Below are 54,334 nucleotides of genomic sequence, written 5' to 3'. Positions count from 1 at the left end.
GGTTTTCGCTTCGCGCTGCTGCCGATCGGCGCCTATGAACCGCGCTGGTTCATGGAAGGCCAGCACCAGAATCCGCGGGAAGCCGTCGAGGGCATGATCCTGGCGGAGGCGCAGTTCGTGGCCGGTTGCCACTGGGGTACGTTCCAGCTCACCGACGAGGCGATCGAGGAACCGCGGGATCATCTCCATGCCGAGCTGGATTCGCGGGGCCTGCCCCGCGACCGCTTTCGGCCGATGGTGCCCGGCGAGGTCTGGGACGTGCCGGCCGCCGTGGCGTGATCGGGAACAAAACGGCTTTCGCCACATTTTCCTCGCAACGGAAGCGAGGGAAAATTCATGCTGGACTGGATCCTGATCCTGCTGGTGGTGGCGGCAGTTGCCGCTCTGCTTGGCTTCAACACCATCTCGGGCGCCGCGCTCACGGGCGCGAAGCTGCTGATCGGCCTGGTGCTGATCTTGTTCCTGCTCGTGCTCTTCGGCATAATCGCTCTGGCCTAGGGTCCGGCGCTGCGGCCTGCGCCCGATACTGGTAATCCGGGCCCAGTTCCGCCATATAGCGGGCTGAACAGAGCAGTTCGGTTCCTGGCCATGTCGATCCGCGTCCCCTTTGCGAAGATGAACGGGCTCGGCAACGAGATCATCGTTGCCGACATGCGCGGTCGTGCGGATCGTGTAACCGCCGCTGCGGCGCTGGCGCTGGCGGCCGATCCGGCGACCCGGTTCGACCAGATCATGGCCGTCCATGACGCACGCACGCATGGCACTGCGCAGTACGTCGAAATCCTGAATTCCGACGGCACTCCCGCACAGGCCTGCGGCAACGGCATGCGCTGCGTCGTGCAGGCACTGGCAGCCGAGACGGGCGAGAAGATCTTCTCCTTCGAAACGGTGGCGGGGATCCTCAATGCCGAGGAACATGCCGATGGCCTGATCTCGGTCGACATGGGGCCGCCGAAGTTCGGGTGGAAGGACATTCCCCTCGCGGAGGAATTCCGTGACACGCGTGCCATCGAGCTGCAGGCCGGCCCGATCGACGCGCCAGTGCTGCACTCGCCCTCCGTCGTGTCCATGGGCAACCCGCACGCGATCTTCTGGGTCGATGCGGACGTCTGGTCCTACGAACTCGACAAGGTGGGCCCGCTGCTCGAGAACCATCCGATCTTTCCCGAACGCGCCAACATCACCATCGCGCAGGTCACGTCGCGCCGGTCGATGACGATCCGCACCTGGGAGCGCGGTGCCGGCCTGACGCGGGCCTGCGGCTCGGCGGCCTGTGCGGCCGCGGTCGCCGGCGCGCGCACGGGCCGGACGGAGCGCAGCGTCGAGCTCAGCGCGCCGGGCGGGCTGCTGCGCGTTACCTGGCGCGACGACGACCACGTCGTCCTGACCGGACCGGCGGAGTGGGAGTTCTCCGGCACGTTCGATCCGCAGACCGGCGCCTGGGCACGCGAGACCGAGGGCGCGTACTGATGGCGGGCGAACGCGCCGGCATCGACGTCGTGACCTTCGGCTGCCGGCTCAACACCTACGAATCCGAAGTGATGAAGCGCGAGGCCGAGGCCGCCGGGCTCGGCACGCTTGCGGGCGGCGCGGTGATCTTCAACACCTGCGCGGTGACCGCGGAAGCCGTGCGCCAGGCGCGCCAGGCGATCCGCAAGGCGCGCCGTGAGCAGCCCGGCGCGCGCATCATCGTGACCGGCTGTGCCGCGCAGACCGACCCCGACGGCTTCGCCGGCATGGACGAGGCCGACCTCGTGCTCGGCAACGAGGAGAAGCTCAAGGCGCACAATTACCGGGCGCTGCCCGATTTCGGCGTCAACGACACCGAGAAGGCGCGCGTCAACGACATCATGTCGGTGACGGAGACGGCGTCGCACATGGTCGACGCGATCGAGGGTCGGGCGCGCGCCTTCGTGCAGGTGCAGAACGGCTGCGACCACCGCTGCACCTTCTGCATCATCCCCTATGGGCGCGGCAATTCGCGCTCGGTGCCGATGGGCGCGGTCGTCGAGCAGGTGAAGCGGCTGGCCGGCAACGGCTATCGCGAGGTGGTGCTGTCTGGCGTCGACATGACGAGCTACGGCGCCGACCTGCCGGGCGCGCCGCGGCTCGGGCGGCTCGTGCGCACCATCCTGCGCCAGGTGCCCGACCTCGATCGGCTGCGGCTGTCGTCGATCGATTCCATCGAGGCCGACGACGATCTGATGGAGGCGATTGCCACCGAGGCGCGGCTGATGCCGCATCTGCATCTGTCGCTGCAGGCCGGCGACGACATGGTTCTGAAGCGCATGAAGCGGCGCCACCTGCGCGCCGATTCCATCCGCTTCTGCGAAGACGTGCGGCGGCTGAGGCCGGACATCGTCTTCGGCGCCGACATCATCGCCGGCTTCCCGACCGAGACGGAGGCGATGTTCGAGAATTCGCTTTCGATCGTCGAGGAATGCGGGCTGACGCATCTCCACGTCTTTCCCTATTCGCCGCGCGAGGGCACGCCGGCTGCGCGGATGCCGCAGGTCGCTCGCCGCACGGTCAAGGAGCGGGCGGCGCGGCTGCGCGCGTCGGGCGAGCGCGCCCATCGCCGCCACCTCGACGCGCTCGCCGGCAGCACCCAGCGCGTGCTGGTCGAGCGCGAAGGCCTCGGCCGCACGGAAGGGTTCACGCTGGTCGCCCTCAGCGAGGGCGAGCCTGGCGAGATCGTCACCGTGCGGATCGCCGGGCACGACGGAGCAAGACTGGTCGCCGAGCCGCTGCGCGCGGCGGCGGCCTGAGGAACAGCGAATGGCATTCGGCTTCATCAGGAAGGTCTTCTCCTTCGGCAAGGACAAGGTCGAGGAGACGCCGCCCGCCGCGGGCACCCCCGTCGAGCCGAAGGCCGCCGAGGCGCCCGCGGTCGCTGCCGAAGCGCCCGCTGCAGCTCGCCCCGTTGACCCCGAGCCACCCGCCGCTCAGCCCGCACCCGCCGCCGAGATCGCGCCGCCGCTGCGCGAGCCGTCGCCGATCCATGCAGACCCGCTGCGCGACGAACTTGCTCCGGAGATCGATCCCGTCCCGGCGCCGGTCGCTCCCGCCGAGCCAGTCGCTCCCCCGGAGCCCGCACCCGCCGGTGACGCAGCCCCGGACGTCCGCCCCGCCGTTGACACGGACAACCCGCCGGCACCCACGGCCGGCGCGCCGGCCGAAGCATCCGAGCCCGTTTCCTCCGTCGCCGCTCCCGCTGCCGAGATCGCGCCCCCGCTGCGCACGCCGCCGCCGGTGGCCGCCGATCCCGTTGCCGCGGAGATCGCGCCGGAGCCCGCCCCGTCGCCGACCGCGCCCCCCGCCGGGCGCATCACCGTCGGCAAGGCGGTCGAACGGCGCGAGGAAGCGCTGGCGCCGGTCGCCGCCGCGCCGGTCAAGCAGACCTGGTTCCAGAAGCTGCGCGACGGCCTGTCGCGCTCCTCGCGCGAACTCTCCGGTTCGATCGCCGGCGTCTTCACCATGCGCAAGTTGGACGAGGACACGCTGCAGGACCTGGAGGACGTTCTGATCCGCGCCGATCTCGGCATGGAAACGGCGATGCGCGTGACCGACGCGCTGGCGTCCGGCCGTTACGGGCGGGACGTCTCGGATCTCGAGGTGCGCACCATCATGGCGCAGGAGGTCGAGAAGGTCCTGAAGCCGGTGGCGCGGCCGCTGGAGCTCGACCTGTCGGTCAAGCCGCACGTGATCCTGGTCGTCGGCGTCAACGGCACCGGCAAGACCACGACCATCGGCAAGCTTGCCGCCAAGCTGACGGCGGGCGGCCTGAACGTCATGCTCGCGGCCGGCGACACGTTCCGCGCCGCCGCCATCGAGCAGCTCAAGATCTGGGGCGAGCGGACCGGCTCTCCCGTGGTCGCCACGAAGCTCGGCGCCGATGCCGCCGGCCTCGCCTGGGACGCCTTCGAGAAGGCGAAGGCGGCCGGCTCCGACGTGCTGATCATCGACACCGCCGGCCGGCTGCAGAACAAGACCGAGCTGATGGCGGAGCTGGAAAAGATCGTGCGGGTGCTGAACAAGCTCGATCCCGACGCGCCGCACACGGTGCTGCAGACCGTCGACGCCACCACCGGCCAGAACGCGCTCAACCAGGTCGAGATCTTCCGCAATGTGGCGGGCGTGAACGGGCTGGTGATGACCAAGCTCGACGGCACCGCACGCGGCGGCATCCTCGTGGCCATTGCGGCCAAGCACAAGTTGCCGGTCTATTTCATCGGCGTCGGCGAACAGGTCGACGACCTCGAACCCTTCTCGGCGAACGATTTCGCCAAGGCCATCGCCGGCGTGAGCTGAGCCCCCCGGGGCTCCCGCGCCGCGGCCCAACTGCAAGGACAGGACGACGATGCCCGAACCGATCCTCGAGCGCGACCCCGCCGACCCGAAGCGCAAGCACATGAACCCGATGCTCAAGCTGGCGCTGGAACTCGGGCCGCTGCTGGTGTTCTTCTTCGCCAATTCGCGGGGCGAGTGGCTGGCCGGCACCTTTCCGGTGCTGGGCGAGTTCGGCGGGCCGCTGTTCGTCGCCACCGGCCTGTTCATGATCGCCACGGCGATCTCGCTCAGCGTGTCATGGCTCTTGGTCCGGACCCTGCCGATCATGCCGCTGGTATCGGGCGTGGTGGTCTTCGTGTTCGGGGCGCTGACGCTCTGGCTGCAGGACGAGATCTTCATCAAGATGAAGCCGACCATCGTGAACACGCTGTTCGGGGTCGTGCTGCTCGGCGGGCTCTTCTTCGGCAAGTCGCTGCTCGGCTACGTCTTCGACGAGGCCTTCAAGCTCGATGCCGAGGGCTGGCGCAAGCTGACGTTGCGCTGGGGCGTATTCTTTCTCTTTCTGGCCCTTGTCAACGAGGTCGTCTGGCGGATGTTCTCGACCGATGCTTGGGTGGCGTTCAAGGTGTGGGGCATCATGCCCATCACCCTGATCTTCACCTTCAGCCAGATGCCGCTGATCATGCGGCATTCGACGGACGACACGTTCAAGAAGAGGACCTGAGATGGAGTTCCTGACCGACCGCGACGCGTTGCGAAGCCTCTACCGGGAGCCGCACGAGCGGGCGGTGCAGAAGGAACTCGCCGTCCTCGACCGGCACGCCAGGGCCTTCATCGCCAAGAGCCCGTTCCTGCTGATCGGCTCGTCCGACGGGCAGGGCCATTCAGACGTCACGCCGCGCGGCGACCGGCCGGGCTTCGTGGACGTGCTCGACGACCGCACGATCGCCATCCCGGACCGGCCGGGCAACAACCGGCTCGACACGCTGGAGAACGTGCTGGCGAACCCGGCCGTCGGGCTGCTGTTCCTGATCCCGAACATGAACGAAACCCTGCGCCTCAACGGGTCCGCCCGCATCACCGCGGACGCCGACCTGCGGGGGCGCCTCGCCGTGGACGGAAAGCAGCCGACCACGGTGCTCGTCGTCACCATCCAGTCGGTCTACATGCACTGCGCCAAGGCCTTCCTGCGCTCCAACCTCTGGGCACCCGAATCCTGGCCGGCGCGGTCGGACATGCCGACGCTGGGCGAGATCCTCAAGGACCAGATCGCCTTCGCCGCGACGGCAGCGGAGACCGACGACGTACTGGCTGATGCCTACGCCAAGACGATGTGGTGAGGAGCTGACGCCGGCGGTCGATCGGATGGACCGCTGGCCTCACTCCGGATTGGCGAAGGGAGCGACTCCCTTTCCGTCCTGAACCATGCGCTCGTGGCGCAGCATCCAGTGCACGGTCGGGAAGGCGAGGTCGCCCCACGGGATCTCGTCCCAGGAAAACAGCGCTACCTCGAGGCTCTCCTCGCCGGCAGAGAAGGCCGGTTCGGCCAGCGTTGCGCGGTAGATCAGCTGCACCTGGCTCAGGCGTGGAACCGAGTAGATGGCGAGCAGGCCGTCGAGGGCCAGCGCGGCATTCGCCTCCTCGCGGGCCTCGCGGCGGGCTCCGTCCTCCGGCGTCTCGTGCAGTTCCATGAAGCCCGCCGGCACCGTCCAGAAGCCGTGCCGCGGCTCGATCGCCCGCCGGCAGAGCAGGATCTTCCCCTCGTGGCGCACTACCGAGCCGACCACGATCTTCGGGTTCTCGTAATTGACGAAACCGCAATTCTCGCAGACGGCGCGCTCGTGCGTATCGCCGTCGGGGACAGTGCGGGCGAAGACGGGAGCGAGGGGATAGACCATGGAGGAGCAAGATAGGGCGAAGGCGCGGGGTTGCCAATCGGGGCGGTTGAGCCTTTGGCAGGGCCACCTCGCGCAGCGTCTCCACCCCCACCCCTGGGCCCTCCCCGCAAGGGGAGAGGAAGGCATTACTCCGCCAGCGCCTTCTCGATCTGCGGCATCAGGTCGTCGGCGACGCTCTGCGGCGTGAAAGGGCCGACATGCTTCCACAGGATGGTGCCGTCGCGGCCGACGAGGAAGGTCTCCGGCACGCCGTAGACGCCCCAGTTGATGGCGGTGCGGCCGGCGTCGTCGGTGCCGATGGCGTCGTAGGGGTTGCCCAGTTCGCCGAGGAAGCGGCGCGCATTCTCCGGCTTGTCCTTGTAGTTCAGCCCGGCGATGCGGATCCGGTCGTCGCCTGCGAGCTGCATCAGGAGCGGATGCTCCTGACGGCACGGCGCGCACCAGGAGGCCCAGACATTCACCAGCGTCACCTGGCCCTCGAAGGCGGCGTTGGCGAGACCGGGCAGGCCTGTCCCCTCGAGCGGCGGCAGGTCGGTCTGCGGCGCCGGCTGGCCGATCAGGGCGGAGGGAATCGTCGAGACGTCGCGGCCCGACAGGAGCTGCGCCAGGAACAGTCCGGACAGGGCCAGGAACAGGGCGAGCGGCACGAAGACCAGCCAGCGCCGCGGCCGGGTCGGTTGGCTGTCTTCGACGTTCATCGTTCGGCCGACCCGGTGCGGTCGGAGCGGCGGCGCACGCCGCGCGCCTCGAGTTCGGCGAGTTCCGCCTTGCGGGCGCTCTGGTCGATCAGGTTCCAGGCGACGAGGGCCAGGATGCCGAGCGCGGAGATGCCGTAGGCGGCTGCGACGAAGACTTCGTGCGACATGGGGTCAGGCCGCCCCGGCATCGGCGCGCCGCGCCGAGACGCGGCGCATGGCGATGACGCGGCGCCGCCAGATCTCGGTGCGCATCGCCATCAGGTGCAGCGTGAAGAACAGCAGCGAGAAGCCGAGCGCGCAGACGAGCAGCGGCCACAGCATGGAGGAATGGACCGTCGGACCGTCGAGACGCATCACCGACGCCGGCTGGTGCAGCGTGTTCCACCAGTCGACCGAGAACTTGATGATCGGGATGTTGACGAAGCCGACGAGCGTGACGATGGCCGCTGCACGCGCCGAGCGGCCGGGATCGTCGAGCGCCCGCGTCAGCGCGATCAGTCCGAGATACATCAGGAACAGCACGAAAACCGACGTCAGCCGCGCGTCCCACACCCACCAGGTGCCCCACATCGGCTTGCCCCAGATCGACCCGGTGATCAGGCAGAGCGCGGTGAACATGGCGCCGATCGGGGCGGCGGCCTTGAGCGAGACGTCGGCCAGCGGATGGCGCCAGACCAGCGTGCCGATCGCCGAGGCCGACATGATCGAGTAGCACATCATGGCGAGCCAGGCGAAGGGCACGTGTATGTACATGATGCGGACGGTGATGCCCTGCTGGTAGTCTTCGGGAGCAGCAAAGGCCATCCAGATGCCGGTCGCCAGCACGGCCGCGGTGAGGACGGCCAGCCATGGCACGACGGCGTTGGCGAAGCCGACGAAGCGCGTCGGATTCGCCAGGTCGCTCCAACGTCCGATGGCTGGAATGGTCTGGCTCATGGTTTCTCAATAGAGAGAGTTCGCGGCTCTCGCAATTGATGGCGATCAAAGGGGCGTGATTTGGGCGGGCGGTCGCCTGCGGCGGAATGGCTCACGTGCCGAGGGCGAGCGCCTCCAGGATCGCCATCGCGTCCGCCGCACGGGCCTCCGGCACGAAGAGATGGTCGTGGTGGAAGGCCGAGACCGGATTGACGCCGATGCCGGCGGCGGCCAGCCGCGGCAGGATCGCGGCGAGGAAGCCCACGGCCTCCAGCGACGAGTGGATTTCGAGAACGATGCGCCTGCAGGGAAAGGTGAAGCCGATGCCTGCCCGCTCCGCCTCCGCGCGCGGCAGCACGAGGGTCGTGCCCTCCGCCTCGGCGAAACGCATCACGGGAGCGAGCCCCGCCGGCGCCGGGCTGCCGGCGGCCAGCGTGGCGAAGACGTAGACGGTCTCGTCGAGCCGCGGGCTCAGGCCGGCGAGCAGCCGCGCGAGGTCGGATTCGCCTTGCATCAGTCTGCCGACCAACGAAGTGCCGCCGCCGCCGCCACCGGTCCGAGCACGGCAAAGAACAGCGTCATCGCCACCATCAGGAGGAAAGGCGGCAGGAACGGGTCGGGCTCGGTGACGGCGCCGTAGCTCGCCGAGACGCCGAAGATCAGCACCGGGATCACCAGCGGCAGCACCAGAACCGAGACGAGCAGGCCGCCGCGCGGCAGCGAGACGGCCACCGCCGCGCCCGCTGCGCCGATGAAGGCGATGGCCGGCGTTCCGAAGAGCAGCGTCAGCGTCGCCGCGCCGATGCCCATCGGCTCCATGTTCATGAACAGGCCGAGCATGGGCGCGGCGATCACCAGCGGCAGCACGCTCGACGTCCAGTGCGCCAGGCACTTCACGAACACCGCCAGCGCCAGCATCCGGCGCTCGCCGGCCATGATCAGCAGATCGAGCGAGCCGTCGTCGCGATCGGCCTGGAACAGCCGGTCGAGCCCGAGCAGGCTCGCCAGCAGCGCACCGATCCACAGGATTGCCGGGCCGATGCGGGCGAGCAGGTTGAGGTCCGGCCCGACGCCAAAGGGAATGACGGCCACCACGGCAAGGAAGAACAGGATCCCCACCAGCGCCCCGCCACCGGAGCGGATGCCGAGGCGGACGTCGCGGATGTAGAGGGCTAGCATCGGTCGGCGCTCTTGAGCCTGCAACGAAGACGCTCCACGGCGCCCCCCTCTGGCCTGCCGGCCATCTCCCCCACGAGGGGGGAGATCACCTGGCCTCTCCCGCCGCGCCTCCCCTGCAACGCTGGTGATGGGCGAAAGCGCACGTGACGGCCGATCTCCCCCCTCGTGGGGGAGATGTCCGGCAGGACAGAGGGGGGCGCGACAGAACGCATCACTGATCGCTGTTCCATCACTGACCCATCCGCAGCTCGTGCGTCCACTCCAGCCCCAGCGGCAGGTGCGTCGCGGCGAGGATCATGCCGCCGTCCTCCAGGTGTGCGGCCATCAGCTTCGCGAACTGTGCCTCCGAGGCCCGGTCGAGCCCGGCGGTCGGTTCGTCCAGCATCCAGACCGGCCGGTAGGAGACGAGCAGCCTGGCGATGGCGATGCGGCGTTTCTGGCCGGTCGAGAGAAAGCCGAGCGGCAGATGGCCGATCTCGTCGAGCCCCACCATCTCCAGCGCCTCGGCCACCGGCAGATGCGGTTCGCCATGATAGTCGCGCCAGAAGGCGAGGTTCTCGGTCACGCTCAGCGCCGGCTTCAGCGCGTTCTGGTGGCCGAGATAGTGGCAGGCCGACATCACGTCCGGCCAGTCGGGCTCGCCTCCTTCGAGCCGGACCGAGCCGCCGGCCATCGGCAGCAGGCCAGCCACGATTCGCAGCAGCGTCGACTTGCCCGATCCGTTGGGTCCTGTGACGAGCAGCCCTTCGCCGTCCGACAGCGAGAAGGACACGCCCGAGAAGATCGTCTCGCCGCCCCGCTCGCCGTCCAGTTGGTCCGCCACGAGGCGCATTGCGGGTTCGTCCTTCTCATCGGCTGAAAGTCGCATGTGCGACGCAGCATATTTCCCGCGCGCGACACTGGCACTCTCTTTAGAAATTCTCTAAGAGGTCAGCAACCGTGCCAGCGGTCGGCATGGACACCAATCGAGCCGGACCGGCGCACTCTCCGCGAGGGGGGAAGCACCCGGAAGCGGACAGCGGAAATGACCGTACCCGCACCTTTGCGCGTGATGCACTGGCGTCCGTTTCCACCTCGGCAACGAACAGTTAGGGATCGTACGTGTCAAATTCTCTCGACAGCTTCAACTGCCGCCGGACCCTCAAGGTCGGTGACAAGGACTACACCTATTTCAGCCTCGTGGAGGCCGAGAAGAACGGGCTCGACGGCATCGCCCGGCTGCCCTTCTCGATGAAGGTGCTGCTCGAGAACCTGCTGCGCAACGAGGACGGCCGCTCGGTCACCAAGGCCGACATCGAGGCCATCAAGGCGTGGCTGGTCGACAAGGGCACCGCCGGCCACGAGATCGCCTATCGCCCGGCGCGCGTGCTGATGCAGGACTTCACCGGCGTTCCGGCCGTGGTGGACCTCGCGGCGATGCGCGACGGCATCAAGGCGCTCGGCGGTGACCCGCAGAAGATCAATCCGCTGGTGCCGGTCGACCTCGTCATCGACCACTCGGTGATCGTCGACGAGTTCGGCACCCCGATGGCCTTCAAGCACAACGTCGATCTCGAATACGAGCGCAACGGCGAGCGCTACCGCTTCCTGAAGTGGGGCCAGCAGGCGTTCCAGAACTTCCGCGTCGTGCCGCCCGGCACCGGCATCTGCCACCAGGTCAACCTCGAATATCTCGGCCAGACAGTCTGGACCAAGGACGAGGAGGGCGGGACGGTGGCCTATCCCGACACCTGCGTCGGCACCGATTCGCACACCACCATGATCAACGGCCTCGGCGTTCTGGGCTGGGGCGTCGGCGGCATCGAGGCGGAGGCGGCCATGCTCGGCCAGCCGGTCTCCATGCTCCTGCCGGAGGTCATCGGCTTCAAGATCACCGGTGCCCTGAAGGAAGGCGTGACCGCCACCGACCTGGTGCTCACCGTCGTGCAGATGCTGCGCAAGAAGGGCGTCGTCGGCAAGTTCGTCGAATTCTACGGCGAGGGCCTCGCCAACATGACGCTCGCCGACCGCGCGACGATCGGCAACATGGGTCCCGAGTATGGCGCGACCTGCGGCTTCTTCCCGGTCGACAAGGAGACGCTGAACTACCTCACCGTCTCCGGCCGCAAAGCCGATCGCATCGCCCTCGTCGAGGCCTACAGCCGCGCGCAGGAGATGTTCTGGATGCCGGGCGCCGTCGAGCCGGTGTTCACCGACACGCTGTCGCTCGACCTCGGCGAGGTCGTGCCGTCGATGGCCGGCCCGAAGCGTCCCGAAGGCCGCATCCCGCTGGAAGGTATCGCCGCCGGCTTCGAGCAGTCGCTCGTGAAGGAATACAAGAAGGACGCGTCCGAGGCCGACAAGCGCTGGCAGGTCGAGGGCGAGGATTACGACCTCGGCCATGGCGACGTCGCCATCGCGGCGATCACGTCCTGCACCAACACCTCCAACCCCTCGGTGCTGATCGGCGCCGGCCTGCTCGCGCGCAACGCCAACCGACTCGGCCTCAAGCAGAAACCCTGGGTCAAGACCTCGCTCGCCCCCGGCAGCCAGGTGGTCGCCGAGTACCTGGAGAAGTCGGGCCTGCAGAAGGAGCTCGACCAGATCGGCTTCAACCTCGTCGGCTTCGGCTGCACCACCTGCATCGGCAATTCCGGCCCGCTGCCGGCGCCGGTGTCGAAGACCATCAACGACAAGGGGCTGATCGCGGCCGGCGTCCTGTCGGGCAACCGCAACTTCGAGGGCCGCATCTCGCCCGACGTGCAGGCCAACTACCTCGCCTCGCCGCCGCTGGTCGTCGCCTATGCGCTCGCCGGCACCGTCGCGAAGGACCTGACCACCGAGCCGATCGGCCAGGACCGCGACGGCAAGGACGTGTTCCTCAAGGACATCTGGCCCTCCAACAAGGAGATCCAGGAGTTCATCCACAAGCACGTCACGCGCGACCTGTTCGAGCAGAAATATGCCGAGGTGTTCACCGGCGACGAGAACTGGCAGGCGGTGCAGATCCCCGACGGCGAGACCTATGCCTGGGACGATGACTCGACCTACGTGCAGAACCCGCCCTATTTCGTCGGCATGGGCCAGAAGGCGATCGACGTCACCGACATCAAGGGTGCGCGCATCCTCGGCCTGTTCGGCGACAAGATCACCACCGACCACATCTCGCCTGCCGGCTCGATCAAGGCCGCCTCGCCGGCGGGCAAGTACCTGACCGACCACGGCGTCGGCGTCGCCGACTTCAACCAGTACGGCACACGGCGCGGCAACCATGAAGTGATGATGCGCGGCACCTTCGCCAACATCCGCATCCGCAACTTCATGCTGGGCGAGAACGGCCGCGAGGGCGGCTTCACGATCCACTATCCCTCGAAGGAGGAGATGTCGATCTACGACGCCGCCATGCAGTACAAGCAGGAAGGCGTGCCGCTGGTCATCTTCGCCGGCGTCGAGTACGGCAACGGCTCCTCGCGCGACTGGGCGGCCAAGGGCACCAACCTGCTCGGCGTCAAGGCGGTCGTGGCGCAGTCCTTCGAGCGGATCCACCGCTCGAACCTGGTCGGCATGGGCGTCATCCCCTTCGTCTTCGAAGAGGGAACCTCCTGGGCCTCGCTCGGCCTCAAGGGCGACGAGGTCGTGAGCATCGAGGGCCTGGAGACGATCAAGCCGCGCCAGACCATGGTGGCCAAGGTTACCTACGCGGACGGCGCGACGCGGGAGGTTCCGATCATCTGCCGCATCGATACGCTGGACGAACTCGACTACTACCGCAACGGCGGCATCCTGCAGTACGTGCTGCGCGATCTCGCCGCCTGATCGGCGCCGTCCAGTCCGAAATCGAGGCCGCCGGGAGTGATCCCGGCGGCCTTTTTCATGCCGTGCGGTCAGGCTGGCGCCGTCATACCTGTGCCAGCGGCCCGGCTGCCCGGCCGCCCGTACCAGGCCACCGAGGCGAGCAGCACGCCGAGCATCAGCCCGTTCAGCACGTGCCAGAGAAAATGGGTGCCGATCGGCAGCGCCTCGCACACGGTGGCGTCGACCGAGCGGAAGGTCGCCGAGACGATGAAGATCGAGGCGGCGGCGAGATCGTACCAGCCGGCCGGATGGCGCCTGAGCACCAGCACGAAGCCGAAGAAGGTGAGCGCGAGGAAGGCGGGCAGGTAGCCCGAGGTGCCCTTGCTCGCAACCCGCATCCAGTCCGGCACCATCGCCGTCAGCGCCCCGGCCACGGCGTAGAAGGCGACGAAGGCGAGTAAGCTGGTGCGGCGCGACAGGCCGACGAACCGCCTCAGGTTGAACAGCGTCAGGGCGAGCGTGAAGGTGGCGATGGGGATGACGTCCATCCACACGGTCAAGACGTTGGCAAAGGTGTGGAACAGCGCCGAGCCGACGCCGATGGCGATCACCCACCAGCAGAGCAGTTCGGCGAAGCCGCCGGCGCGGTGCCGCCGAACCTCGCGCAGGCCCCACAGGCCGGCGAGGATGAAGGCGAGGTTGGAGACCGCGTTGAGCGGCTCGGACCAGAGGTCCGGTCCGGTGCGTTCGCAGTAGGAATCGATCGCCCTGAAAAGCGTCTCCATGCGGTCCTCGATGCGCTCGGGCGAAGTATGCAGGCTCAGCGTCTCACCGCAACGTGACTTCCTGTTGAACTTGCCGGCCGACTATTGTCTGAATGCGCTGGATCGCGACAGCGATCGCCCCGGAAGCACCGAGATCGACATGACACTCAGCCGTCACCTCAGGCTGGCGTTTGCCGCCGCCACCCTGCTTCTCACCCATTTCGCGGCAGCGGAGGCGGGAGAGAGGCAGCGCGGCGTCGTCGAGCTCTTCACCAGCCAGGGCTGCAGCTCCTGCCCGCCGGCCGACGAGAACCTCGCGGCGTTCGCGCAGCGCGACGATGTCATCGCGCTCGCCTATCATGTCGACTACTGGGACTACCTCGGCTGGAGCGACACGCTGGCGAGCCCCGAAAACACGCAGCGGCAGCGCGACTATGCGACCGCGCTGGGAAATCGGTCCGTGTATACGCCGCAGGCGATCGTCAACGGCACCGCGCATCGTAACGGTGGCGACAAGGCCGCGATCGAGCGGCTGCTTGCGGAGACCACGCAGCAGTCGATGCAGGTCGACGTCTCGATCAGGAAAAGCGCCGACAGCATCGTCATCGAGGCGACGCAGGGCGCCGGCGGCGCCGACGCGGTGAAGGCGAACCTCATCCTGGTGTTCTTCGACGCCAGGACGGTGGTGAAGATCCTGCGGGGCGAAAATGCCGGCAAGAATGTCGTCTACTGGAACGCGGTGACCGGCGTTCAGGCCGCGGGCATGTGGCACGGCGACGATCTGCGGCTGGAGATTCCGATGAGCGAAGTGCGGCGGAAGGGGTCCGGCGGCTGCGCCGCGCTGCTCCAGTCGCTCGGCAAGGACGGTGCACCGGGCTCGATCATCGGCGCAGCCGTCCTGAAGAACCCCGCCATGTAGAGCGGGAGGGGGCAGGCCCGTCGGCCGGTGCTCCCCGGAATGGGTTGTTGCCGAGTGGTTCGGCCCAGCGAGGGCACCGTGGGCGGGGGGCTTGGGGTTACGGAACCACCGCCGAACCGAACCGTCTCAGGCAACGATTGAATGTTCGCCCCGCAATGGGGCTGCAAGCGGGACAATTCGCGGCGCAAATGTGGCGCCCGATCACCAATTCGGTCTCGCTGTTCTTCAACGTGACCGTTCCTTCGCGGCGTCGCCCTTGTACCGGCGCCTGCCGCACACGAGGGCACGATCGTCGAGTCGGCAGCTGTCCGGTCCAAGGTCGGCAACTGTCCGGTCCAAATCGGGGCCGTAGCGGCGCGGGGGTTGAAATCGGGACGCGAAAGGGCAAACTTCGTGATGTCGCAGAACTGTCATGGAAAGGTTGCCTCATGGTCGATCGCGCGAACGGCACGGAGGATGGGGAGGGGTCCGCGAAGCTGATTCCGTTGCAGGCTGCCCGTCGCGAGCGGGAGGCGGCAACGGTGACCTTCGACCGGCGCGAACTCGACCAGATCCTTCGCATCTACGGGCGTATGGTGGCTGCCAACGAGTGGCGCGACTACGCCATCGACCATCTGCAGGACCGCGCCGTCTTCTCCGTGTTCCGTCGCACCAGCGAGGTGCCGCTGTTCCAGATCGTCAAGGACCCGAAGCTGGCGCGCAAGCAGGGCGCCTATTCGGTCGTGGCCGCCAGTGGCAACATCCTCAAGCGCGGGCACGAGCTGGCGCGGGTGCTGAACGTGTTCGATCCGACGCTGCGGCTGGTCGGCGCCTGAGCCGGGAGGCTATTTTCCCGGGGCGAAACTGCGCTCGGGCAGCGAGAGCGGGTCGGGCGGCGAAGCCGTTCCCCCGTTGAGCGACAGCTGCATGAAGACGGTGTCCAGCCAGCGGCCGTGCTTGTAGCCCGAGCCTTCCAGCAGGCCGGCATGACGGAAGCCGGTCGATTCGTGCAGCCGGACCGAGGCCTGGTTGCGCTTTCCGTCGCCGATGACGGCGACCATCTGGCGGAAGCCGAGCCTGGTACATTCCTCGATCAGAGCCGACAGCAGCAGGCGCCCGGTCCCGCGGCCCTGGGCGGCCGGGGCGAGGTAGATCGAATCCTCGACCATGAAGCGATAGGCGCGGCGCGGCCGGAACGGGCCGGCATAGGCGTAGCCGAGGACGCCGTCCGGGCACTCGGCCACGAAGTAGGGGTAGGAGCCGGCGAGGAGCGTGTCGAAGCGAGATGCCATGTCGGCCTCGGACGGCGGATCGAGCTCGTAGCTCGCCGTGCCGGTCCTGACCGCGTGGCCGTAGATGGCTGCGATGGCGGGAAGATCGTCGCGCGACGCGGGGCGGACTGCGATGAGGCTCATGGTCGCTCGGGCTGTTTCCAAGAATGCCTGAATGTGGTCCGGAGCGACCCTCAAAGAAAAGGGGCGACCCGGAGGCCGCCCCTGACATTCCATTGGTCCAGAACGCGCTATTCGCGGTTGCCCAGGAACTGCAGCAGGAACATGAACAGGTTGATGAAATCGAGGTAGAGGCGCAGCGCGCCCATGATGGCCTTGCGGCCGGCGACGACGTCGTCGTCACCCTCGAAATACATCTCCTTGATGTTCTGCGTGTCGTAGGCGGTCAGGCCGGCGAAGACCAGCACGCCGATGCCCGAGATGGCGAACTGCAGCGCGGACGACTGCAGGAAGATGTTGACGACCATCGCGATGATGATGCCGAACAGGCCCATCACCATGAACGACCCCATGGCCGACAGATCCCGCTTGGTCGTGTAGCCGTAGAGCGACAGCGAGCCGAAGGCGGTGGCGGTGATGAAGAACGTCTGCACGATGCTGCCGCTGGTGAACACCAGGAAGATCGACGACAGCGACACGCCCACCATCGCGGCGTAGAGCCAGAAGGTCGTCTGCGCAGCGCCGACGCTCATCTTGTGCACGCGGAAGGACAGGAAGAAGACCATCGCGAGCGGCGCCAGCATGATCACCCAGCGCAGCGGCGAGCCATAGACGGTGGCGCCCAGCGCGGTGAGCATCTTGCCGTTGCCCAGCGTGGCGACGGCCAGTGCGGGATCATTGGTCGTGGTCAGCGCGACCATTCCCAGCGCGGCCGCGCCGGTTATGGCGAGACCGAGCGCCATGATGTTGTAGACCTTGAGCATGTAGGTGCGCAGGCCTTCGTCGATTCCGGCATCGGCGCGAGTGCCGGTGCTGGCGACGCGCGCATTGTAGTTGCGGATGTCAGCCATGATTTCCTCTTACAGCTTCTCGTCCCGTCCGGTGTCGGGCGGCCCTGCTACCCAGCACGGCCCCAGGCGCCGCTGGCGGGACTCCAGCATGCCTATCCGTCAATATGATATCTCCGGTAAGCGAGGACAAGACCCGTTTCACCTTGCAACCGATCGTGACGATCGTTGCGGGGAGACTGGACGTCCGATCGCGCCGATCATGGTGAAGACGTCCTAAAGATTGCGCAGCACCGGCGCGGCCTTGTGGCCCAACACCCGCCAGGTCCCGAGCAGGCCAAAGCCCACGGTAAGCACGAGCGCGATCACCACTGTCGAGGCTGCGACTTCGGGCAGGAAACTGGCGGGCAGGTTCATGATGCGCGCCACGACGAACCAGGCCGCGACGCCGCCCGCCGCGAGTGCGAAGGTGGCGGTCGCAAGCCCGATCAGCAGGTACTCGAGCGTGAAGGCGCCGATCAGCGTGGTCCGCGTCGCTCCCAGCGTCTTCAGGATGACCGCATCGTGGACGCGGGCGCGGTTTCCGGCGGCGAGCGCGCCGGAAAGAACGAGCACCGATGCGATCAGCGCCACGGCCGCAGCCGCACGGATGGCGGTTGCGAGCTGGCCCACGAGCTGATTGACGATGTCGAGCGCGTCCTTGACGCGCACGGTCGTCACCGCGGGGAAGGCGCGCGTCACCTCGTTCAGGATCCGCGCTTCCTGCTCGGCGCTCGAGCCCTGGTCGAGCAGCGTCGCGAGCCAGGCATGCGGGGCGCCCGCGAAGGTGTTGGGCGAGAACACCATGACGAAGTTGATGCCCATCGATTCCCACTCGACGTTGCGGAAATTGGCGATGCGGGCGGTGATGTTGCGGCCCAGCACGTTGACGGTGATGGTGTCGCCGAGCTTCAGGCCGATCTCGCCGCCTTCCTCGGCCGCGAAGGAGACGAGCGGCTCGCCCGTGTAGTCGGCCGGCCACCATTCGCCTTCCGAGAGCGTCGAATTCTCGGGGACGTTCTTCGCATAGGTGATGCCGCGGTCGCCGCGCAGCACCCAGCGCCCTTCCGGGGGCACCTCGATCTTCTGCACGTCGACGCCGTTCAGCGCCATCACCCGGCCGCGCAGCATCGGCACTTCGACCAGCTTGCCTTCGGGCGCGAGGCTTTCGACCAGGCGCGAGAAGTCATCGATCTCGCTGTTCTGGATGTCGACGAAGAAGAAGTTCGGCGCGCGCTCGGCCAGGCTGCCGCCGATCTGGTTGCGCAGGTTGCCGTCGACCAGAGCCAGCGTGACCAGCAGCGTCAGCCCGAGCCCGAGCGACAGCACCACTGAAGGGGTCAGTGCACCGGGACGGTGGATGTTGCCGATGGCGAGCCGGAGCGCGGTCGACCGCACTCGCGGGCTGCGGCGCGCGAGCGACTGGACGAGCGACGCCACCATGCGCAGCACGAGGAAGGCGGCGGCCGTGGCGACGATGAAGACGGTCGCGATACGCCGATCGGTCGAGAACCAGATCGCGAGGCCGGCGAGGGCGAGTGCAATGACCCCGGCCGCGGCCATGTAGGCGAAGCGCGGCAGGCCGCTGGCCTCGAAGCCCATCTCGCGGAACAGCGCCGTGGCCGGCACGTCGCGGGCGCGGCCGAGCGGCAGGATGGCGAAGGCGAGCGTCACGAGGATGCCGAACAGGGCGCCCATGCCGAGTGCGTCCCAGTAGATCGACGCCTGTGCCGGCACCGGCAGCACGCCCGAGAGCGCCGCACTGGCCGCGAACGGCATCAGTGCTGCCAGAACAAGGCCAATGACGATGCCGACCGCGGCGATGATCAGGATCTGCACAAGATAGACGATGAAGACGAAACTGCCGGACGCTCCGAGGCTCTTGAAGGTGGCGATGACGCCGCGCTTGCCTTCGAGATAGGCACGGACCGCGTTGGCGACGCCGACGCCGCCGACGACCAGCGAAGTGAGGCCGACCAGCGTGAGGAACTGCGAGAAGCGCTCGATATTGGCGGAGAGGGCCGGTGCCGCGTTGGTGCGCGACCGGATGCTCCAGCCGGATTCGGGGAATTCGGCTGCCGCGCGGTCGCGGATGTCCTGGATCGCGCCTTCGCTCGACCCTGCGGGCAGGCGGATCTTGTAGGCGTATTCGACGAGGCTGCCGGGCTGAACGAGCCCCGAGGCCGTCAGCCCCTCCATCGAGACCATGAGGCGCGGCGCGAAGCCGAAGCCGTCGGAGACGAGGTCCGGTTCGGCCTCGATGACGGCGCGCAATTCGAAGATCTCGCTGCCCAGTCTGATGCGGGTGCCCGGATCGATGGCCAGCCGATCGAACAGGAGCTGCGGAGCGGCGGCGCCCCAGGCGCCGTCCCGCTGTCCGAAGAGGGTGGCCGTATCGAGCGGAGGCGTGGTCTGGAGGCTGCCATAGAGCGGGTACTGTCCCTCGACCGCCTTGACCTCGACCAGCGTCTGGTCGGAGCCGTCCTCGAGCCTGGCCATGGAGCGCATGTTGGCGCTTTCGGCGACTGCGCCGAAGCTGCCGAGGAAGGCGGATTCCGCCTCGGTCACCTGCCGGTGAACGAGTTCGAAGCGGACGTCGCCGCCGAGCAGGGTCTGGCCCTCGTTGGCGACGCCGGTGGTGATAGAGCGTGCGACGGAATTGACGCCGCCGATGGCGGCGACGCCGAGCGCGATGCAGGTGAGGAAGATGAGGAAGCCGGACAGGCCGCCGCGCATTTCGCGCAGGGAGAACCGCCAGGCGAGATCGAGAGTGCGGGCCAGGGTCATCGCTGCCGCCTCACGCCGGAACGGCGCGGATCTGGCCGCTCTCGATGCGGCCGGAGCGCATGGCGACCTGGCGGGTGCACCGGTTGGCGAGCGCGGGATCGTGGGTGACCAGGACCAGGGTCATGCCGCGTTCGGCCGCCTTGGCGAAGAGCAGGTCGGCCACCTGGCGGCCGGTGGCCTGGTCGAGATTGCCGGTGGGCTCGTCGGCGATGAGGATCTTCGGGTCCGGCGCAAGCGCCCGGGCGATGGCCACCCGCTGCTGTTCGCCACCGGACAGTTCGCCCGGATAATGGGTGACGCGGTCCTTCAGGCCGACGGCTTCCAGCTCGCGCGCGGCGATCTCGAAGGCATCGCGGCGACCGGCGAGTTCGAGCGGGACGGCGACGTTCTCCAGCGCCGTCATGTTGGGGATCAGATGGAAGGACTGGAACACGATGCCGACGTTTCGACCGCGAAAGGCCGCGACCGCGTCCTCGCTGCGGCCGGTCAGCAACTCGCCGGCGATGCTCACGGTGCCCGAATCGGTGCCTTCGAGACCGGCGATCACCATCAGCAGCGTGGACTTGCCCGAGCCGGAGGGCCCGACGATGCCGGTGGTCTCGCCGCCTGCCACCTGCAGGCTGACCTCCTTCAGCACGTGGACGCGCGAGGCGCCCTGGCCGAGCGTCAGCGAAACATTCTTCAGGTCGATCACTGCTTTTGTCACCGGAAGCGGACCCTATATGGTTGGAGAAATCGTGGTTCGGATGCGGCGGCGCGAGCGGTCGGCCCGGTCAGATATGGGTGTTCGTCAATGGCTTTCAAACAGTTGCTACGCGCTTTTGCCGCTGCCGGATTGGTCTGGGCGGGTTCGGTTCTCGCAGCCGCCGCCGAACCGGTGGAAATCGTCGGCTTCGGCGACAGCCTGATGGCCGGGTACCAGCTCGATGCCGGGCAGTCCTTTCCCGAGCGGCTGGAGGTGGCGCTGCGCGCCAAAGGCCACGAGGTTACGGTGGCCAATGCCGGCGTATCCGGCGATACGACGAGCGGCGGCCTGTCGCGGCTGGACTGGTCGGTGCCGGAGGGGACGGACCTCGTCATCCTCGAACTGGGAGCGAACGACATGCTGCGCGGGATCTCGCCGGAGATCACCGAGCGGAACCTCGATGCCATGATCGCGCGCCTCAAGGAACGGGGCATCGCCATCCTGCTCGCCGGGATGGTGGCCGCGCCCAATCTCGGCCAGGACTTCATGGCGTCCTTCAACGGCATCTTCCCGCGGCTGGCCGAAAAGCACGACCTGATCCTCTACCCGTTCTTTCTCGATGGCGTCGCGGCCGATGCGTCGCTGCTCCTCGACGACGGGATGCATCCCAATGCGGAAGGCGTCGACCGGATGGTGGAGAACGCGCTGCCCGTGGTCGAGCAGGCGCTGGCGAGGCTCGACCGGCCGGCCGGATGACCGCAGCCTGACGAGCGGGCGCTCGGGGAACGGCGAGGCCGGGCAAACGCGAGGACGTTCTGCCGAATTCGGTAAACTGTCCCCAAATTTTTGCGCAAGCGCCGGCGTGCCGCGCGGTGGTTCCGCCGGCCAGCCGGATGCGGATGATAATGGCGCCGGAAGTCGTGCGGCATCAGGACGTGTCGTAGGGCTGAAACGCGCCGTGTCCCGCCACGACGGGACTCGGCTCAACGACCGAGGTGCGGCGGCGCCGGCCGTCGAGGGCGGGCGTCCAGGCGTGCAGCGCGCAGGCGTCGTCGAGCAGGGCGCCGAGGAAGGCCGCCAGCCAGCGCAGGCGCCAGGCGACCACTGCCGCATCGGCGGGTGCGCTGCCGGGCGCGGCGGTGTCGTCGAAGAACGGTTCGTCGATGCCGGTCACGCTCGCGACGTAGCGGGTCAGCACGTCCTCGGCGCGGCGCAGCGCCCCGAGCACGACCCAGCGGACGAGGAGCGACCGGACGGCGGAACGCTCGGCGAGCACGGCCAGCGCGACCAGCGTCGCGATGATCGGCCTCAAGATGCGTTCGTCCCTGTCCATTCCGGCTCCTTTCATCGCGCGCAGTGTGGCGCGGTTTCCGGGGGGTGTGGACAGAGCGGACGAAAATTCGCGGAAGCGGTTGATTTCGCTTGCGGTGGCGCGAGCGTTTCGTCCTCCAGCCGAAGCCGGGGCTGGAGGTTCCGTCGCGAAGCGACGACGCAGGACGGACGGCAGCGCCGCGCGCCACCCCTCGAAGCGGATCGGGCGCCGGAAATACGGGGACAGTTTACTCCATTCGGCTCGAGAACGACTGAGAAGGCGTCGAGTGCTGCCGAATTAAGTAAACTGTCCCCGCATTTCCTGCTGCCTGCCGGCGGGCGAGGCATGGGTCCCGAGACGGCGGTGTCCGCTTCGCTTGCCCGCCGTTCCGGGATGCCGCGACAGAGGCGGGCGGCTTGTGCGATGCAGCATGAATCGGAGGGCGCGGCGGAAACGGGCTTGCCGTACGGGGCGATCGGTGGTTCGCTGGCCATGACGGAGCGATTCGAGGAGGCTGCCATGCCGCGACTTTTCACCGCCCTCGAGATCCCGCGCGATGCGGCTCTCTCTCTGTCGCTGCTGCGCGGCGGCCTGCCGGGAGCCCGCTGGATCGATGTCGAAAACTACCACATCACGGTGCGGTTCATCGGCGACGTCGAGGGTCACGTCGCCGACGACATCGTCAACGGCCTCGATCGGATCAGCCGTCCCGCCTTCGACATCAGGCTTTCGGGCGTCGGCGCCTTCGGCAACAAGAAGCCGCATGCGCTGTGGGCCGGCGTGGCGCCCTCGGCGGAGCTCGCCGCGCTGCAGGGCGAGATCGACCGCATCTGCCTGCGCAACGGCGCCCCGGCCGATGCGCGCAAGTTCACGCCGCACGTGACGATCGCGCGGCTGCGCAACACCAGCCCGCTGGAGCTCGCGCCCTACCTGTCGGGCCATGGCGGCTTCGCCACCGCGCCGTTCAGGGTCGGCCGGTTCGTGCTCATGTCGTCGCGCGATTCAGTGGGCGGCGGGCCCTACATCGTCGAGGAGGCCTGGCCGCTCGAAGGAGCCCGCGCAGGGTCGGCGAACGAGCGCGCCGGGGCGGAAAACGCTCCGATGTGGCGCTGAGATGGCTTCCGCCCGGCTGGACGACGCCGCCGTCGCGCAGGCGCTCGACGAACTCGACGGCTGGAGCCTGGTCGACGGGCGCTCGGCGATCACGCGGACCTTCACCTTCCGCAATTTCAACGAGGCCTTCGGCTTCATGAGCCGCGTGGCACTGGCGGCCGAGAAGATGGACCACCATCCGGAGTGGTCCAACGTCTACAAGACGGTGCAGGTGACGCTATCCACGCACGATGCCGACGGCATCACCGAGCTCGACGTGAAGCTCGCCCGCAAGATGGATGGCTTTGCGCGCGGGTGAGCCGGACGATCTTGCGCGCGCCGTTTTCCATCACCACTTCTTCATCATGACCGAGACCCTAGATCCGGACCGCATCGCCGACATCCTCGCCCCCGTCCCGGCGGCCGAGGAGCGCAAGCGCGAACGACGCGTGCGCGAAGGGCTGTGGCGGACCGTGCGGCGGGCGGCAGGCCGAATCCCCTTCATGGACGAGGTCGTGGCCGGCTATTTCTGCGCGCTCGACGAGCGGACCCCGACACGGGTGCGGGGAACGCTCTTTGCCGCACTCGCCTATTTCGTGCTGCCGCTGGACTTCGTGCCGGATTTCATTCTCGGCCTCGGCTTTACCGACGACGTTTCCGTGCTGCTCGCAGCGCTGGGAGCGATCCGGGCGCACATCAAGCCGGCCCACCGCACCGCGGCGCGCGATTTCCTGGACGATCTCGCGCGGGACGAGGATCCCGGCGCCGGTTCGCGCTAGGCGGGATCAGGCGTCGACGTCCACCCTGGGATCGGCCTCGATCGCCTTGCGCAGCCGGCCGAAGGCCAGCCTGATCCGCGACTTCACCGTTCCGAGCGGCAAGCCGGTCTGGTCGGCGATCTGGCTGTGCGACAGGCCGACGAAGAAGGCCAGCCGGATGAGTTCGACCTGCTCGGCAGGCAGCGTCGCCAGTGCGACGCGCACGCGCTCGTCCCGGTTGTTCGCGTCCATGACGACGTCTGCGGCTTCCTCGCCCTCCGGCTGCAGGATCGGGTCGTCGGAATCGATCAGATGCGAGCGGTCGCGGCGCAGGCCGTCGATGCGCCGGTTGCGGGCGATGCGGAACAGCCACGTGGCGAGCGAGGATTTGGCCGGATCGAAGAGATGCGCCTTGTGCCAGAGCACGGCCATCACCTCCTGCGCGACGTCCTCGGCCGACCCGCCGTCCATCCCGAGCCGCTGCAGGTAGCCGTTGATGCGCGGCGCGAAATGATCGAACAGCGTTGCAAACGCCTCGCGGTCGCGCCGTTCCGCAACCAGGGTCGCAAGGCGTGCATACTCTTCTCGCGGCCCAGTCATTGTCCTCAGGCTCTTCGCCCGCTCGCCGGGCCGTCGTTTCGCCTGAAACTACGTAGCTCCACGCCGCCGCGCAATACGCCATCGCCTCGCCTTGCCGAAACCCTGTGCGGCTGATCCCTGCCAGCGACAAACTGTTGCCGTTTTCATCCGTTTCACATTTCGTGAAGGTCGTTCAGCCCGTGCGCATCTTGCGCCAGCCAGGCACCGGCATTTGCGGAATCGAGATGATGAGCATGGAGTTCACCATTTGGTAACCGCGATTAATTCAATATGAAGCGAGTCGGTCCCGGAGGGACGCCTTCGGATTCGCTCGATCAGGACACACCAGGACAACGGCAGGACAATATGCGTGCACTGATTTCGATCACAGCTGGCATCGTGGCGATGGCCGTCGCGGGGCCCGCCCTGGCGCAGTCGGCCACCAAGGTCGGGCAGTACAACGACTGGGGCACCTATTCCTACCAGGCCGACGCCGGCAAGGTCTGCTACGTGCTGTCGGTTCCCAAAGAGAAGCAGCCGTCGACCCTCGACCATGGCGACATCTTCTTCTTCGTCAGCCAGAAGCCGGGGCAGAACGTGGCCTTCGAGCCGCAGTTCATCGCTTCCTATGCCTTCCGGGAGAATTCCAAGGTGATGGTGAAGGTGGGCGACAAGTCGTTCTCCCTGTTCACCAAGGGCAAATCGGCCTGGCTTGAGAACGCCGCCGAGGAACCGCAGCTGGTCGCCGCCATGAAGTCGGGCTCGGCCATGCAGGTGAGCGCCACGTCCGGCCGCGGCAACCCGACGAACTACTCCTTCTCGCTGCGCGGCATCTCGGCGGCACTCGATTCGATCTCGGCCTGCAAGTAAGGCTGCTGACGGCGCGGGCTTCGTACCCGCGTCGCGAGACGGGGCCGCGGGCCGGCGGTTCAGTCCTGCAGATGGGCCAGGCCCGCCAGCACGATGCCGGCCGCTTCGGCCGCGCGCCTGACGGAATCCTCCTCGAGGTGGCGGACGATCAGGCCCGGATCGCGGAAGCGGACGGTCATCGCCTCGACGAGTTCCGCGGCCTTGACCGGATCGCGTCCGCCGATCAGGTCCTGGTCGCCGCAACGGCGCACGATGCCCTCGACAAGCGCGCGGAGCCGGTCGAGGTGCCGCTTCCCGACGCCCGTATCGGCAAGGCCGAGTTCCAGGCAGGCCTGAAACAGGTCCGGATCCTCGAGATGGCGTGACCGCTTCAGTTCGTACCGGCGCGCGACGAATCGGACCAGCTGCTCGGCCGGCGGCTCGTTCGATACGGCGATGGTCGCCAGATCGTCTTCGATCGCCTCGTACCAGCGCTCCGCGACGGCTTCCAGCAACGCCTGGCGGCTCGCAAAGAAGCGATAGGCGTTGGATTGGGACATGCCGCAGGCGGCCGCGACGTCCGAGACGGTGACCTTGCGCGCGCCGTGAATGCGGATGAGCCCTTCGGTGGCGTCCAGCATCTTCGTCCGCACGGCCGTGGGATCAATTCTGGGGCGGGGCAAGTCTCGGTTCCATCTCTTCGTCGGCCGGCAGTCCAACCCCGGGGTGTCGCCGACCCTTGCCGGGGGCATCCGCTCCTCGAAGGTCGGGTGACGCCCGCCCGCAATCGGGATGACGGCGGTCGGATCGATGGCCGGCGATCTGCCGATCCCGCGCATCCGGCAGACGCGAGCGGGAACCGCAATGCTGCGACTGCCTGCTCATGGCGAAAACGTCTTTCTCCACCAAGACGTCCGGCGCGCGAAAGATGTGGATAGTCGTCTCTCCATCACGATTTCGCCGATCATCGCCCCACCTGAGCCACGGGCGGCGAATGATCGCCGGCTGGTGACGGTAACGCGTGGTCGCGGAATCAGCGGCCGGTCTCGTGCCGGCCTCATCGAGGGCGATGAGGACGGGATGGAGCGGCAGCATCGTTCTCCCGCTCGCCTCGCGCACGGTGCAGGATAAATTGATAAATCACGATCGTCATCATCGTTCGACGAAATCGATTGCAGGCGAAGCCCGCGGCGGGCGTGACCGCCGGGACATTTCCTGCTAGAAGGCGCGCCACATTGGCATTCGGCTGCGGCCGACCTTATCTCAGCTCGACCATGGCCCTATCGTTCGACATCACTTCCGCCGAGACGCGGAACGCCCTTCGTCCAGCGGCGAAGGAGAAGCCTCCGCTGATCGGCCTGTCGCGCCAGGAACTGGCCGACACGCTGGTGGCCTCCGGAATCGTGCCGGAGCGCCAGGCGAAGATGCGCGCCAGCCAGCTCTGGCACTGGCTCTACGTGCGCGGGGTCTCCGACTTTGCCGAGATGTTCAACATCTCCAAGGACCTGCGCGGCGCCCTTGCCGCCCACTTCTCGGTCGCGCGGCCGGAGATCGTCGAGGAGCAGATCTCGTCCGACGGCACGCGCAAATGGCTGTTCCGCTTCCCGCCGCGCGGCGCAGGCCGGCCGGTCGAGATCGAAACCGTCTACATCCCCGAGGAAGGCCGCGGCACGCTGTGCATCTCCAGCCAGGTCGGCTGTACGCTCACCTGCTCGTTCTGCCACACCGGCACGCAGAAGCTGGTGCGCAATCTGACCGCCGAGGAAATCCTCGTCCAGCTGATGACGGCGCGCGACCGGCTGGGCGACTTTCCAGACCGGGACACGCCGGCCGGCGCCATCGTGCCGGCGGAGGGCCGCCGCATCACCAACATCGTGATGATGGGCATGGGCGAGCCGCTGTACAATTTCGAAGAGGTGAAGAAGGCGCTGCTCATCGCCTCGGACGGCGACGGGCTGTCGCTGTCGAAGCGCCGCATCACGCTATCGACCTCGGGCGTGGTGCCGGAGATCTTCCGCACCGGCGAGGAGATCGGCGTCATGCTCGCAATCTCGCTGCACGCGGTGCGCGACGATCTGCGCGACATGCTGGTGCCGATCAACAAGAAGTATCCGCTGAAGGACCTGATGGCTGCCTGTCGCGCCTATCCGGGCCTCTCGAACGCGCGCCGCATCACCTTCGAATACGTGATGCTGAAGGACGTCAACGACAGTCTTGCGGATGCGAAGGAACTCGTGCGGTTGCTCAAGGGCATTCCGGCCAAGATCAACCTGATCCCGTTCAACCCCTGGCCCGGCACCAACTACCAGTGCTCGGACTGGGAGACGATCGAGAAGTTCGCCGACGCGGTCAACGCGGCCGGCTATGCCTCGCCGATCCGCACGCCGCGCGGACGCGACATCCTGGCCGCCTGCGGCCAGCTCAAGTCGGAATCGGAACGAATGCGCAAGAGCGACCGGCTCGCGCTGGAGGCGATGATGATCGCGGGGCACGGCGAGGCTTGAGCCGCATCGGGCTCGTCCTCGTCCGTCTCTGCCTTGTCGTCGCCGGCTATGGCTGCGCCGCAGTCGCGGCGAGCGCCGTGCTCCACATCGCGCTTTTCGCCGTCGCCGGCTTCGGGATCGCCGAGGCGCCCTGGGTCGCGGCAGGCAGTGTCGTCTTCTCAGTCCCCTTCGTCGCACTGTTCGTCGCCTACGTGGCGTTCGTGCCGGCGGCCGTGGCCATCGGCGTGGCCGAGGTCGCGGGCTGGCGGAGCCGGACGATCCATGCCCTCGCCGGCGGCGCCGTCGCGATCGTCGCGCTGCCGGCGTTCTGGAGCGCCCGCCTCGGCGAACTCGCGGACGGTCCGGGAGCGCCGCTCGGGGCCGCCAGCGGCGTGTCGGAACCGCTTCTGGCGGCGGCCCTCCTGGCGGCCGGAATCGTCGGCGGCCTCGCCTACTGGCTCGTCGCCGGTCGTACCGCCGGCGGCTGGCGCCGGGGCCGCCGTGCGCAGTCCCCGCGGGCGTCTTGACCGCGCCGGACGCCGGCGCCATACCGCATCCATGCCGACCGAGCCCCGCCCGCCCCGTCCGACGCCGATGCCGCAGCGCGGCGGGATGCGGTGCGCATTCCCGTGGCGGCGGGGACGATCGACGTCGACGGGCAGTGGTTTCAGGTTTGCCGCTTCTGCGGGATCGATCGCGGGACGAGAGGCGTCATGAACCAGGTCCTGGCCCTGATCGGGCGGCTCTTCGCCATCCTGATCGGCTACGCCGTCGCGACGTTCGCGGCGAGCGCCTTCCTTCATCTCGTCTGGTCGCGCGGCGCCGACCTCGGCGGCGATCCGTCGGGCTTCGTGGTCGGTTCGATCGCGGTCTCGACCGCGATTCTGGCGGTGATGTTCGCGAACTTCGCCTTCTTTCCGGCCGTCATCTTCATCGGACTGGCCGAAATCGCCGGCTGGCGCGACTGGCTGGCCTATGCGCTCGCCGGCGCTGCCGTCGCGATCCTGGTGACGGCCGCCGGCCGCTACGGGGTCGACGGCACCGTGTTCATCGACCCGCCCGGACCGCCGCGGCCTCGCCAGGGCCTGCCCGGCGGACCGGGCGCCATGGTCGAGACGGTCGCGGCCGGGCTGGTCGGCGGCCTCGCCTACTGGCTGGTCGCGGGGCGCGGGGCGGGGAACTGGCGGCGTCCGCCGCGCGCCCGGATACCGCCCCTGCCTTGACCGGGCCGGCCGGGGGCGGCATATCGCAGGCATGCCTAAAATGCCCATGCCGCCCCGCCAGACGCCGCTCGTGACGCCGCTTGCGGCGATGAAGCTGAAGCCGGTCTTGGTCGATCGCGCAGGCTCCGTCGTCCGGCTGAAAACCCTTCGTCCCGACGGGGTGACACCCGAAGTCGCCGAGTGGCTGACCGATCCGGCCATCATGGAAGGCCTCAACGCGCCGCAGCGCGCCATGGGGCTCGATGCCTTCCGGGCCTATGTCGCCAGCTTCGACAATCTGCGCCGCAACCTCGTACTCATCAGCGACACTGCCGAGGGCAAGCCGCTTGGACTGCTGTTTCTCGACGTCGACCTGCGGCACAAGCTCGGCTCGGCCCACATCGTCATCGGCGAAGGCGAACATCGGCGGATGGATGTGGTCTACGATGCAACGCGGGTGCTGATGTGGCACGTCTTCACGGAGCGCAAGCTGGAGAAGCTGACCTTCGCGCCGCTGTCGCGGAACCGGGCCGCGGTCGCCGCCTGCCGGGTCGGGATGCTCCGCCTGGAGGGCGAGCTGAAGTCGCACCGCATCGACGGGCGAACCGGCGAGCGGGTCGACCAGATGCTGTTCGCGATGACGCTCGAGGAATTCCGGCAGCGCATGACCGCGCTGGTCGAGCCGCCGGTCTTCACGGGTCCGGGCGTAGCTTCCCGCCACGTCTTCGACCATCTCACCGCAGCCGGCTGGAAGCCGGCCGACTCCCGCTGAGCGCTGCGCCTCAGAAGCGGTAGGCGAGGCCGAACTTCACCGCGTCGAGCTTCGGATTGAAGACGGTGTCGGGGACGCCGTCGCCTCCGAAGGAGAACGAATCGAAATCGTAGCGGAGATACTCGACCTTCAGCGTCCAGTCGTTGGGGAGCGCGTAGTCGAGGCCCACGCCGAAAACGCCGCCCCACTTGACGCCGGAGTATTCGGCGGACGAGGGCGAGCCGAAGTCGGGATAGGAATAGCTGGTGGCCTCGAAACGCGCCGCGGCCATGCCGCCGGTGCCGTAGACGAGCAGGCGCTCGGTCGGCGCGTAGCCGAGCCTGGCGCGGGCCGTCGCGACCCAGTCCATGTCGTAGGTATAGGCCTCGCCCTTGCCGCCGGTTAGCGCATCGGCGTCGCCGAAAGCGAGATCGGCCGAATGGACGAAATCGACATCGCCGACGAGACCGTAGACGAAACGGCCGAACTGCCAGTCGTAGCCGGCAAAGACGCCGCCAACCATGGCGTCGCCGTCATGGCCGCCGGCATAGGCGGTGTCGGATGCGTCGAAATTGGTCGACGACATGCCGGCCCCGATCTCTGCGCCGAGATAGAGACCACTCCATTCGTAGGCATTCTGCGCCTGCGCCCCCGATGCGAGCGCGACCAGGGCGGCCGATGCGGCCAAGAGTTTCAACATGCGACGACCTCGTTTATCCACAACCGTGGGTAACAGGGGAGGTCGGGGTGAACAAGATGCGTCTCTGCAACACGTCGAGATAATTAGCACGCGCTACTTTGCCTGCGCCGTCAGGATCTTGAGGGCGAAGGCGGAGAAGACGCCCGCGAACAGCCAGTCGATGACGCGGGTGACCCCGGGGCTGCGGGACAAGAGGCCTGCAAAGCCGTCGGCTGCCAGCACCATGGGGATGGTCACCGGCAAAGAGAGCGGGATGAAGGACAGGCCGAGGAACAGGAGCTTGCCGGCGGCATGTGGATCGTCGGCCGAGACGAACTGCGGCAGGAAGGTCATGAAGAACAGGATGATCTTGGGATTGAGCAGGTTGATGCCGATCCCCGTCACCCAGTTCCGCCACAGCGGCCGGGCCTTCCGCTGCCGCGTGTCCGGCGAGAAGGCGGAGCCCTTCCGGATCGCCTGCCAGGCCAGCCAGATCAGGTAGGCTGCGCCGACGATCTTGAGCACAAGGAACGCTTCCGGCGAGGCGACGATCAGGGCCGACAGCCCGAGCGCCACCAGCGTCGTGTGGATGGCGCAGCCCGTGAGCGCGCCGGCCATGCAGGCGAGGCCTGCCGCCCTGCCTTCCGACAGGGCGCGGCCGACGAAGAGCGTCATGTCCGGTCCCGGCGTGATCGCGATGATGAAGGTTGCCACGGCGAACTGGGCGAAGACGGCGGGGTCCGGGAGGAAGGACATGGTGGCGTGGCTCCTATCTGCAGAATTCGGAGTCCGGCGGAAGCCGCTGGATCAGGAAGGTCGTCTGGCGCGTGTAGGGCAGGAGCGGCGCCCACCAGCCGATCGTCAGCTCTTCGTCGGGCAGGAGCGGCAGCCCGCGGCTTGCCATGGCATCGGCGAGCCGGTTCTGCCCGCGGGAACTCGCTTCCCACACCAGGAGGCAGTCGCGGGACGAGCGCGCGGGCGGGCGATAGGGATGGCCGGCCAGCGCCAGCGTGCGTGCGCCTGGCACCGCCGCGCGCAGATATCCGGCATCCGATGCCGAATAGCCGACGAGGGTGGGAGATCGCCCGTAGCGCGCCTCGATGGCGTCGCCGAGCTGCTGGTAGGGCATGCTCGGACGGCAGCTGCCGCAGAGCGCCTCCGACGGTGCCAGCCGGGACGCGACGTAGATGGCGACGACGATGCCGGTGATGGCTGCCGTTGCCACGAGGAACGACCGGAAGGCACGCGGCGGCGGCGCGTAGCGGTCGAGAAGCATCATGAAGAAGAGCGGCGCCGGAAGCCATACGCCGTGCATGTAGCGCGACCGGAGCTGCGTGCTGCCGACGAGGAAGGCCCAGGCGATCATCGCCAGCATGGCGATGGCGAGCATCGTGCCGAGGAGGCGCAGGAAGGCTTCGTCGCGTGCGGTCGACGAACGCGGCGGCGTACCCTGCAGGAAAAACGCGCCGCCATAGACCAGGAGGAACGGCAGAAGGTAGCCGATGAAGGCAGCGGCCAGCGCGGCCGTCTTGTCGATGAAGGGGTCCCGTGCGCCGCTTTGGACGACGCCGTCGACAGTGGTGACGATCGTCGTGAGTTCGTCGGCGAAGAGAACGGCCACGATGGCGAACGGCGCCGACGCCACGAGCAGCGTCAGCAGGAAGCGGGGGTCGAGCACGACCCGCCTGAAATGCGTCTCCAGCAGGGCGGCTGCGACGAGCGCGGCGAAGAAAACGCCATAGGCGTATTTCGACAGCATGCCGGCGACGAAAAGCAGGCCGAGCAGGAGATATCTCGCCACCGTCCGTTCCCGCCCGAGTGCGTGGACGGTGAGCAGAGTTGCGGCGATGACGACGATGTTGAGGTTGGTGTGCGTGAGGATGCGGTGGCTGTCATAGGCGACGACCCAGAGCAGCGCGAGCGAGTAGACCGACAGGGCCTGCAGGCGCGGGTCGACGATGACGCGCCGGGCGAGTTCGTAGAGCAGCAGCGCGCAGGCCAGCATCGAACCGTAGTTGAGGACGGCGACGGACACGAACGGCGACCCTGTGAGTCCGTTCAGGCCATAGAGGAGCCAGTCGTAGAGCGCTGGATTGCGCGCCCTGTAGAACAGTTCGAGCGACTGCGCCTGATAGACCTCCAGCGCGTCGTCATTGCCGATGTTGGATCGCAGGACCGTCGCGATGAACAGGAAAACGGCAGTCCAGAGGCAGGCAAAAATCACCACGCCCGCAGGGCGTGCCCAGTAGGGAAGAGCGGTCTGCGCGTCGGTGGCGCCACCCGTCGCGCTCATGCCGCGATCGCCGGAACGGTTGGGGAGGCGGCCTCGAAGGAGGTCCGGGCGACGACGGTTCCAGCGGGCAAGCTCGAGGACATTCCGAATGGAAGCGGGACCATGGTGGCAGCTTTCGATCGCCTGGGACGCCGCCTCTCCTAGCGATTCATCGGCTCAAGCGCCACCGCTATCCGGCAACTGCCCGTCGGGTCCGACCCGGCCGCAAAGTTCATGAAGTTACTATCCGGTGATCATCAGGACGTCATCGACGCACCCTATCCCTTCGGGAAAGGGGAGGGTGCGCGTTGACGAATGAAGGTGTGGTCGATCGATCGGAGCCGTCGTCCATCAGGATACCCTCCCGCGGACGGCACTCCGTACAGGCGTGGTGCATCGGGCTTGGCCGAAAGGCGGCCTCGATCCGCGACGGGTGCCAGCGCGAACCGGTGCGGTTCCTGGCCTACGCGCTGATCGCGACCAGCTTCGTGTTCATGGCAATGCCCTGGGTCGACCTGGCCGTCTCCGGCTGGTTCGCTTCCGCCGAAGGCGACTTCTTGCACGCCCGGGATCCGATCCTGCTCGCCATCCGCGACATCAACCGGAAGGTACCGCATCTGGTCCTGACGGCAATGGCGGCAATCCTGCTCGCTCACGCCTTCGGCGCGCGATCCGGCTGGCTGGTCAGGCCTCACCAGGCTATCTTTGTGTTCGGCGTCTATGCCATCGGCTCGGGCCTCGTGGTCAGCCTCCTGAAAGAAATGGTCGGGCGGGCCCGGCCGGAGGATACGGTTCCCTTCGGTGGAACGGCGCCCTACACCCTGCCATGGCAGTTCGCCGATGCCTGCGCGCGCAACTGCTCGTTTTCCAGCGGCGAGGCAGGTTCGGCGGCCGCCATGCTGTCCTGCGTCATGCTGGCGCCGGCCTCTATCCGCAGGCCGCTGTTCTGGTCGATGGTTCCTGTCGCAATCGTCTTCTCGCTCCTGCGCGTCGCCTTCGGAAAGCACTTTCTCTCGGATGTCGTCGTATCGTGGCTGCTCGTGGCACTGGTCGCGGTCGTGCTTTGGCGATGGCTGGAGAGACATGCCGAGACGATCGACCGGGCAACCGTGGGCAGCGGAGGGCCGCTTGCCGCCGGCACCCGGCGGAGGCTGCAAACGGCCACCGGGATGGTGTCGAAGTGGAGGGCCGACAGAAGTGCTTCTCGCGCCAATCCCGGGTCCTCGCGCAAGACGGTTTTCTCCCGCCTCGCCGGGTGATCGCAGTCAGCGCAGTACTCATTAGGGTTGCTAAATCTTGCGCCCAACATAATCCATATCGATGAATGACGTATGGTGCATTGCAACCTGCGCTGCCGGAGAATTCGGTGCCTATACTGCGTTGCAGCAATAGTCGTGCGCAGGAAATTTCAATGTAGCTTGCGCCCGGCGCGAGATCGCCTATTCTCACCTCCGTCGAATGAAAAACAAGAACCAAACGGGAGGAACAGGATGAGCATAGAACCAATTTCGCGCCGTCGCTTCTTGAGGAACGCGTCGGTTGCAGGAGCGGGGGCAGCGGCGGCGACGACCCTGGCCGCGCCGGCCGTGCTGGCGCAGGCCCCGCTCGTCGTGAAGATGCAGACCTCGTGGCCGGCCTCCGACATCTGGATGGACTTTGCGCGCCAGTACACCACCCGCGTCCAGGAAATGTCGGGAGGACGCCTCCAGGTGGACCTGCTGCCGGCCGGTGCCGTCGTGGGCGCCTTCCAGGTCATGGACGCGGTGCATGACGGCGTGCTGGACGCCTGCCACACGGTTCCGGTCTACTGGTACGGCAAGAGCAAGGCCGCGTCCTTCTTCGGCACCGGCCCGGTGTTCGGCGGATCGGCCACCACGATGCTCGGCTGGTTCTATCAGGGCGGCGGTGCCGACCTTTACCGCGAGCTGACGCAGGATATCCTCAGCCTCAACGTCGTCGGCTTCATGGGCTTCCCGATGCCGGCCCAGCCCTTCGGCTGGTTCAAGGGCGAGGTCAACTCGGTCGCCGACATCCAGGGCTTCAAGTACCGCACGGTGGGCCTCGCGGCCGACCTCCTGCAGGCCATGGGCATGAGTGTCGCCCAGCTGCCTGGCGGCGAGATCGTGCCGGCGATGGAGCGTGGCGTCATCGACGCCTTCGAGTTCAACAACCCGTCGTCCGACCTTCGCTTCGGCGCGCCGGACGTGGCCAAGAACTACTACCTGTCGTCCTACCACCAGGCCTCGGAGAGCTTCGAGTTCTGCTTCAACCGCGACTTCTACGAGGATCTCGAGCCCGACCTGCAGGCGATCCTGAAATACGGCGTCGAGGCGGCCTCCACCTCCAACACGGCGCTGGCGATGGAGAACTACTCGAGCGACCTACAGAAGCTGCAGAACGAGCTCGGCGTCACCGTCCACCGCACCTCGAGCGAGATCCTCGCCGCGCAGATCGAGGCCTGGGACAAGCTCATCGTCGAGCTGGAGGCCGATCCCTTCTCCAAGAAGGTGATGGACAGCCAGCGCGCCTGGGTCGAAAAGGTCGGCTACTACGAACTGATGAACGCGCCCGACCTGGCGCTCGCATACGAGCATTACTTCCCGGGCAAGCTGAAGCTCTGATCCGCGCTTCGGCCGGACCCGGTGCACCGCCGGGTCCGGCCCACCCTGGGGAGGAATTCTTGATCGGCTTCATCAGTTTCGCCGACCGGCTCTCGGCCTGGTTCGGCAAGACGTTCGGCTGGCTCATCATCCTGATGACGCTCGGCATGAGCTACGAAGTCTTCGTGCGCTACGTGCTCAACCGGCCGACCGCCTGGTCGCTGGACGTCTCCTTCATCATGTACGGCACTCTGTTCATGATGGGCGGCGCCTACACGCTGTCGCGCGGCGGCCATGTGCGCGGCGACTTCGTCTACCGGCTGTGGCCGGTGCGCGTGCAGGCGGGCGTCGACCTCGTGCTCTATCTGCTGTTCTTCTTCCCGGGCGTCATCGCCCTGATGGTCACCGGGTGGAAATATTCGGCGCGATCGTGGGGCTATGGCGAAGTCAGCGTCAACAGTCCGGCGGGTATCCCGATCTTCCAGTTCAAGTCGGTGCTCGTCGCGGCCGGCATCCTGCTCTTCATCCAGGGCATCGCCCAGATCTTCCGCTGCATCCTGTGCATGCGCGAGGGCTACTGGCGGGTGGCGGACGAGGACGTGGTCGAGACCGACCAGCTGCTGACCAAGCAGCGCGCCGAAGGCCATCAGTGACGTCGCCAGCCGGTCACGCCGGAATCATTCGCAGCGGGAGTCTCGACAGTGACCGACCCTCAAGTAGCACTGATGATGCTCGGCATCTTCATCCTGCTGGTGTTCCTCGGCTTTCCGATCGCCTTCACGCTGATGGCGCTGGGCATCTTCTTCGGCTACTACGCCTATTTCGACGCTGGCCGCATGTGGCGGAGCTTCAACCGGCTGGGTGAGGACGCTGACACCTGGACGTCCACCACCACCTGGATCGACGGCTTCTTCAACAACCGCATCTTCGACCTGTTCATCAACCAGACCTACACGGTGATGTCGAACGAGGTGCTGACGGCGGTGCCGCTGTTCCTGTTCATGGGCTACATCGTCGAGCGCGCCAACATCGTCGACCGGCTGTTCTCGACCCTCAACATCGCCTCCAAGAACGTGCCCGGCTCAATGGGCGTCGCAGCCCTCATAACCTGCGCGCTGTTTGCCACCGCCACCGGCATCGTCGGCGCGGTCGTGACGCTGATGGGCCTGCTCGCGCTGCCTGCCATGCTCAAGGCCCGCTACGAGCCGAGCTTCGCGTCGGGCATCATCTGCGCCGGCGGCACGCTCGGCATCCTCATCCCGCCCTCGATCATGCTGATCGTCTATGCCGCCTCGTCCGGCGTCTCGATCGTGCGCCTCTACGCCGGCGCGCTGCTGCCCGGCCTGGTGCTGGTCGGGCTCTACCTCGTCTACGTGGTCGGAAGGTCGATCCTGCAGCCCGGCATCGCGCCGAAGCCGACGAAGGAAGAGGTGCCGGACGTGCCGTTCCTGCAGCTCGCCTGGATGCTGTTCACGTCGTTCTTCCCCCTCGCCTTTCTCATCCTGGCGGTGCTGGGCTCGATCCTGTTCGGCCTGGCGACGCCCACCGAAGCCGCCTCCATCGGCGCGCTCGGCGGCATGGTGCTGGCGGTCGCCTACCGGGCGATGACGTTCCAGCGCCTGCGCGAATCCGTCTATCTCACGGTCCGCACCACGGCGATGGTGTGCTGGCTCTTCGTCGGCTCCTACACCTTCTCGTCCGTCTTCTCCTATCTCGGCGGCGAGCACATCATCTCGGAATTCGTCCAGAGCCTCGACCTGACGCCGCTGCAGTTCCTGCTGCTCGCCCAGCTCATCATCTTCCTGCTCGGCTGGCCGCTCGAATGGTCGGAGATCATCATCATCTTCGTGCCGATCTTCCTGCCGCTCCTGCCGCTGTTCGGCATCGACCCGCTGTTCTTCGGCATTCTCGTGGCGCTCAACCTGCAGACCAGCTTCCTGACCCCGCCGATGGCGATGTCGGCCTACTACCTCAAGGGCATCGCGCCGCCCGAAATCCAGCTGACGCAGATCTTCAAGGGCGTGCTGCCCTTCCTGTTCATGGTGTTCGTGTCGATGGCGCTGGTCTACATCTTCCCCGACCTCGTGTTCCATCTGCCCGAGGTCTTCTATGGGCGTTAGGGAAACCGCGGCAGCGCAGGCGGTGCTCGGGCTCGGCGCGCTCGAGCTCCGCGACCGGCTGGCGCGCGGGGCGCTTCGCGCCGTCGATGTGGCTCAGGCCTGCCTCGACCGCATCGCCGCGGTGGAGCCGACAGTGCAGGCCTGGGCCTGGCTCGACGGCGACCATGTGATGACGCAGGCGCGGGCGCTCGACGCGCATCGCTCGACCGGCAGGCCGATCGGGCCGCTGCACGGGCTGCCGGTCGGGATCAAGGATATCGTCGACACCGCCCGGATGCCGACGGCGAACGGCACGCCGCTCGATGGCGGGCGTGTTCCCACCGCCGACGCCTTCGTGGTGGAGCGGCTGAAGGCCGCCGGTGCCATCATCATGGGCAAGACCGTGACGACGGAACTCGCCTACCTGCAGCCGGGCAAGACCCGCAACCCGCACGACGCGGAGCGCACGCCCGGCGGCTCGTCTTCCGGCTCAGCCGCAGCAGTCGCAGCCGGCATGGTGCCCCTCGCCATCGGCACCCAGACCGGCGGCTCGGTGATCCGCCCCGCCGCCTATTGCGGGGTCGTCGGCTTCAAGCCGAGCTTCGGCGCGATCCCGCGGACGGGTGTCCTGGTGCAGTCGCCAAGCCTCGATACGATTGGTGTCTTCGCGCGCGGCGTGGAGGACGCGGCGCTCGTCGCCGAGGTGCTCTACGGCCACGATGCCGGGGATCGTGCGACGCAGCCGTCGCCGTTTCCGCGCCTGCTGGAGACTGCCCGCGCCGCGCCGCCGGTGGTGCCGACGCTCGCCTTCGTGCGCCCGCCCGGCTGGGACGCGGCCGACGCGGACACGAAGTCGGCCTTTGCGGAACTGGTCGAGGCGCTCGGCGACCGCTGCTTCGAGGCCGCCCTGCCCAATGCCTTCGACGAGGCGGCGGCGATCCGCGAGCGGATCAATCTCGCCGAAATGGCGAAGTGCTACTATGCCTACGAGCGGCGCGGGCGCGAGACGCTTTCGCCGCTGATGCAGGAGGCGCTGGACGCAGGCAAGGCCATCACGGCTCGGGACTATATCGCCGCGCTCGACTGGCCGGACATTCTGCATGCGGGGCTGGGTGAAATCCTCGAGCGCTGCGACGCCATCGTGACGCCGGCGGCACCCGGCCCGGCACCGGCGGGACTGGGCAGCACCGGCAGTTCGATCTTCAACGGGCTGTGGACGTTGTGCGGCACGCCGGCGGTCACCGTCCCGCTGCTCGCGACCGACCGCGGCCTGCCGATGGGCGTGCAACTGGTCGGCCGGCGCGGCGACGATGCGCGGCTGCTCAGGACCGCGCGGTGGCTGGCCGGATGGGCGGCTGCGGCCGAGAGCGAGGGAAGAGGCACATGATGGATCGTCTGATGGCGCTGCTGGCGCTGGTCGTGCTGGCCGGGTTTCTCGGAATTCTCGCCTGGAAGGTCCCGCGCGTGGACCTGATCGCGATCATCGGCATAACGCTGGCGCTGGCGCTGTGGGATTTCCTCGGCCATGCAAGGCGACGTTCCCGCTGAGCCGGGCTGCCGACGCTCCCCGACCTTGCCCGGCGGCGCTTTCCTGCTATTAGTTCCGGCGATTTCAACGGGCGCAAACAGGCGCCCTCATCTCGAGCGACCGGCAGACCAATGAGCAAGTGGAAAGACGTCAAGAAGGTCGTGCTCGCCTATTCGGGCGGGCTCGATACCTCCATCATCCTGAAATGGCTGCAGACCGAACTCGGCGCCGAGGTGGTGACCTTCACGGCCGACCTCGGCCAGGGCGAAGAACTGGAGCCGGCGCGCCGCAAGGCCGAGATGCTGGGCATCAAGGAGATCTTCATCGAGGACGTGCGCGAGGAGTTCGTCCGCGACTTCGTGTTTCCGATGTTCCGCGCCAATGCCGTCTACGAAGGCGTCTACCTGCTCGGCACCTCGATTGCCCGGCCGCTGATCTCCAAGCATCTCGTCGAGATCGCGGAAAAGACCGGTGCCGACGCGATCGCGCATGGTGCGACCGGCAAGGGCAACGACCAGGTTCGCTTCGAGCTTTCGGCCTACGCGCTCAACCCCGACATCAAGATCATCGCGCCCTGGCGCGACTGGACCTTCAAGAGCCGCACCGATCTGCTCGACTTCGCCGAGAAGCACCAGATTCCGGTGGCCAAGGACAAGAAGGGCGAGGCGCCATTCTCCGTCGACGCCAACCTGCTGCACTCCTCCTCGGAGGGCAAGGTGCTGGAGGATCCGTCGGTCGAGGCGCCGGAATACGTGCACATGCGCACGATCTCTCCGGAGGCCGCGCCCGACCAGGCGACGATCATCAAGGTGGGCTTCGAGCGCGGCGATGCGGTGTCGGCCAATGGCGAGCGGATGAGCCCCGCCACGCTGCTGGCCAAGCTGAATGATTACGGCCGCGACAACGGCATCGGCCGGCTCGACCTCGTCGAGAACCGCTTCGTGGGCATGAAGAGCCGCGGCGTCTACGAGACGCCGGGCGGCACGATCCTGCTCGTCGCGCACCGTGCCATCGAGAGCATCACGCTCGACCGGGGTGCAGCGCACCTGAAGGACGAACTGATGCCGCGCTATGCGGAGCTCATCTATTACGGCTTCTGGTTCTCGCCGGAACGCCAGATGCTGCAGGCGGCCATCGACCTGTCGCAGAAGGACGTCGAGGGCGAAGTGACGCTCAAGCTCTACAAGGGCAACGTCATGGTGATCGGCCGCGAGAGCTCCAAGAGCCTCTACTCCGACAAGCTCGTCACCTTCGAGGACGACCAGGGCGCCTACGACCAGAAGGACGCTGCCGGCTTCATCAAGCTCAACGCGCTCCGGCTGCGCACGCTCGCGGCGCGCAACCGCCGCGGCTGATCCGCGTTCTTCCGGGCGGCTGGACCAAGCGGTTCGGCCGCCTTTCTCTTTGCCGATGGATTAAATCGATTTAATCAAGGTCTCCGCTGGGAGAGTATGCGCATGCACGACGATCGGATGAAGCAAGCGATCCGGGGCCGCTGGGCGGTGGCGGCCGTCTTTCTCGTCAACGGTTTCCTGATCGGCAGCTGGGCGCCGCAGATTCCGGTGACGCGCGACCGGCTGGAGATCAGCGAATTCTCGCTGGGGCTGCTGATCCTCGGCTTCGGCCTCGGCGCGCTGGTGGCCATGCCGGCCTGCGGCTATCTCATCGGGCGCATCGGCTCGCGATCCACGGTCAAGCTGTTCGGCCTCGCCAGCACCTTCGGCCTGCTCGTCGTGGCGCTGGCGCCAGGCATCTGGGCGGCGGCCGCCGCGCTCGTGCTGCTCGGCGCGCTGATCGGCGGAACCGACGTGGCGATGAACGCCAATGCGGTGGAGGTGGAGAAGCAGATGCGCCGCGCCATCATGTCGTCCTCGCACGGGTTCTGGAGCGTCGGCGGCTTCATCGGCGGCGGCGCGGGGGGCGCGGTCATCCAGGCGACCGACCATCGCGTGCATGCTGCCATCGTCACGGCGATCGCGCTCGGCGCCATGCTGGTGGCGGTTCGCTTCATGGTGACGGAGCCGCGTCCGGAAGCGCAGGTCCCGCACCGCTTCGCCCTGCCGCGCAATCCGATCGTCTATCTCGTCGGGTTGATCGCGCTGTTCTCGATGATCCCGGAAGGCGCCGTCCTCGACTGGGCCGCGATCTATCTTCGCGAGGAGCGAGGATCGGACCTTGCCACCGCCGGCCTCGGCTTTGCCGCCTTTTCGGCGACGATGGCGCTGATGCGCTTCGTCGGCGACAAGGTGCGAAACCGGTTCGGCGCGGTCCGTACGCTGCGGGTCTCCAGCCTCGTCGCCGCCGCCGGCATGCTCGTCGCCGGTTTCGCCGTCGAGCCATGGATCGCCATCGCCGCCTTCGGCTTTGCCGGGCTCGGCATCGCCAACATGGTGCCGATCGCATTCTCGGCCGCCGGCAACCAGCCCGGCACCTCGTCCGGCGCGTCGCTGAGCACGGTGACGCTGATGGGCTATTCGGGCATCCTCGTGGCGCCTTCGGCGATCGGCTTCGTCGGCGAACGCTTCGGCTTCGCGCCCGTCTACGTCGCCGTCTCGGTTCTGCTGGTGGTGGTGTGCCTGATGGCGGGGCTGGCGCGGGCCGCGGAATTCGAGGCTGCCGCCGAGAGCGGGCGTCCCGCACAGTAGGACTTCAGGTATTCCATCAGGAAGTCGGCGACGCGGCGGATTCGCACGCTGGACCGAAGGTCGCGGTGCATGGCGATCCAGCATGGCAGCAGCGGTATCTGCAGCTCCGGCAGGAGAATCTCGACCTGCGGATCCCGTGCGACGATGGGCTGCTGCTGAAAGCTGATGCCGGCGCCGGCGCGTGTCGCCTCCCATATGACCGCGTGTTGGTCGCAGCGGATGTGGAAAGCGTGGCGATCGATGGCGATCCCCGCATTGCGGAATCCGTTGATGATGTCCATCGCGCGATCGAGCCCGATCACCTGGTGCTGGAGCAGCTGCGACGGATCGGCAGGGCGGCCGCGGCGGGCGATGTAGCTTTTTGCCGCGCAGACGACGATCGGGATGTCGGCCGCCTTCCGGGCGACCAGGTCGAGTTGCGACGGCTCCATCATGCGGATGGCGATGTCGGCATCGCGTCCGAGCAGGTTCTCGACGAGGTTCGACGCCACGATCTCGATCTCGATGTCGGGCTCTTCCTCGGCGAGCAGGGCGAGCATCGGCGGCAGCACGTAGATCGCGACCATCTCGCTCGCGGCTATTCGCACGGTGCCGGCGACCTCCTCCGTTGCACCGAGCGCGAGCCGGGAGAAGGCTTCGGCCTGCTCGCGCATCTCCAGGGCCCTCCCCAGCAAATCCACGCCCTGCTTGGTGAGCTTGTAGCCGTCGCGGCCACGGCGGAAGAGCGTCACATCGAGCACCTGCTCCAGTTCGGTCACATGTCGGCCGAGCGTCGGCTGGCTCGCACGCAGCTTCCTGGCTGCGGCTGACAAGCTGCCGGTCTCGGCCACTGCGGCAAAGCTGCGGATCAGGTTCCAGTCGATGTCGAGCATGTGTCATTCATCCATGAATATTCATGATGCACCCGTAGAGCATTACCATTCAAGAGCGAACAGACTACCACTCCGCGTATGCGCCCGCCGGGGAGGAGACGCCATGAAGACGATCGTGATTCTGGGAGCTGCCGGACGGATCGGTGATGCCGCGAGCCGGGCGTTCGTGGATGCGGGCTGGAGCGTCAAGGGCCTTGCCCGCGGCCGCAAGGGCGCGCAGCTCCATCTCGACGTCGAGTGGATCAAGGCCGACGCCACCGACCGCGCGGCACTCGTGGAAGCCTGTACCGGCGCCGATGTGGTTGCTCAATGCGCTCAACCCCGAATATACGGAGTGGGAACAGAAGGTGATGCCGATGGCGGAGAACGTCATCGCGGCCTGCGAAGCCACCGGCGCTACCCAGCTCCTGCCGGGAAACGTCTACAATTTCGGTCATGGTATCCGGCTCGGGATGACCGAAGACATGCCGGAAAGCCCTTCGACGTCGAAGGCGCGCGTTCGGATCGCGATGGAGGACCTGTTCAAGCGCCGTGCCGCAGCGGCGGGTGTCCAGACGCTGGTCCTGCGGGCCGGCGATTTCTATGGCGGTACCAAGCCCGGCAGCTGGCTCGATCTCTTCATCCTGGCGAAGCTGCAGAAGGACGTCTTCACCTGGCCAGGCCCGATGGATGCGCCGCACGCCTTTGCCTACCTGCCCGATCTCGCGCAGGGCTTCGTGCGTCTCGCGCAGGCAAGGCGGAGACTGCCGGCTTTCGACAGCTTCCATTTCGCCGGGCATACGCTGAGCGGGGCGCGGATGATGGCGGCAACCGAGATAGCGCTGGGACGCCGGCTGCAGCGGCGCGGGGTGCCATGGACGCTGCTGCGGGCGGGGGGGCTTTTCGTGCCGATCCTGCGGGAGGTCGCGGCGATGTCCTACCTGTGGCAGACGCCGCACTCGCTGGATGGGCGCAAGCTCGAGGCGCTGGTGGGGCCGCTTGCCACCACCGATCCGGTTGAAGCGATACGGCAGGCGGTGGCGGATCAGTCTCTCGACCGGTCGCCGGTTTCCACCGCAGCCTGAACGGACGAACTGGTGAGGATGGGCCGCCGGCCGATTGCCGGCGGCCGCGCTTCGTCGCGTCAGATGCGACCCATCAGGAGAAGGATGAGGAGGACCACGACGACCACGCCGAGAAGACCGGAGGGTCCGTAGCCCCAGCCGCGCGAGTGCGGCCATGTCGGGATCGCCCCGAGAAGAAGCAGGATCAGGATAATGATGAGAATGGTGCCGAGCGTCATGGCTTGGGCCCTCCGGGACAGCAGTGCAGATGCTGCCCGGAAATGCGCCAGTAACCTGTAGGTTCCATTTGCGGCATGCGCCGCGCGGAATTACTCCGCAGCCTTGGGGAAGCTCGCCCGGCCATCGATACCCGTCGGTTCGTCGGCGCCGACGGCAGGCGTGTCGGCTGCAGGTCTGCGCCGCCACGGGAAGATCCGGTTGAGCCTGGCCGAAAGCCGCGAATCATTGCTCCGGGTGACGATCATCAGCAGCGATGGCGTCACGACGAGCGTCAGCACCGTGGAGAAGGCGAGGCCGTAGACGATGGCGCTCGAGAGGGTGATCCACCACTGGGTAGACGGCGCCCCGTAGGTCGTCTCGTGGTTCATGATCTCCAGATTGAGGCCGAAGGCGATCGGAAGCACGCCGAGAATGGCGGTCACCGCGGTCAGCACGACGGGACGGGCGCGTTCGCGGCAGGTCTGCAGCACCGCTTCGAGCTTGTCCATGCCGGACTGGCGCAGCACGTCGTAGGTTTCGATCAGCACGATGTTGTTGTTCACCACGACGCCTGCCAGCGCGATGATGCCGATGCCGGTCATGACCACGCCGAAGGGCTGGCCCATGATCATGAGGCCGAGGAACACGCCGATGGTCGACATGACCACCGCCGAGAGCACCAGCGCCACCGACATGAAGCTGTTCAGAAGCGCGAGCAGCACGACGAAGATCAGGAAGATCGCGGCGCCGAAGGCCTTGGACAGGAATACCATCGCTGCCTGCTGTTCCTCGTCCTCGCCAGCCAGTCTCCAGCGGACACCCCGTTCCTCCAGGTTCATGTCCGCGAGGCTGGCCGTCACCTGCTCGCGGACCGGGTTGGCCTGCACGCCCTCGCGAATGCCGGCGGCGACGATGACCGTACGGACGCCGTCGATGCGGGTGAGCGTCCCGGTGCGTGGCGCAGGATTTCGTTCGACGAAGTTCGAGATCGGGACGGCGCCGAGCACCGTCTGGACGCGGAGCTGGTCGAGTTCCGACAGCGTGCGCCGGTCCTCCGGAAGCCGCAGGCGGATGTCGACCGCATCGTCAGACCCGGCCGGCCGATACTCGGTGAGCTTCAACCCGGTCGTCACCAGCTGGACGACGGTGCCGACGGAGCCGGGCCCGATCCCGTATTGTGCCGCCTTGGTGCGGTTGACGTCGAGCTCCCAGTCGATGCCGGGCGGCGGCAGGCCGTCCGATACGTCGATGACGTCCGGCACCGTCTGCAGCATGGCGGCTGCCTCCTCTGCGGCCTCGTCGAGCCCTGCCGGGTCGACCGCGGAGAGACGGATCTGGATGGCCTTTCCGGTCGGCGGGCCGCTTTCGGGGACGGAAACTGCCACGTCTGCGCCGGGAATGCCGGTCATGGCCACCCGCAGGTCGTCCAGGATCGCACTCGCCGGCTTGCGCTCGCGCCAGTCGACGAACTCGTACTGGATGACGCCGACCACGTCCTCGTCGATCTGCGCGCCGCCGCCCTGGGTCTGGCCGACGCGCGTGTAGACCGTTTCGATGCCCGGCCAACCGAGGATGCGGTTTTCCGCCTGGCGGACGATCGCATCCTGCTCGGCGAGCGAGAGGTTGCCGCGGGCGTGGACGTAGAGCAGGCCGTATTCCGGCTCGACATTGGGAAAGAACTCGACGCCCTTGCCGAACTGGACATAGGCCGCCGGGACGGCGACGAGCGCCGCCAGCGTCGCGAAGGTGACGATGAAGGGATGGCGCACGGCGCGGCGCACGAAGCGCATGTACCAGCCGTCCCTGTGCTCCGCCTCCACCGTCGGCTTGGCGATCAGCGCGCCGAGGGCCGGCGTGAACAGAAGCGCGTAGATCAGCGACGACGACAGCGTCACGATCAGCGTGATCGGCATGTACTTCATGAACTCGCCGACGATGCCGGGCCAGAACAGCAGCGGCGAGAAGGCTGCGACGCGGGTGGCCGTGGCGGCGATGACCGGGCCGGCCATGCGCCGGGCAGCGAGCGCGAAGGCCTCGCGCTTGTCCATCCCCTCGGACATGCGGCGCTCGGCGAATTCGGTGACGATGATGGCGTCGTCGACCAGCATTCCCACGGCCAGGATGAGCGCGAACAGGACGACGATGTTGACCGTGTAGCCGGCGAGCGACAGCCACAGGATGCCCATCAGGAAGGAGGCGGGAATGGCCATGCCGATCAGCATGGAAGCGCGGCCGGACAGCGAATAGAGGATGACCACGAAGACCAGGATCACCGCGGTGAGAACGCTGTTCTCGAGGTCGCCCAGGAGCTGGCGGATGACGGTGGACTTGTCCTGGCTGAAGGCGACGGACGCGCCCTCCGGCAGGAGGCGCTGGAATTCCGACGCGGCCGCCTTCACGGCGTCGACCGTCTCGACCAGATTGGCACCGGTGCGCTTCGACACCTCGATGGCGATGGCGGGCTTGCCGTCGAGGCGCGTGATCGTCACCGGGTCCTTGAAGGTCGAGCGGATGGTGGCCAGATCGCGCGCGCGCACCACCGCGTCGCCGCTGGCGACGATCGGCAGGTTGGCCACGTCCTCGACCGTCTCGATCAGGGCAGGGATCTTGACGGCGTAGCGGCCTTCCTCGCCCTGCAGCTGCCCGGCCGCGACCAGTGAATTGTTGGCCGCGACCGCACCGACCAGCTGGTCGAGCCGCAGGTCGTAGGAGGAGAGCTTGACCGGATCGATGATGACCTCGACCAGATCGTCGCGCGCGCCCTGGAGCGCGGCGTCGAGCACGCCCGGCACCTCCTCGATGCGGTCGCGCAGGGCGCGGGCGGCGCTCGTCAGGGCGCGCTCCGGCACGTCGCCGGCCAGCGTCACGACCAGGACCGGGAATTCCGAGATGTTGACTTCGTTGACGCTCGGCTCGTCGACGCCCTGCGGCAGGTCCTGCTTGGCGTCCGACACCTTGTTGCGGACGTCCTCCAGCGCCTTGTCGAGATCGGCGCCGGCCTGGAACTCGACGATGACGTTGCCGCCGCCCTGGTAGGCAGTGGAGCGCATCTCCTTGACGCCGGTGATCGACTTCAGCCGCGTCTCGACCGGCCGCAGCAGCAGACGCTCCGAATCCTCCGGCGAAATGCCCTGGTAGGAGAGGCTGACATAGATGATCGGGATCTGGACGTCCGGCTCGGCTTCCTTGGGGATGCCGCGATAGGCGAGCGTTCCCGCTATCAGGAAGAACAGCAGGATCGATATCGTCAGCCGCGCATGGCGAATGGAATACTCGACAAGACCCATGGTCAGCACACGTCCGTCAATTGGTCGTTCCCATGGCCTCGCCGACCAATCGGCGAACCGTTTCGGCATCCGCCTCGACCGGATTGACCGTGTCGCCCTCGGTGACGAGATCCTGTCCGGCGACGATGATGCGGGCGTCCCTCGGGACGCCGCCGAGCACCAGCCCGTTCGGCGTGTCGTCGATCAGGTCGATCGGCACGAAACCGACCTTGTTGTCCGGGCCGACGATGCGGATGCCCAGATCGCCCGCCTGCGAGAGGGTCACCACCGAGCGCGGCAGAAAGACCGCGTCGACGGGATCCGACCGCAAGGTGATCTCGGTGGTCATGCCGGCCGGGATCGAACGATCCTGATTGGGGATGGACACCTCGATGCCGAAGGTCCGCGTCTGGGCGGACGCGTCACGGCTCACATACCGCAGCGTGCCCTGCACCGTAGTGCCGTTGACGAGCCGCACGTCGGCTGCCTCGCCCAGCTTGAGATCGTCGAGGTCCTGCTCGTTCACTTCCCCGATCGCCAGGATGGGGTCCAGGTCGAGGACGGTGGCGACTTCCGCGCCCTGCGCGATCGCGCTGCCCTCTTCGACCGAGATGCGGTCGACGAGGCCGTCGAACGGCGCGCGCAGGACGTATTTCTCGAGCTCGGCATTGGCGGAATCGAGCTGTGCCTGCGCGGTTGCGAGGGCGGCGCGGGCGCTGTCGAGCTGCAGCCGCGCGACGTTGCCGGTCGTGGCGAGCCGCTCGGCCGCGTCGAGCTCGGCCTGGCGCTGCGACAGGACGGCCGTTGCCATCTCGACCGCCGATCGCTTGTCCTCGCTGTCCAGGCGCATGATGATGTCGCCTGCCGATACCATCGTTCCCTGGCGGGCGGGCAGTTCGGCGATGATGCCTGCCGTGCGGGCGGCGAGGGCCGAGCGGCGGTTGGCCTCGGTGGTGCCGGAGATGCGGATGGCGCGGGCATGCGCGCGGCGCGGCGGCGTGACGACGCCGACGGTGCGAACGATGCGCTGTGCCGCTTCGGGGGCGGCAGCCCCTCCTGCTGCAGGCGGCGGGTTCTCGGACTGGGCGCTCCCCACGGACGAGAATTCCCCGGTCAGGATCCAGGCGGTCGATGCACCCAGAACGACGAGCGCCGCCAGTTTGTGAAAACGTACTTTCGGCATGTCCTGTTCCTGCGCGACTCGCGCCCCGGGGCGTCTTCTCGATAGATCCGCCGCCCTCATGTGGGGCAGGTGGCAGTCGCGTTCAATCCGCAACCGGCGCGGTCACTTTCGTGGCGCTGTGTACTCCAAAGCCGAAGCGCGAAACAGTCAGTTTTCTTGATCGAATACTCACTCGGCCGGACAGGGTGCTCCGGCGGCATTCCATCGTTCGAGTGCAGCGAAGGTTTCCTCGGCTGATCGGGGGGCGGGTTCGCGCCCCGGACCCGGCGCCCAGCCCCAGCCGACGAGGGCATCGTCGCGCACATGCTCGGCCACCTCAGAAATCGTCCGGCCGCCATTCCGCCCGGGGTCCTTGATCTGGGCGCAGATCTCGGGCGAGCTCTTGCCGAACCAGACCATCTCGACCGGGGCCAGATGCCATCCGGGTGCGCCGGGCGGACCGTGCAGAACGTTGGAATTGCTGTCGAAATGGCAGGTCGTGCAGCGCAGGCCGGGATTCCCGAAGCCCGATCCATCGGCGCCGCGCATCACGTTGAAAGCGTGGATGCGGGTCTCGCCGTAGTGGGCGCCCGACCAGCGGGGATGGTCGTCCTCGACGTGGCAGTTGGCGCAGCGCGGATGGGAGAAGACCGCGTAGACGTCCTGCCAGGCGGCAAGGCCGGCCGCCGGATCGACGGCCGGTGCCTCGGTGGACGGCGCCGCCGCTTCCTGGGCGCCGGCGACGCCGCCAAGCAGCATGGCAGTGACTGTCAGCAATATCGCGCGCCTCATGCGAAGGAGACCTCCTTCGACAATGGCAACGTGCGGATGCGCTTGCCGGTCAGCGCGAAGACGGCGTTGGCGAGGGCCGGCAGGGCGGGCGGCGTGCCGATCTCGCCGGCGCCGCCCATCTTGTGGAAGTTTTCCAGGATCGCCACCTCGAATGCCGGGCACTGGTGCATGCGCATGGCGTCGTGGTCGTGGAAGTTGGACTGCTCGACCATGCCATCGGCGAAGGTGATCTCCTGGCCCATGGCGGCGGAGAGGCCGTAAATGGCGCCGGAGACGAGCTGCGCTTCGAGAATGCCGGGGTCGAGCGCCGTGCCGACGTCGGCCGCGATCCAGACCTTGTCGATGCGGAGGCCGGCGTCGGATTGCGAGACCTGCACCACCTCGCCCACCCAGGAGCCGAAGGACAGGGTGAAGGCGAAGCCCTTCGCCGTGCCGTCGGCGAGAGGCGAGCCCCAATCCGACATGGTTGCCACCTTGTCGACCACGGCCAGCGCTGCCGGATAATCCTTCATCAGGCGGCGGCGCAGTTCGACCGGATCGGTGCCGCCGCGTTCGGCGATCTCGTCCATGAAGCACTCGTGGAAGAAGCCGTTGAACGAGTTGCCGACGGCGCGCCAGAAGCCGACGGGAACGCCCAGATCAGCCTCGATGCCGGTCACGCGGTAGTGCGGGATCGTGTAGGGCTGGTTGCAGGCGCCGTCGACGATCGACTTGTCGGGACCCATCGGCGAGATCGACGGGAACGTCCGGCGCAGGATGCCGGCGACGACCGAGGGCGAGGCGATGCGCATCTCCACTGCCTCGGGCGATCCGTCGGACCCCAGGCGGGCGCGGAAACGGCCGGCCGCCGCCGGGCGGTATGTGTCGTGGCGGGTGTCCTCCTCGCGCGTCCAGGTGACCTTGACCGGACGGCCGCCCGCTTCCCGGGCCAATGCGGTCGCATACATGGAAAAATCCATCTCGCCGCGCCGGCCGAAGCCGCCGCCGAGCGAGGTGGTGTGGACGTTGACCTTGTCGGTCTCGATCCCGGCGACATCGGCGCAGAGCTGACGCGTCATCGTGGGAAACTGGTTCGGCGACCAGACGTCGAGCACCCCGTCCCTGAGGCGGGCCGTGGCGGTCATCGGCTCCATGCACATGTGGGCGAGGAACGGCACCTCGTATTCGGCTTCGACCAGCCGCTCGCCCGGCGCATCGGCGAAGGCGGTGTCGACGTCGCCTTCGTCGCGCGCCGAGTTTCCTCCTGGGCTGGCGAGCGCCTCTTTCAGGCGCGCCGTCATGCCGGCGCTGTCGGCCGGATATCCGGCCGTACCCCACTCGACCTCGATCGCCTCGGCGGCCCGGAAGGCAGCCCAGGTGTTGTCCGCGATGACGCCGAAACCGCTGCCATAGGTCGTGTCGATCGGCACCACCTTGACCACGCCCGGCATCGCCTGCGCCTTCGACAGGTCGGCGCGCGTGGCCTTCTGCCAGAAACGCGGGCTCATGCGCACCGTGCCGAACAGCATGTCGGGCTGCACGACATCGACGCCGAAGATGGGCGCGCCCGTCACCTTGTCCCGCATGTCGACGCGGTTCTGCGACTTGCCGAGGATCCTCCAGTCAGCCCGTTGCTTGAGCACGACCTCAGACGGCGGGTCGAGTTCGGCGGCCGCTGCGGCGACATCGCCATAGCCGACGGAGCGTCCCGAGGCGGCATGGGTGATGCGGCCGTCGCCGGTCGCCAGGTCGCGTGCGGCGACGCCGAGCGAGGTGGCCGCGGCGGCGACCAGCATCTGGCGGGCCGCGGCCCCGGCCTGGCGCATCCGGTCGAAGCCGTCGCGCGTCGAGGACGAGCCGCCCGTACCCTGCAGACCGAGCACCTTGCCGACGCCGCCCATGGCACCGCGCACCGTCTCGGCCATGATGCTCTCGTCCCAGAAGGGGAACGGCCCGCCCTCGGCCAGCATCTCGGAATTGTAGTAGGCATAGGAGGCCGGCCCGTGCTCGACGGTGACCGCTTCGAGCGGCACGTCGAGTTCCTCCGCCACCAGTGCCGCCAGGGTGGTCGAAATGCCCTGGCCCATCTCGGCGCGGGGCGCGATGACCGTGATGGCGCCGTCCCCTGCGATCTTCACATAGGGATTGAAGGTGGCCTCGCCCTCCGCCAGTTCGTCCTCAAGCGGGTTCGGATAGGGGCGCCGGTAGAGGTAGTAGCCGACGGCGATGCCGCCGGTGATGGCGGTCGCGCCGATCAGGAAGGCGCGGCGGGTGATCTTGCCGATGCTCGCCATGATCAGGCCCTCGCCAGCTTGGTTGCGGCGGCGCGCTTTATCGCAGCGCGGATCCGGGGATAGGTGCCGCAGCGGCAGAGATTGCCCGACATGGCATTGTCGATGTCCTCGTCGGTCGGGTTCTCGATCTCGTCGAGCAGCGCGGTCGCGCTCATGATCTGGCCGGCCTGGCAATAGCCGCACTGGGCGACCTGCTCGTCGAGCCAGGCCTGCTGCACGACCGACAGGGTCCCATCCCTCGCGAGGCCCTCGATCGTCACGATCTCGCCTTCCACGCCGCCGATCGGCAGGACGCAGGAGCGGACGGGCGATCCGTCGATCAGGACCGTGCAGGCGCCGCAGGCGGCAATGCCACAACCGAACTTCGGGCCGAGGATGCCCGCAAGATCGCGCAGGGCCCAGAGCAGCGGCATGTCGGGGTCGGCATCGATCTCGATCTGTTTGCCGTCGACTGTCAGGCGCATGAGGGATACCCTTCGTTGTCGTCTCTTGCGTCGCCGGACCATGGCCGACGTCGAGACATATTGACAAATTTCGTCATTTTGTCAATGAGGGTCTGGAAGTTCAGGAATCGTAATGGACAGCAGTGCCGCCCGGTCCGACGCGGACAATCGTGAAGCCGACAAGCGCGCCCGCATTATCGAAGGCGCGGTCAAGGCTTTCCTGGCCTGCGGCTACCAGCGCACGACCATGGACGACATCGCGCGCGCGGCCGAGATGTCGCGGCCGTCGCTCTATCTCCAGTTCCGCAACAAGGCCGACATCTATCGTGCGATCGCGATCGATCTTGTCGACTGGTCTTCCGGCACCGTTCAGCACGTGATGGACGGAGGCGGGCCGCTGGCGGACCGGCTCCGCGATGCACTGGATGCGGGCGTATTTGCGCTGCACGATCGGTTCGGGGATTCGCCGCATGCCGCCGCCATGCTCGACATGAAGAGCAGCCTCGCAGGCGACCTGATCGCCGAGTGGAAATCGCGCCTGTGCCGGTCGTTCACCGCCGCCATCGCCGAGGAGGCGGACGCCAGGCTCGTCGATCTCTCCGCGCGCGACCTGTCACCCGAGATTCTCGCCTCGCTGCTGCTCGATGGGATCGAGGGCATCAAGATGCGTATCGCCGATCCAGGGGAGCAGCGGCGCGCAGCGCGCGGACTGGTCAGCGTCGTGGCGCTGGCGGTGGAGGGGTAGGGCTCATGACGCATGGCATGCTCTGTCAGACATGGCGGCACCGGCATGATCGAGTTCGGGGTTCCGAACAAATCATGAACGCTTGATAAACTATCCTAAACTCCGTAAGGATGACCTCCGGCTTTCCTCGATAAGGTACCCTAAACTCGATAAACTCCCCCGTCTTGGATGTCTCCTATGGATCCAGCCTTAAACCCCTATGTCCCAGGCGCGGGCACGAGACCTCCGGTGATCGCCGGGCGTGACGATTTGGTCACTACGGCGACCTTGGCGCTGCGACGCGCGCGAGGGGGGCTTCACGGAAAGAGCTTTATCGCAGTGGGGCTGCGCGGGGTCGGAAAGACGGTCGTTCTGAACAAGGTGCAAGAGCTTGCGGAAGATGACAAGTACCACGTGATCTTCGTGGAGGCTCACGACGACGCATCGCTCCCGAAGCTCCTGATTCCGCAGTTGCGGACAGCGTTGCTGCGCATGTCGAGTTCGGCTGCCGCGAGAGAGTTGGCGCATCGCGGCCTTCGTGTTCTTCGAAGCTTCGCCAAATCGCTCAATGTAAAGGTTGGAGACATAGAAGTAGGTCTCGATTTCGGCGAGGAAATCGGTCTTGCCGATAGCGGGGATATCACGAACGACCTGCCGGAACTCCTGCAGGTCGTGGGACAAGCGGCCAAGGCGCGGGGTACGGCATTGGCCATCATGATCGACGAGTTGCAGTATCTATCCGCGACGGAGCTGAGCGCGCTCGTCATGGCAGTCCATCGGGTGAGCCAGCGCGGACTTCCTATCGTCGTGCTTGGGGCGGGCTTGCCGCAGCTTCTGGCCAAGATGGGAGACTCCAAATCTTACGCAGAAAGGCTCTTTGATTTCCCCAGAGTCGAAGCGCTGAGCGATGCGGACGCGACCACGGCCATTACAGAGCCGGCTCGCAGACAAGGTGTCTTGTTCACGGAGGGCGCAGTCAACGAGATCATCAGAGTTACGAAGGGATATCCCTACTTCCTGCAGGAGTGGGGCTTTGTATCCTGGAACATCGCCAGGGGAGATCAGATCACGCAGGATGATGTCGAGCGGGCGAGGCCCGAGGCGATCCGAAGGCTCGACGAGAGCTTCTTCCGCATGCGACTGGAGCGAATGACTCCCACGGAACGGAAGTACATCGCGGCGATGGCGTCTCTCGGTCCCGGTCCTCACCTCTCAGGTGACATCGCGAAGGCCTATGGCGCGAAGGTGTCGACCGTTGCACCGCTCCGATCAAGCCTGATTGCGAAGGGCATGATCTGGAGCCCCGCTTACGGCAGTACGGACTTCACCGTGCCGCTTTTCGACGACTTCATCCGGCGCGAGTTTCCATCCCGTCAAGCATTCGACTAGCCGACAATTTCCTTGTCTACCTCGGCCCCCAAACGAAGAACGGCGGGCCGAGGCCCGCCGTCCAAACGTCAGAGCGTCACGCAACCGTGTCTCAGGAAGCGGCTTCCTCGGAGGAGGCGCGCTCGGCGGCCATCTTGGCGGCGAGCGCCTCTTCGGTCTTCTTCAGCATGGCGGCACGCTCCTGGGCCTTCTTGCCCGGCTCGGCCTTCTTCGGGTTCGAGCGGGCCGGGCGCTTGACGATGCCGGCCTCGTCGAGGAAGCGCAGCACGCGATCGGTCGGCTGGGCACCATGCGACATCCAGTGCTGGACGCGCTCGACGTCGATCTTCACCCGCTCGCCGTCCTTCGGGACCATCGGGTTCCAGGCGCCGATCGCCTCGATGAAGCGGCCGTCGCGCGGCGAACGGGCGTCGGCGACGACGACGTGGTAGTAGGGGCGCTTCTTGGAGCCCGCGCGGGCCAGTCTGATCTTCAGCGACATTGTTGGTTCTCCTGATGTCTTGCTAGGGTTGGGGGCCTTCCGGCCTGATGGTCACGCGCCCGCCGGGGCGCTTTCCTGGTCGCTCGCGGCCGAGGCAGCGGCGATCATCTCGTGGTGGCGGATCACTTCCTTGACGATGAAGGCGAGGAACTTCTCCGCGAAATCGGGGTCGAGCTGGGCATCCTTCGCGAGCCTGCGCAGGCGCTCGATCTGCTGCTGCTCGCGGCTCGGGTCTGCCGGCGGCAGGCCGTGCTCGGCCTTCAGCACGCCGACCGCCTTGGTGCAGCGGAAGCGCTCGGCCAGCATGTGGATCAGCGCCGCGTCGATGTTGTCGATCGAGGCGCGGTAGCCGGCGAGGACCTCGCGGGCGCGGGCAGTCGTATCATCCGTGTCGTCTGCGTGGCTCAAGCGTTCCTCCCGCTCACTTCTTCTTCGGCAGGCCGGGGAAGCCACCGCCGCCCAGACCGGGCAGGCGAGGCCCGCCGGGAAGGCCCGGAAGCCCGCCGCCGCCGAGGCCGGGCAGACCCTTCGGCATGCCGCCGCCGAGACCGGCGGCTTCCGCCTGCTTCTTCAACTGCTCGAGCTGTTTTGGATTCATCTTCGACAGGTCCGGCATCCCCCCCATCGGGCCGCCGCCCATCATGCCGCCGAGGCC

58 protein-coding genes and 1 pseudogene (2 of these 59 cut by a window edge) are annotated in these 54,334 nt (G+C 67.3%); 31 read left to right on the top strand and 28 right to left on the bottom strand.

All coding sequences use genetic code 11. The annotated features are described in order from the left end of the window. The 7 genes from N1F91_RS08465 to N1F91_RS08435 form a co-directional block, all read left to right on the top strand. On the top strand, nt 1-279 hold the end of the coding sequence (locus N1F91_RS08465; RefSeq protein WP_354670530.1) for an MBL fold metallo-hydrolase. Its footprint begins 816 nt before the window's first position; only the last 279 of its 1,095 coding nucleotides appear in the window; its start codon lies off the left edge, out of view; the stop codon is at nt 277-279. Nucleotides 280-336: 57 nt separating this feature from the next. Further along, nucleotides 337-498 (top strand): DUF1328 family protein, encoded by a 162-nt coding sequence (locus tag N1F91_RS08460; protein WP_187968670.1) that lies wholly within the window; start codon nt 337-339, stop codon nt 496-498. 90 nt (nt 499-588) lie between these two features. Then, nucleotides 589-1,470, top strand: coding sequence for a diaminopimelate epimerase (gene dapF / locus N1F91_RS08455; RefSeq protein WP_289991417.1), 882 nt, complete (start codon nt 589-591; stop codon nt 1,468-1,470). Next, nucleotides 1,470-2,768, top strand: a complete 1,299-nt coding sequence (gene mtaB / locus N1F91_RS08450) for a tRNA (N(6)-L-threonylcarbamoyladenosine(37)-C(2))-methylthiotransferase MtaB (protein ID WP_289991416.1) — start codon at nt 1,470-1,472, stop codon at nt 2,766-2,768. The genes dapF and mtaB overlap by 1 nt, the downstream gene beginning before the upstream one ends. Nucleotides 2,769-2,778: 10 nt before the next feature. Then, nucleotides 2,779-4,311, top strand: coding sequence for a signal recognition particle-docking protein FtsY (gene ftsY / locus N1F91_RS08445; RefSeq protein ID WP_289991415.1), 1,533 nt, complete (start codon nt 2,779-2,781; stop codon nt 4,309-4,311). A 49-nt stretch (nt 4,312-4,360) separates the two neighbouring features. Continuing rightward, entirely contained in the window at nt 4,361-5,014 is a 654-nt protein-coding gene (locus tag N1F91_RS08440) for a septation protein A (RefSeq protein ID WP_289991414.1), read from the top strand. A gap of 1 nt (nt 5,015) precedes the next feature. Beyond that, the gene (locus N1F91_RS08435) at nt 5,016-5,630 is read left to right on the top strand and encodes a pyridoxamine 5'-phosphate oxidase family protein (protein WP_289991411.1); all 615 of its coding nucleotides are present in this window, start codon (nt 5,016-5,018) and stop codon (nt 5,628-5,630) included. Nucleotides 5,631-5,669: 39 nt separating this feature from the next. Here N1F91_RS08435 and N1F91_RS08430 read toward each other — a convergent pair whose 3' ends face one another. The 7 genes from N1F91_RS08430 to ccmA all read right to left on the bottom strand — a co-directional run bounded on the left by N1F91_RS08430 (nt 5,670) and on the right by ccmA (nt 9,812). Then, complete coding sequence (locus N1F91_RS08430) at nt 5,670-6,188, bottom strand: NUDIX hydrolase (protein WP_289991410.1); 519 nt, start codon at nt 6,186-6,188, stop codon at nt 5,670-5,672. A 125-nt stretch (nt 6,189-6,313) separates the two neighbouring features. Continuing rightward, complete coding sequence (locus N1F91_RS08425; RefSeq protein ID WP_289991409.1) at nt 6,314-6,886, bottom strand: DsbE family thiol:disulfide interchange protein; 573 nt, start codon at nt 6,884-6,886, stop codon at nt 6,314-6,316. After that, the gene (ccmD, locus tag N1F91_RS08420; RefSeq protein ID WP_289991408.1) at nt 6,883-7,053 is read right to left on the bottom strand and encodes a heme exporter protein CcmD; all 171 of its coding nucleotides are present in this window, start codon (nt 7,051-7,053) and stop codon (nt 6,883-6,885) included. Before ccmD ends, N1F91_RS08425 begins: the two co-directional genes overlap by 4 nt. Before the next feature lie 4 nt (nt 7,054-7,057). Then, complete coding sequence (locus N1F91_RS08415; RefSeq protein ID WP_289991407.1) at nt 7,058-7,822, bottom strand: heme ABC transporter permease; 765 nt, start codon at nt 7,820-7,822, stop codon at nt 7,058-7,060. Between the two features lie 91 nt (nt 7,823-7,913). Beyond that, complete coding sequence (locus tag N1F91_RS08410) at nt 7,914-8,315, bottom strand: ACT domain-containing protein (protein WP_289991406.1); 402 nt, start codon at nt 8,313-8,315, stop codon at nt 7,914-7,916. Then, complete coding sequence (gene ccmB, locus N1F91_RS08405; protein ID WP_289991405.1) at nt 8,315-8,980, bottom strand: heme exporter protein CcmB; 666 nt, start codon at nt 8,978-8,980, stop codon at nt 8,315-8,317. The genes N1F91_RS08410 and ccmB overlap by 1 nt, the downstream gene beginning before the upstream one ends. 229 nt (nt 8,981-9,209) lie before the next feature. Further along, nucleotides 9,210-9,812, bottom strand: coding sequence for a heme ABC exporter ATP-binding protein CcmA (ccmA, locus tag N1F91_RS08400; RefSeq protein ID WP_289991404.1), 603 nt, complete (start codon nt 9,810-9,812; stop codon nt 9,210-9,212). 269 nt (nt 9,813-10,081) lie between these two features. On the opposite strand from ccmA, the gene acnA reads away from it, so the two are divergent. Then, a complete protein-coding gene (gene acnA / locus N1F91_RS08395; RefSeq protein ID WP_289991403.1) occupies nt 10,082-12,775 on the top strand; it encodes an aconitate hydratase AcnA in 2,694 nt (897 codons plus the stop codon). Nucleotides 12,776-12,843: 68 nt separating this feature from the next. Here acnA and N1F91_RS08390 read toward each other — a convergent pair whose 3' ends face one another. Further along, a complete protein-coding gene (locus N1F91_RS08390) occupies nt 12,844-13,539 on the bottom strand; it encodes a ceramidase domain-containing protein (RefSeq protein WP_289991402.1) in 696 nt (231 codons plus the stop codon). Nucleotides 13,540-13,678: 139 nt separating this feature from the next. Between N1F91_RS08390 and N1F91_RS08385 the strand changes: the two genes are divergently transcribed. Together N1F91_RS08385 and N1F91_RS08380 are read left to right on the top strand one after the other, a co-directional pair. Next, on the top strand, nt 13,679-14,437 hold the full coding sequence (locus tag N1F91_RS08385; protein ID WP_289991401.1) for a DUF1223 domain-containing protein: 759 nt from the start codon (nt 13,679-13,681) through the stop codon (nt 14,435-14,437). A gap of 428 nt (nt 14,438-14,865) precedes the next feature. Beyond that, complete coding sequence (locus tag N1F91_RS08380) at nt 14,866-15,252, top strand: DUF2794 domain-containing protein (protein ID WP_289991400.1); 387 nt, start codon at nt 14,866-14,868, stop codon at nt 15,250-15,252. A 9-nt stretch (nt 15,253-15,261) separates the two neighbouring features. Here the strand turns inward: N1F91_RS08380 and N1F91_RS08375 are convergent, their stop codons facing one another. The 4 genes from N1F91_RS08375 to N1F91_RS08360 form a co-directional block, all read right to left on the bottom strand. After that, entirely contained in the window at nt 15,262-15,831 is a 570-nt protein-coding gene (locus tag N1F91_RS08375; protein ID WP_289991399.1) for a GNAT family N-acetyltransferase, read from the bottom strand. A 107-nt stretch (nt 15,832-15,938) separates the two neighbouring features. Then, complete coding sequence (locus N1F91_RS08370; RefSeq protein WP_289991398.1) at nt 15,939-16,718, bottom strand: Bax inhibitor-1/YccA family protein; 780 nt, start codon at nt 16,716-16,718, stop codon at nt 15,939-15,941. Nucleotides 16,719-16,931: 213 nt separating this feature from the next. Beyond that, on the bottom strand, nt 16,932-19,481 hold the full coding sequence (locus N1F91_RS08365; RefSeq protein WP_289991397.1) for an ABC transporter permease: 2,550 nt from the start codon (nt 19,479-19,481) through the stop codon (nt 16,932-16,934). 10 nt (nt 19,482-19,491) lie between these two features. Further along, on the bottom strand, nt 19,492-20,187 hold the full coding sequence (locus N1F91_RS08360) for an ABC transporter ATP-binding protein (RefSeq protein WP_289991396.1): 696 nt from the start codon (nt 20,185-20,187) through the stop codon (nt 19,492-19,494). Between the two features lie 87 nt (nt 20,188-20,274). Here N1F91_RS08360 and N1F91_RS08355 point away from each other — a divergent pair, with 87 nt between their 5' ends. Beyond that, the gene (locus tag N1F91_RS08355) at nt 20,275-20,922 is read left to right on the top strand and encodes an arylesterase (protein ID WP_289991395.1); all 648 of its coding nucleotides are present in this window, start codon (nt 20,275-20,277) and stop codon (nt 20,920-20,922) included. 172 nt (nt 20,923-21,094) lie between these two features. Here the strand turns inward: N1F91_RS08355 and N1F91_RS08350 are convergent, their stop codons facing one another. Then, on the bottom strand, nt 21,095-21,499 hold the full coding sequence (locus N1F91_RS08350; protein WP_289991394.1) for a hypothetical protein: 405 nt from the start codon (nt 21,497-21,499) through the stop codon (nt 21,095-21,097). A 498-nt stretch (nt 21,500-21,997) separates the two neighbouring features. Between N1F91_RS08350 and thpR the strand changes: the two genes are divergently transcribed. The 3 genes from thpR to N1F91_RS08335 are packed head-to-tail and all read left to right on the top strand — an operon-like array spanning nt 21,998 to nt 23,349. After that, a complete protein-coding gene (gene thpR, locus N1F91_RS08345) occupies nt 21,998-22,591 on the top strand; it encodes an RNA 2',3'-cyclic phosphodiesterase (protein WP_289991392.1) in 594 nt (197 codons plus the stop codon). 1 nt (nt 22,592) lies between these two features. Continuing rightward, a complete protein-coding gene (locus tag N1F91_RS08340; protein WP_289991390.1) occupies nt 22,593-22,889 on the top strand; it encodes a 4a-hydroxytetrahydrobiopterin dehydratase in 297 nt (98 codons plus the stop codon). A 46-nt stretch (nt 22,890-22,935) separates the two neighbouring features. Then, nucleotides 22,936-23,349 carry a YkvA family protein gene (locus N1F91_RS08335; protein ID WP_289991389.1) on the top strand — a complete coding sequence of 138 codons (414 nt, stop codon included), beginning with the start codon at nt 22,936-22,938 and terminating at the stop codon, nt 23,347-23,349. A 6-nt stretch (nt 23,350-23,355) separates the two neighbouring features. Here N1F91_RS08335 and N1F91_RS08330 read toward each other — a convergent pair whose 3' ends face one another. Continuing rightward, nucleotides 23,356-23,928: a sigma-70 family RNA polymerase sigma factor gene (locus N1F91_RS08330; protein WP_289991387.1), complete on the bottom strand. Its 573-nt coding sequence runs from the start codon at nt 23,926-23,928 to the stop codon at nt 23,356-23,358. Between the two features lie 345 nt (nt 23,929-24,273). Between N1F91_RS08330 and N1F91_RS08325 the strand changes: the two genes are divergently transcribed. Beyond that, on the top strand, nt 24,274-24,777 hold the full coding sequence (locus tag N1F91_RS08325) for an invasion associated locus B family protein (RefSeq protein WP_289991386.1): 504 nt from the start codon (nt 24,274-24,276) through the stop codon (nt 24,775-24,777). A 59-nt stretch (nt 24,778-24,836) separates the two neighbouring features. Here N1F91_RS08325 and N1F91_RS08320 read toward each other — a convergent pair whose 3' ends face one another. Beyond that, the gene (locus N1F91_RS08320) at nt 24,837-25,439 is read right to left on the bottom strand and encodes a TetR/AcrR family transcriptional regulator (RefSeq protein WP_289991385.1); all 603 of its coding nucleotides are present in this window, start codon (nt 25,437-25,439) and stop codon (nt 24,837-24,839) included. Between the two features lie 591 nt (nt 25,440-26,030). On the opposite strand from N1F91_RS08320, the gene rlmN reads away from it, so the two are divergent. The 4 genes from rlmN to N1F91_RS08300 all read left to right on the top strand — a co-directional run bounded on the left by rlmN (nt 26,031) and on the right by N1F91_RS08300 (nt 29,213). Further along, a complete protein-coding gene (gene rlmN / locus N1F91_RS08315) occupies nt 26,031-27,260 on the top strand; it encodes a 23S rRNA (adenine(2503)-C(2))-methyltransferase RlmN (RefSeq protein WP_289991384.1) in 1,230 nt (409 codons plus the stop codon). Next, nucleotides 27,257-27,766, top strand: coding sequence for a hypothetical protein (locus N1F91_RS08310; protein WP_289991383.1), 510 nt, complete (start codon nt 27,257-27,259; stop codon nt 27,764-27,766). The genes rlmN and N1F91_RS08310 overlap by 4 nt, the downstream gene beginning before the upstream one ends. 186 nt (nt 27,767-27,952) lie before the next feature. Next, on the top strand, nt 27,953-28,462 hold the full coding sequence (locus N1F91_RS08305) for a hypothetical protein (protein ID WP_289991381.1): 510 nt from the start codon (nt 27,953-27,955) through the stop codon (nt 28,460-28,462). Nucleotides 28,463-28,502: 40 nt separating this feature from the next. Next, on the top strand, nt 28,503-29,213 hold the full coding sequence (locus tag N1F91_RS08300; protein WP_289991380.1) for a GNAT family protein: 711 nt from the start codon (nt 28,503-28,505) through the stop codon (nt 29,211-29,213). 10 nt (nt 29,214-29,223) lie between these two features. Here the strand turns inward: N1F91_RS08300 and N1F91_RS08295 are convergent, their stop codons facing one another. The 3 genes from N1F91_RS08295 to N1F91_RS08285 all read right to left on the bottom strand — a co-directional run bounded on the left by N1F91_RS08295 (nt 29,224) and on the right by N1F91_RS08285 (nt 32,164). Further along, on the bottom strand, nt 29,224-29,892 hold the full coding sequence (locus N1F91_RS08295) for an outer membrane beta-barrel protein (RefSeq protein ID WP_289991379.1): 669 nt from the start codon (nt 29,890-29,892) through the stop codon (nt 29,224-29,226). Between the two features lie 93 nt (nt 29,893-29,985). Then, nucleotides 29,986-30,627: a LysE family translocator gene (locus N1F91_RS08290; RefSeq protein WP_289991378.1), complete on the bottom strand. Its 642-nt coding sequence runs from the start codon at nt 30,625-30,627 to the stop codon at nt 29,986-29,988. Nucleotides 30,628-30,640: 13 nt separating this feature from the next. Next, nucleotides 30,641-32,164, bottom strand: a complete 1,524-nt coding sequence (locus tag N1F91_RS08285; protein WP_289991377.1) for a glycosyltransferase family 39 protein — start codon at nt 32,162-32,164, stop codon at nt 30,641-30,643. Between the two features lie 287 nt (nt 32,165-32,451). On the opposite strand from N1F91_RS08285, the gene N1F91_RS08280 reads away from it, so the two are divergent. From N1F91_RS08280 to N1F91_RS08245, 8 genes are all read left to right on the top strand, one after another. Beyond that, nucleotides 32,452-33,402, top strand: a complete 951-nt coding sequence (locus N1F91_RS08280) for a phosphatase PAP2 family protein (RefSeq protein ID WP_289991375.1) — start codon at nt 32,452-32,454, stop codon at nt 33,400-33,402. A 231-nt stretch (nt 33,403-33,633) separates the two neighbouring features. Further along, entirely contained in the window at nt 33,634-34,764 is a 1,131-nt protein-coding gene (locus N1F91_RS08275; RefSeq protein ID WP_289991374.1) for a TRAP transporter substrate-binding protein, read from the top strand. A 59-nt stretch (nt 34,765-34,823) separates the two neighbouring features. Continuing rightward, on the top strand, nt 34,824-35,396 hold the full coding sequence (locus tag N1F91_RS08270) for a TRAP transporter small permease subunit (protein WP_289991373.1): 573 nt from the start codon (nt 34,824-34,826) through the stop codon (nt 35,394-35,396). Nucleotides 35,397-35,444: 48 nt separating this feature from the next. Continuing rightward, nucleotides 35,445-36,863: a TRAP transporter large permease subunit gene (locus N1F91_RS08265; RefSeq protein WP_289991371.1), complete on the top strand. Its 1,419-nt coding sequence runs from the start codon at nt 35,445-35,447 to the stop codon at nt 36,861-36,863. Beyond that, the gene (locus tag N1F91_RS08260) at nt 36,853-38,229 is read left to right on the top strand and encodes an amidase (protein ID WP_289991370.1); all 1,377 of its coding nucleotides are present in this window, start codon (nt 36,853-36,855) and stop codon (nt 38,227-38,229) included. Before N1F91_RS08265 ends, N1F91_RS08260 begins: the two co-directional genes overlap by 11 nt. Beyond that, a complete protein-coding gene (locus N1F91_RS08255; RefSeq protein WP_289991369.1) occupies nt 38,226-38,390 on the top strand; it encodes a hypothetical protein in 165 nt (54 codons plus the stop codon). The genes N1F91_RS08260 and N1F91_RS08255 overlap by 4 nt, the downstream gene beginning before the upstream one ends. A gap of 111 nt (nt 38,391-38,501) precedes the next feature. After that, nucleotides 38,502-39,725, top strand: coding sequence for an argininosuccinate synthase (locus N1F91_RS08250; protein WP_289991367.1), 1,224 nt, complete (start codon nt 38,502-38,504; stop codon nt 39,723-39,725). Between the two features lie 102 nt (nt 39,726-39,827). After that, nucleotides 39,828-41,015 (top strand): MFS transporter, encoded by a 1,188-nt coding sequence (locus N1F91_RS08245; protein WP_289991365.1) that lies wholly within the window; start codon nt 39,828-39,830, stop codon nt 41,013-41,015. Here N1F91_RS08245 and N1F91_RS08240 read toward each other — a convergent pair. Next, entirely contained in the window at nt 40,910-41,887 is a 978-nt protein-coding gene (locus N1F91_RS08240) for a LysR family transcriptional regulator (RefSeq protein ID WP_289991363.1), read from the bottom strand. The genes N1F91_RS08245 and N1F91_RS08240 overlap by 106 nt on opposite strands. On the opposite strand from N1F91_RS08240, the pseudogene N1F91_RS31110 reads away from it, so the two are divergent. Together N1F91_RS31110 and N1F91_RS08230 are read left to right on the top strand one after the other, a co-directional pair. After that, nucleotides 41,877-42,146 (top strand): annotated as a pseudogene (locus N1F91_RS31110) (hypothetical protein); the annotation flags it as partial. The gene N1F91_RS08240 and the pseudogene N1F91_RS31110 overlap by 11 nt on opposite strands. Nucleotides 42,147-42,243: 97 nt before the next feature. Continuing rightward, entirely contained in the window at nt 42,244-42,951 is a 708-nt protein-coding gene (locus N1F91_RS08230) for an oxidoreductase (RefSeq protein WP_289991358.1), read from the top strand. A 59-nt stretch (nt 42,952-43,010) separates the two neighbouring features. Here the strand turns inward: N1F91_RS08230 and N1F91_RS08225 are convergent, their stop codons facing one another. The 6 genes from N1F91_RS08225 to N1F91_RS08200 all read right to left on the bottom strand — a co-directional run bounded on the left by N1F91_RS08225 (nt 43,011) and on the right by N1F91_RS08200 (nt 51,106). Next, complete coding sequence (locus N1F91_RS08225) at nt 43,011-43,169, bottom strand: DUF3309 family protein (RefSeq protein ID WP_289991356.1); 159 nt, start codon at nt 43,167-43,169, stop codon at nt 43,011-43,013. 90 nt (nt 43,170-43,259) lie between these two features. Further along, a complete protein-coding gene (locus N1F91_RS08220; RefSeq protein ID WP_289991354.1) occupies nt 43,260-46,436 on the bottom strand; it encodes an efflux RND transporter permease subunit in 3,177 nt (1,058 codons plus the stop codon). Between the two features lie 16 nt (nt 46,437-46,452). Then, a complete protein-coding gene (locus N1F91_RS08215; RefSeq protein WP_289991353.1) occupies nt 46,453-47,598 on the bottom strand; it encodes an efflux RND transporter periplasmic adaptor subunit in 1,146 nt (381 codons plus the stop codon). A gap of 168 nt (nt 47,599-47,766) precedes the next feature. Beyond that, on the bottom strand, nt 47,767-48,369 hold the full coding sequence (locus N1F91_RS08210; protein WP_289991352.1) for a hypothetical protein: 603 nt from the start codon (nt 48,367-48,369) through the stop codon (nt 47,767-47,769). Next, a complete protein-coding gene (locus N1F91_RS08205; RefSeq protein ID WP_289991351.1) occupies nt 48,366-50,642 on the bottom strand; it encodes a xanthine dehydrogenase family protein molybdopterin-binding subunit in 2,277 nt (758 codons plus the stop codon). Before N1F91_RS08205 ends, N1F91_RS08210 begins: the two co-directional genes overlap by 4 nt. A 2-nt stretch (nt 50,643-50,644) precedes the next feature. Further along, on the bottom strand, nt 50,645-51,106 hold the full coding sequence (locus N1F91_RS08200; RefSeq protein ID WP_289991349.1) for a (2Fe-2S)-binding protein: 462 nt from the start codon (nt 51,104-51,106) through the stop codon (nt 50,645-50,647). A 112-nt stretch (nt 51,107-51,218) separates the two neighbouring features. Here N1F91_RS08200 and N1F91_RS08195 point away from each other — a divergent pair, with 112 nt between their 5' ends. After that, entirely contained in the window at nt 51,219-51,830 is a 612-nt protein-coding gene (locus N1F91_RS08195) for a TetR/AcrR family transcriptional regulator (RefSeq protein ID WP_289991347.1), read from the top strand. A 228-nt stretch (nt 51,831-52,058) separates the two neighbouring features. Continuing rightward, a complete protein-coding gene (locus tag N1F91_RS08190; protein ID WP_289991346.1) occupies nt 52,059-53,198 on the top strand; it encodes an ATP-binding protein in 1,140 nt (379 codons plus the stop codon). A gap of 91 nt (nt 53,199-53,289) precedes the next feature. Here N1F91_RS08190 and rpsP read toward each other — a convergent pair whose 3' ends face one another. The 3 genes in view from rpsP to ffh are tightly spaced (at most 51 nt apart) and all read right to left on the bottom strand, a layout consistent with a single transcriptional unit that may run on beyond the window. Further along, entirely contained in the window at nt 53,290-53,679 is a 390-nt protein-coding gene (rpsP, locus tag N1F91_RS08185; protein ID WP_289991345.1) for a 30S ribosomal protein S16, read from the bottom strand. A 51-nt stretch (nt 53,680-53,730) separates the two neighbouring features. Continuing rightward, complete coding sequence (locus N1F91_RS08180) at nt 53,731-54,087, bottom strand: chorismate mutase (protein ID WP_289991344.1); 357 nt, start codon at nt 54,085-54,087, stop codon at nt 53,731-53,733. A 13-nt stretch (nt 54,088-54,100) separates the two neighbouring features. Continuing rightward, nucleotides 54,101-54,334, bottom strand: partial view of a signal recognition particle protein gene (gene ffh, locus N1F91_RS08175; RefSeq protein WP_289991343.1) — the final stretch only. 1,353 nt of this gene lie beyond the right edge of the window; only the last 234 of its 1,587 coding nucleotides appear in the window; the start codon falls outside the window, past its right edge — the gene reads right to left on this strand; its stop codon occupies nt 54,101-54,103.

Origin of the sequence: Aquibium sp. ELW1220 (assembly GCF_030398385.1) — a bacterium.
GTDB lineage: Bacteria > Pseudomonadota > Alphaproteobacteria > Rhizobiales > Rhizobiaceae > Aquibium.
The sequence above is the reverse complement of the archived record's forward strand: the minus strand, read 5'-3'. Positions and strand labels throughout refer to the sequence as shown.

What these genes read in the sequence shown, in the direction of transcription:
- N1F91_RS08350 (WP_289991394.1), bottom strand. Translation starts at nt 21,499, where the DNA reads ATGGACAGGGACGAACGCATCTTGAGGCCGATCATCGCGACGCTGGTC.
- N1F91_RS08390 (WP_289991402.1), bottom strand. Translation starts at nt 13,539, where the DNA reads ATGGAGACGCTTTTCAGGGCGATCGATTCCTACTGCGAACGCACCGGA.
- N1F91_RS08325 (WP_289991386.1), top strand. Translation starts at nt 24,274, where the DNA reads ATGCGTGCACTGATTTCGATCACAGCTGGCATCGTGGCGATGGCCGTC.
- N1F91_RS08425 (WP_289991409.1), bottom strand. Translation starts at nt 6,886, where the DNA reads ATGAACGTCGAAGACAGCCAACCGACCCGGCCGCGGCGCTGGCTGGTC.
- N1F91_RS08305 (WP_289991381.1), top strand. Translation starts at nt 27,953, where the DNA reads ATGAACCAGGTCCTGGCCCTGATCGGGCGGCTCTTCGCCATCCTGATC.
- N1F91_RS08300 (WP_289991380.1), top strand. Translation starts at nt 28,503, where the DNA reads ATGCCCATGCCGCCCCGCCAGACGCCGCTCGTGACGCCGCTTGCGGCG.
- rpsP (WP_289991345.1), bottom strand. Translation starts at nt 53,679, where the DNA reads ATGTCGCTGAAGATCAGACTGGCCCGCGCGGGCTCCAAGAAGCGCCCC.
- N1F91_RS08230 (WP_289991358.1), top strand. Translation starts at nt 42,244, where the DNA reads ATGGCGGAGAACGTCATCGCGGCCTGCGAAGCCACCGGCGCTACCCAG.
- N1F91_RS08460 (WP_187968670.1), top strand. Translation starts at nt 337, where the DNA reads ATGCTGGACTGGATCCTGATCCTGCTGGTGGTGGCGGCAGTTGCCGCT.
- N1F91_RS08275 (WP_289991374.1), top strand. Translation starts at nt 33,634, where the DNA reads ATGAGCATAGAACCAATTTCGCGCCGTCGCTTCTTGAGGAACGCGTCG.
- N1F91_RS08220 (WP_289991354.1), bottom strand. Translation starts at nt 46,436, where the DNA reads ATGGGTCTTGTCGAGTATTCCATTCGCCATGCGCGGCTGACGATATCG.
- N1F91_RS08290 (WP_289991378.1), bottom strand. Translation starts at nt 30,627, where the DNA reads ATGTCCTTCCTCCCGGACCCCGCCGTCTTCGCCCAGTTCGCCGTGGCA.
- N1F91_RS08430 (WP_289991410.1), bottom strand. Translation starts at nt 6,188, where the DNA reads ATGGTCTATCCCCTCGCTCCCGTCTTCGCCCGCACTGTCCCCGACGGC.
- N1F91_RS08355 (WP_289991395.1), top strand. Translation starts at nt 20,275, where the DNA reads ATGGCTTTCAAACAGTTGCTACGCGCTTTTGCCGCTGCCGGATTGGTC.
- N1F91_RS08380 (WP_289991400.1), top strand. Translation starts at nt 14,866, where the DNA reads ATGGTCGATCGCGCGAACGGCACGGAGGATGGGGAGGGGTCCGCGAAG.
- N1F91_RS08365 (WP_289991397.1), bottom strand. Translation starts at nt 19,481, where the DNA reads ATGACCCTGGCCCGCACTCTCGATCTCGCCTGGCGGTTCTCCCTGCGC.
- N1F91_RS08435 (WP_289991411.1), top strand. Translation starts at nt 5,016, where the DNA reads ATGGAGTTCCTGACCGACCGCGACGCGTTGCGAAGCCTCTACCGGGAG.
- thpR (WP_289991392.1), top strand. Translation starts at nt 21,998, where the DNA reads ATGCCGCGACTTTTCACCGCCCTCGAGATCCCGCGCGATGCGGCTCTC.
- N1F91_RS08195 (WP_289991347.1), top strand. Translation starts at nt 51,219, where the DNA reads ATGGACAGCAGTGCCGCCCGGTCCGACGCGGACAATCGTGAAGCCGAC.
- N1F91_RS08260 (WP_289991370.1), top strand. Translation starts at nt 36,853, where the DNA reads ATGGGCGTTAGGGAAACCGCGGCAGCGCAGGCGGTGCTCGGGCTCGGC.
- N1F91_RS08340 (WP_289991390.1), top strand. Translation starts at nt 22,593, where the DNA reads ATGGCTTCCGCCCGGCTGGACGACGCCGCCGTCGCGCAGGCGCTCGAC.
- N1F91_RS08375 (WP_289991399.1), bottom strand. Translation starts at nt 15,831, where the DNA reads ATGAGCCTCATCGCAGTCCGCCCCGCGTCGCGCGACGATCTTCCCGCC.
- N1F91_RS08245 (WP_289991365.1), top strand. Translation starts at nt 39,828, where the DNA reads ATGCACGACGATCGGATGAAGCAAGCGATCCGGGGCCGCTGGGCGGTG.
- N1F91_RS08225 (WP_289991356.1), bottom strand. Translation starts at nt 43,169, where the DNA reads ATGACGCTCGGCACCATTCTCATCATTATCCTGATCCTGCTTCTTCTC.
- N1F91_RS08200 (WP_289991349.1), bottom strand. Translation starts at nt 51,106, where the DNA reads ATGCGCCTGACAGTCGACGGCAAACAGATCGAGATCGATGCCGACCCC.
- N1F91_RS08210 (WP_289991352.1), bottom strand. Translation starts at nt 48,369, where the DNA reads ATGAGGCGCGCGATATTGCTGACAGTCACTGCCATGCTGCTTGGCGGC.
- ccmB (WP_289991405.1), bottom strand. Translation starts at nt 8,980, where the DNA reads ATGCTAGCCCTCTACATCCGCGACGTCCGCCTCGGCATCCGCTCCGGT.
- N1F91_RS08205 (WP_289991351.1), bottom strand. Translation starts at nt 50,642, where the DNA reads ATGGCGAGCATCGGCAAGATCACCCGCCGCGCCTTCCTGATCGGCGCG.
- N1F91_RS08370 (WP_289991398.1), bottom strand. Translation starts at nt 16,718, where the DNA reads ATGGCTGACATCCGCAACTACAATGCGCGCGTCGCCAGCACCGGCACT.
- N1F91_RS08240 (WP_289991363.1), bottom strand. Translation starts at nt 41,887, where the DNA reads ATGCTCGACATCGACTGGAACCTGATCCGCAGCTTTGCCGCAGTGGCC.
- ftsY (WP_289991415.1), top strand. Translation starts at nt 2,779, where the DNA reads ATGGCATTCGGCTTCATCAGGAAGGTCTTCTCCTTCGGCAAGGACAAG.
- N1F91_RS08330 (WP_289991387.1), bottom strand. Translation starts at nt 23,928, where the DNA reads ATGACTGGGCCGCGAGAAGAGTATGCACGCCTTGCGACCCTGGTTGCG.
- N1F91_RS08335 (WP_289991389.1), top strand. Translation starts at nt 22,936, where the DNA reads ATGACCGAGACCCTAGATCCGGACCGCATCGCCGACATCCTCGCCCCC.
- N1F91_RS08250 (WP_289991367.1), top strand. Translation starts at nt 38,502, where the DNA reads ATGAGCAAGTGGAAAGACGTCAAGAAGGTCGTGCTCGCCTATTCGGGC.
- N1F91_RS08410 (WP_289991406.1), bottom strand. Translation starts at nt 8,315, where the DNA reads ATGCAAGGCGAATCCGACCTCGCGCGGCTGCTCGCCGGCCTGAGCCCG.
- N1F91_RS08385 (WP_289991401.1), top strand. Translation starts at nt 13,679, where the DNA reads ATGACACTCAGCCGTCACCTCAGGCTGGCGTTTGCCGCCGCCACCCTG.
- N1F91_RS08295 (WP_289991379.1), bottom strand. Translation starts at nt 29,892, where the DNA reads ATGTTGAAACTCTTGGCCGCATCGGCCGCCCTGGTCGCGCTCGCATCG.
- dapF (WP_289991417.1), top strand. Translation starts at nt 589, where the DNA reads ATGTCGATCCGCGTCCCCTTTGCGAAGATGAACGGGCTCGGCAACGAG.
- N1F91_RS08215 (WP_289991353.1), bottom strand. Translation starts at nt 47,598, where the DNA reads ATGCCGAAAGTACGTTTTCACAAACTGGCGGCGCTCGTCGTTCTGGGT.
- ccmD (WP_289991408.1), bottom strand. Translation starts at nt 7,053, where the DNA reads ATGTCGCACGAAGTCTTCGTCGCAGCCGCCTACGGCATCTCCGCGCTC.
- N1F91_RS08255 (WP_289991369.1), top strand. Translation starts at nt 38,226, where the DNA reads ATGATGGATCGTCTGATGGCGCTGCTGGCGCTGGTCGTGCTGGCCGGG.
- mtaB (WP_289991416.1), top strand. Translation starts at nt 1,470, where the DNA reads ATGGCGGGCGAACGCGCCGGCATCGACGTCGTGACCTTCGGCTGCCGG.
- N1F91_RS08285 (WP_289991377.1), bottom strand. Translation starts at nt 32,164, where the DNA reads ATGAGCGCGACGGGTGGCGCCACCGACGCGCAGACCGCTCTTCCCTAC.
- N1F91_RS08415 (WP_289991407.1), bottom strand. Translation starts at nt 7,822, where the DNA reads ATGAGCCAGACCATTCCAGCCATCGGACGTTGGAGCGACCTGGCGAAT.
- rlmN (WP_289991384.1), top strand. Translation starts at nt 26,031, where the DNA reads ATGGCCCTATCGTTCGACATCACTTCCGCCGAGACGCGGAACGCCCTT.
- ccmA (WP_289991404.1), bottom strand. Translation starts at nt 9,812, where the DNA reads ATGCGCCTCGTGGCGGACCAACTGGACGGCGAGCGGGGCGGCGAGACG.
- N1F91_RS08440 (WP_289991414.1), top strand. Translation starts at nt 4,361, where the DNA reads ATGCCCGAACCGATCCTCGAGCGCGACCCCGCCGACCCGAAGCGCAAG.